At 36.0% G+C, this 57,671-nt stretch carries 45 protein-coding genes, 1 tRNA gene and 1 pseudogene (1 of these 47 running past the window's edge); 34 read left to right on the forward strand and 13 right to left on the reverse strand.

The window, feature by feature from the left end; genetic code table 11:
* From LS64_RS08565 to LS64_RS08575, 3 genes are all read left to right on the forward strand, one after another.
* Positions 1-1,910 (forward strand): AMP-binding protein (locus LS64_RS08565; protein WP_138127309.1); only part of this gene is annotated, 1,910 nt, incomplete at its 5' end.
* Entirely contained in the window at positions 1,903-3,093 is a 1,191-nt protein-coding gene (locus LS64_RS08570) for a LuxE/PaaK family acyltransferase (protein WP_237416230.1), read from the forward strand. The genes LS64_RS08565 and LS64_RS08570, both read left to right, overlap by 8 nt.
* Entirely contained in the window at positions 3,053-4,462 is a 1,410-nt protein-coding gene (locus tag LS64_RS08575; RefSeq protein ID WP_081948403.1) for an acyl-CoA reductase, read from the forward strand. Before LS64_RS08570 ends, LS64_RS08575 begins: the two co-directional genes overlap by 41 nt.
* Here LS64_RS08575 and LS64_RS08580 read toward each other — a convergent pair.
* Both LS64_RS08580 and LS64_RS08585 read right to left on the reverse strand, forming a co-directional pair.
* Positions 4,459-5,778: an ATP-dependent DNA helicase gene (locus tag LS64_RS08580; RefSeq protein ID WP_034573938.1), complete on the reverse strand. Its 1,320-nt coding sequence runs from the start codon at positions 5,776-5,778 to the stop codon at positions 4,459-4,461. The two genes, LS64_RS08575 and LS64_RS08580, sit on opposite strands and share 4 nt — an antisense overlap.
* A gap of 85 nt (positions 5,779-5,863) precedes the next feature.
* Positions 5,864-6,265: a hypothetical protein gene (locus tag LS64_RS08585; RefSeq protein WP_052062735.1), complete on the reverse strand. Its 402-nt coding sequence runs from the start codon at positions 6,263-6,265 to the stop codon at positions 5,864-5,866.
* A gap of 146 nt (positions 6,266-6,411) precedes the next feature.
* Here LS64_RS08585 and purE point away from each other — a divergent pair, with 146 nt between their 5' ends.
* The 6 genes from purE (at position 6,412) to LS64_RS08615 (ending at position 11,474) form a co-directional block, all read left to right on the forward strand.
* Positions 6,412-6,930, forward strand: a complete 519-nt coding sequence (gene purE, locus LS64_RS08590) for a 5-(carboxyamino)imidazole ribonucleotide mutase (protein WP_034573942.1) — start codon at positions 6,412-6,414, stop codon at positions 6,928-6,930.
* A 968-nt stretch (positions 6,931-7,898) separates the two neighbouring features.
* Complete coding sequence (locus LS64_RS08595) at positions 7,899-8,390, forward strand: DUF3972 domain-containing protein (protein ID WP_034575189.1); 492 nt, start codon at positions 7,899-7,901, stop codon at positions 8,388-8,390.
* A gap of 19 nt (positions 8,391-8,409) precedes the next feature.
* Positions 8,410-8,661 (forward strand): hypothetical protein, encoded by a 252-nt coding sequence (locus LS64_RS12810; RefSeq protein ID WP_034573945.1) that lies wholly within the window; start codon positions 8,410-8,412, stop codon positions 8,659-8,661.
* Between the two features lie 3 nt (positions 8,662-8,664).
* On the forward strand, positions 8,665-8,931 hold the full coding sequence (locus tag LS64_RS08605) for a type II toxin-antitoxin system YafQ family toxin (protein ID WP_034573948.1): 267 nt from the start codon (positions 8,665-8,667) through the stop codon (positions 8,929-8,931).
* A gap of 19 nt (positions 8,932-8,950) precedes the next feature.
* A complete protein-coding gene (locus tag LS64_RS08610) occupies positions 8,951-10,843 on the forward strand; it encodes an ATP-binding cassette domain-containing protein (protein ID WP_052062736.1) in 1,893 nt (630 codons plus the stop codon).
* Between the two features lie 10 nt (positions 10,844-10,853).
* Positions 10,854-11,474, forward strand: a complete 621-nt coding sequence (locus tag LS64_RS08615; RefSeq protein WP_034573951.1) for an NYN domain-containing protein — start codon at positions 10,854-10,856, stop codon at positions 11,472-11,474.
* Between the two features lie 205 nt (positions 11,475-11,679).
* Here LS64_RS08615 and LS64_RS08620 read toward each other — a convergent pair whose 3' ends face one another.
* The gene (locus LS64_RS08620; protein ID WP_052062737.1) at positions 11,680-13,251 is read right to left on the reverse strand and encodes a phospholipase D-like domain-containing protein; all 1,572 of its coding nucleotides are present in this window, start codon (positions 13,249-13,251) and stop codon (positions 11,680-11,682) included.
* Positions 13,252-13,342: 91 nt separating this feature from the next.
* Entirely contained in the window at positions 13,343-16,693 is a 3,351-nt protein-coding gene (locus tag LS64_RS08625; RefSeq protein WP_034573953.1) for an AAA domain-containing protein, read from the reverse strand.
* 230 nt (positions 16,694-16,923) lie between these two features.
* Between LS64_RS08625 and LS64_RS08630 the strand changes: the two genes are divergently transcribed.
* Positions 16,924-17,268 (forward strand): DUF779 domain-containing protein, encoded by a 345-nt coding sequence (locus LS64_RS08630; RefSeq protein ID WP_034573955.1) that lies wholly within the window; start codon positions 16,924-16,926, stop codon positions 17,266-17,268.
* 50 nt (positions 17,269-17,318) lie between these two features.
* Here LS64_RS08630 and LS64_RS08635 read toward each other — a convergent pair whose 3' ends face one another.
* Positions 17,319-17,885 (reverse strand): hypothetical protein, encoded by a 567-nt coding sequence (locus LS64_RS08635; RefSeq protein ID WP_202391495.1) that lies wholly within the window; start codon positions 17,883-17,885, stop codon positions 17,319-17,321.
* A gap of 187 nt (positions 17,886-18,072) precedes the next feature.
* On the opposite strand from LS64_RS08635, the gene LS64_RS13335 reads away from it, so the two are divergent.
* From LS64_RS13335 to LS64_RS08670, 7 genes are all read left to right on the forward strand, one after another.
* A complete protein-coding gene (locus tag LS64_RS13335) occupies positions 18,073-19,164 on the forward strand; it encodes an aspartate carbamoyltransferase catalytic subunit (protein WP_034573958.1) in 1,092 nt (363 codons plus the stop codon).
* A gap of 418 nt (positions 19,165-19,582) precedes the next feature.
* A complete protein-coding gene (aepX, locus tag LS64_RS08645) occupies positions 19,583-20,896 on the forward strand; it encodes a phosphoenolpyruvate mutase (protein WP_034574589.1) in 1,314 nt (437 codons plus the stop codon).
* A gap of 134 nt (positions 20,897-21,030) precedes the next feature.
* Positions 21,031-22,713 carry a conjugal transfer protein TraF gene (gene traF / locus LS64_RS08650; RefSeq protein ID WP_034572483.1) on the forward strand — a complete coding sequence of 561 codons (1,683 nt, stop codon included), beginning with the start codon at positions 21,031-21,033 and terminating at the stop codon, positions 22,711-22,713.
* 116 nt (positions 22,714-22,829) lie between these two features.
* Entirely contained in the window at positions 22,830-23,534 is a 705-nt protein-coding gene (cybH, locus tag LS64_RS08655; protein ID WP_034572480.1) for a Ni/Fe-hydrogenase, b-type cytochrome subunit, read from the forward strand.
* Between the two features lie 42 nt (positions 23,535-23,576).
* Positions 23,577-23,846, forward strand: coding sequence for a hypothetical protein (locus LS64_RS08660; protein ID WP_034572477.1), 270 nt, complete (start codon positions 23,577-23,579; stop codon positions 23,844-23,846).
* A gap of 116 nt (positions 23,847-23,962) precedes the next feature.
* Positions 23,963-25,315 (forward strand): hypothetical protein, encoded by a 1,353-nt coding sequence (locus LS64_RS08665; protein ID WP_034572475.1) that lies wholly within the window; start codon positions 23,963-23,965, stop codon positions 25,313-25,315.
* A 211-nt stretch (positions 25,316-25,526) separates the two neighbouring features.
* Positions 25,527-26,123, forward strand: coding sequence for a peroxiredoxin (locus tag LS64_RS08670; RefSeq protein WP_034572472.1), 597 nt, complete (start codon positions 25,527-25,529; stop codon positions 26,121-26,123).
* A 155-nt stretch (positions 26,124-26,278) separates the two neighbouring features.
* Here LS64_RS08670 and LS64_RS08675 read toward each other — a convergent pair whose 3' ends face one another.
* On the reverse strand, positions 26,279-27,277 hold the full coding sequence (locus LS64_RS08675) for an ankyrin repeat domain-containing protein (RefSeq protein WP_064773723.1): 999 nt from the start codon (positions 27,275-27,277) through the stop codon (positions 26,279-26,281).
* Positions 27,278-27,366: 89 nt separating this feature from the next.
* Here LS64_RS08675 and recR point away from each other — a divergent pair, with 89 nt between their 5' ends.
* The 4 genes from recR (at position 27,367) to dnaJ (ending at position 31,869) form a co-directional block, all read left to right on the forward strand.
* Entirely contained in the window at positions 27,367-27,948 is a 582-nt protein-coding gene (gene recR, locus LS64_RS08680; RefSeq protein WP_034572469.1) for a recombination mediator RecR, read from the forward strand.
* A 47-nt stretch (positions 27,949-27,995) separates the two neighbouring features.
* On the forward strand, positions 27,996-28,709 hold the full coding sequence (locus tag LS64_RS13825; protein WP_337190605.1) for an HIT family protein: 714 nt from the start codon (positions 27,996-27,998) through the stop codon (positions 28,707-28,709).
* 15 nt (positions 28,710-28,724) lie between these two features.
* The gene (locus LS64_RS08690; RefSeq protein WP_034572466.1) at positions 28,725-30,623 is read left to right on the forward strand and encodes an ATP-binding protein; all 1,899 of its coding nucleotides are present in this window, start codon (positions 28,725-28,727) and stop codon (positions 30,621-30,623) included.
* Between the two features lie 124 nt (positions 30,624-30,747).
* Positions 30,748-31,869 (forward strand): molecular chaperone DnaJ, encoded by a 1,122-nt coding sequence (dnaJ, locus tag LS64_RS08695; protein WP_052062537.1) that lies wholly within the window; start codon positions 30,748-30,750, stop codon positions 31,867-31,869.
* Between the two features lie 4 nt (positions 31,870-31,873).
* Here dnaJ and lpxB read toward each other — a convergent pair whose 3' ends face one another.
* Positions 31,874-33,007, reverse strand: a complete 1,134-nt coding sequence (gene lpxB / locus LS64_RS08700) for a lipid-A-disaccharide synthase (protein ID WP_034572463.1) — start codon at positions 33,005-33,007, stop codon at positions 31,874-31,876.
* A 373-nt stretch (positions 33,008-33,380) separates the two neighbouring features.
* Between lpxB and LS64_RS08705 the strand changes: the two genes are divergently transcribed.
* Both LS64_RS08705 and LS64_RS08710 read left to right on the forward strand, forming a co-directional pair.
* Positions 33,381-34,217, forward strand: coding sequence for a MotA/TolQ/ExbB proton channel family protein (locus LS64_RS08705; RefSeq protein WP_338074421.1), 837 nt, complete (start codon positions 33,381-33,383; stop codon positions 34,215-34,217).
* A 29-nt stretch (positions 34,218-34,246) separates the two neighbouring features.
* Positions 34,247-34,645, forward strand: coding sequence for an ExbD/TolR family protein (locus LS64_RS08710; RefSeq protein WP_034572460.1), 399 nt, complete (start codon positions 34,247-34,249; stop codon positions 34,643-34,645).
* A gap of 49 nt (positions 34,646-34,694) precedes the next feature.
* Here LS64_RS08710 and LS64_RS08715 read toward each other — a convergent pair.
* A pseudogene (locus LS64_RS08715) lies at positions 34,695-35,993 on the reverse strand (tetrahydrodipicolinate N-succinyltransferase N-terminal domain-containing protein); the annotation flags it as partial.
* A 1,096-nt stretch (positions 35,994-37,089) separates the two neighbouring features.
* On the opposite strand from LS64_RS08715, the gene LS64_RS08720 reads away from it, so the two are divergent.
* Both LS64_RS08720 and LS64_RS08725 read left to right on the forward strand, forming a co-directional pair.
* Positions 37,090-37,623, forward strand: coding sequence for a TonB-dependent receptor plug domain-containing protein (locus LS64_RS08720; RefSeq protein WP_118949146.1), 534 nt, complete (start codon positions 37,090-37,092; stop codon positions 37,621-37,623).
* Positions 37,592-39,400 (forward strand): TonB-dependent receptor domain-containing protein, encoded by a 1,809-nt coding sequence (locus tag LS64_RS08725; protein WP_118949147.1) that lies wholly within the window; start codon positions 37,592-37,594, stop codon positions 39,398-39,400. Before LS64_RS08720 ends, LS64_RS08725 begins: the two co-directional genes overlap by 32 nt.
* 3 nt (positions 39,401-39,403) lie before the next feature.
* Here LS64_RS08725 and mrdA read toward each other — a convergent pair whose 3' ends face one another.
* Both mrdA and LS64_RS08735 read right to left on the reverse strand, forming a co-directional pair.
* Positions 39,404-41,194, reverse strand: a complete 1,791-nt coding sequence (gene mrdA, locus LS64_RS08730) for a penicillin-binding protein 2 (RefSeq protein ID WP_034573296.1) — start codon at positions 41,192-41,194, stop codon at positions 39,404-39,406.
* A 13-nt stretch (positions 41,195-41,207) separates the two neighbouring features.
* Positions 41,208-41,693: a hypothetical protein gene (locus tag LS64_RS08735; protein WP_034574933.1), complete on the reverse strand. Its 486-nt coding sequence runs from the start codon at positions 41,691-41,693 to the stop codon at positions 41,208-41,210.
* 474 nt (positions 41,694-42,167) lie between these two features.
* Here LS64_RS08735 and LS64_RS08740 point away from each other — a divergent pair, with 474 nt between their 5' ends.
* Positions 42,168-45,281, forward strand: coding sequence for an efflux RND transporter permease subunit (locus LS64_RS08740; RefSeq protein WP_034573294.1), 3,114 nt, complete (start codon positions 42,168-42,170; stop codon positions 45,279-45,281).
* Positions 45,282-45,526: 245 nt separating this feature from the next.
* Entirely contained in the window at positions 45,527-46,177 is a 651-nt protein-coding gene (locus LS64_RS08745; protein ID WP_081948378.1) for an outer membrane beta-barrel protein, read from the forward strand.
* On the opposite strand, the gene LS64_RS08750 is transcribed toward LS64_RS08745, so the two are convergent.
* Positions 46,163-48,232 (reverse strand): excinuclease ABC subunit UvrC, encoded by a 2,070-nt coding sequence (locus LS64_RS08750; protein ID WP_052062650.1) that lies wholly within the window; start codon positions 48,230-48,232, stop codon positions 46,163-46,165. The genes LS64_RS08745 and LS64_RS08750 overlap by 15 nt on opposite strands.
* A gap of 84 nt (positions 48,233-48,316) precedes the next feature.
* On the opposite strand from LS64_RS08750, the gene LS64_RS08755 reads away from it, so the two are divergent.
* A tRNA-Pro gene (locus LS64_RS08755) sits at positions 48,317-48,393 on the forward strand.
* 239 nt (positions 48,394-48,632) lie between these two features.
* Here LS64_RS08755 and cysK read toward each other — a convergent pair.
* Complete coding sequence (gene cysK / locus LS64_RS08760; protein WP_034573292.1) at positions 48,633-49,550, reverse strand: cysteine synthase A; 918 nt, start codon at positions 49,548-49,550, stop codon at positions 48,633-48,635.
* A gap of 122 nt (positions 49,551-49,672) precedes the next feature.
* On the opposite strand from cysK, the gene acnB reads away from it, so the two are divergent.
* Positions 49,673-52,270 (forward strand): bifunctional aconitate hydratase 2/2-methylisocitrate dehydratase, encoded by a 2,598-nt coding sequence (gene acnB / locus LS64_RS08765; protein ID WP_034573290.1) that lies wholly within the window; start codon positions 49,673-49,675, stop codon positions 52,268-52,270.
* Positions 52,242-52,955 carry a thiamine phosphate synthase gene (locus LS64_RS08770; RefSeq protein WP_237416407.1) on the forward strand — a complete coding sequence of 238 codons (714 nt, stop codon included), beginning with the start codon at positions 52,242-52,244 and terminating at the stop codon, positions 52,953-52,955. Before acnB ends, LS64_RS08770 begins: the two co-directional genes overlap by 29 nt.
* A 4-nt stretch (positions 52,956-52,959) precedes the next feature.
* Here the strand turns inward: LS64_RS08770 and LS64_RS08775 are convergent, their stop codons facing one another.
* Positions 52,960-53,253 carry a YciI family protein gene (locus LS64_RS08775; protein ID WP_034573287.1) on the reverse strand — a complete coding sequence of 98 codons (294 nt, stop codon included), beginning with the start codon at positions 53,251-53,253 and terminating at the stop codon, positions 52,960-52,962.
* 182 nt (positions 53,254-53,435) lie between these two features.
* On the opposite strand from LS64_RS08775, the gene LS64_RS08780 reads away from it, so the two are divergent.
* From LS64_RS08780 to LS64_RS08795, 4 genes are all read left to right on the forward strand, one after another.
* Positions 53,436-55,070, forward strand: coding sequence for a DASS family sodium-coupled anion symporter (locus LS64_RS08780; RefSeq protein WP_081948377.1), 1,635 nt, complete (start codon positions 53,436-53,438; stop codon positions 55,068-55,070).
* A gap of 61 nt (positions 55,071-55,131) precedes the next feature.
* A complete protein-coding gene (locus LS64_RS08785) occupies positions 55,132-56,607 on the forward strand; it encodes a COG3014 family protein (protein ID WP_237416231.1) in 1,476 nt (491 codons plus the stop codon).
* The gene (gene lpoB / locus LS64_RS08790; RefSeq protein WP_034573284.1) at positions 56,608-57,219 is read left to right on the forward strand and encodes a penicillin-binding protein activator LpoB; all 612 of its coding nucleotides are present in this window, start codon (positions 56,608-56,610) and stop codon (positions 57,217-57,219) included.
* Between the two features lie 49 nt (positions 57,220-57,268).
* A protein-coding gene (locus tag LS64_RS08795; RefSeq protein ID WP_034573282.1) for a hypothetical protein crosses the window boundary here: on the forward strand, positions 57,269-57,671 show its 5' end (the start). 458 nt of this gene lie beyond the right edge of the window; only the first 403 of its 861 coding nucleotides appear in the window; the start codon lies at positions 57,269-57,271; its stop codon lies beyond the right edge, outside the window.

Consider the following 57,671-nt stretch of genomic DNA (forward strand, 5'->3'; position numbering starts at 1 on the left):
TTGGGGGGTTGCAAGGGGGGATAAGGGGGAGCGACCTCGCAATTCAAGCCCCCCTTGTCCCCCCTTGCGAACGTGTAGATTGCAAAGATTCTATAATGCCAAAAAATATTATAGAATCTAGCGACTCTGTCAATTCGCGAAGCGAAACTAAAATAGTGGATTCTAAGATAAAATCCAAAAAACTCTTTGATTTTAATCATTTTAGTGACAATATCGCCTTAATTGATGATAGTGAAAATGTGCTTACTTACAAGGATTTAAACGATTTTACAAGTGAATTAGATTCTAAAATTAAGCGTGATTTATGCGTAATATTTTGCTGTAATACTATCGGCTGTGCTGCCTTTTATGCTGCGTTATTAGAATCTAAAATCGTGCTTTTAAATATCGCTAGTGATTTAGATTCTAACTCTATTCTTAGAATCTTAAATGATTATAAACCGCGATATTTGTGTATGCCTAGCAATTTAGCTCACGCTTTTTTCTCTCAAAATTTTAAAAATATTTTTGAAAAATATAATTATATGCTTTTAGAATCTTGCTTAGATTCTATGGATGATACATTTGTTACATCCAAAGAAAATTGCGTAAATAACGATATTTTTAACGATAATATAGAATCTAAAAATTTGCAGAATCTAGATTCTAAATTTATGGATGATACATTTGTTATATCCAAAAAAGATTCTATAATTTCTAATAATTTTAACCAAACGCCTACCAACCAACCTATTTTAAAAGATTCTAAAACGCAAACTTCGCACTTGCACCCTTTGTATAAATCTATTCCCAAAGGGCGACCCATTTGTAAGATTGATACAAAGAGTGCAAGTGCGAAGTTTCAAACACCAACCCACCGCCCTTGTAACGATATTTCTAAAAATCTAGCCCTGCTGCTAAGCACTTCAGGCTCTACAGGTAGTGTGAAATTTGTGCGACTTAGCTATCAAAATCTAAAAAGTAATACAGATTCTATTATCAAATATCTAAATTTAGATTCAAAAGAAAGAGCGTTGCTAATTTTGCCGCTAAATTACACCTTTGGCTTGTCAATTTTGCATACGCATTTACGCGTTGGCGCGAGTGTTGCTATCACGCAACTTAGCGTTATGCAAAAGGGCTTTTGGGAGTTTTTAGAATCTAGCAAGGCTACTTCGCTATCAGGTGTGCCTTATACTTTTGAAATGCTAAAAAAGCTAAATTTTTTCACTAAAAACTTGCCGCACTTAAAGACGCTAACTCAAGCTGGTGGGAAGCTAAGGAGCGATTTGCAAAAGGAATTTGCCACTTTTGCCCTTAAGGAAAACAAAAAATTTATCATAATGTATGGGCAAACTGAAGCTAGTGCTAGAATGAGCTACTTGCCATTTGAATATGCTCTTAAAAAGCTAGGCAGTATCGGCATTCCTGTGCCAAATGGTAAGTTTGAGATTCTAGATTCTAAAGGTTGCAAAATAAAAGAAAGCCAAAAGCAAGGTGAGCTAATTTATAAAGGTAAAAATGTCGCGCTAGGCTATGCTGAAAATAGAGAATCTTTAAGCAAAGGCGATGATTTTAAGGGCATTTTACACACCGGCGATATTGCGTATTTTGACAAAGATAAATTTTATTACATTGTTGGGCGTAAAAGTCGCTTTATAAAAATGCAGGGAAAACGCATTAGTTTAGATGAAATAGATTCCTTGCTACACGCCACTTTTAAGGATGTAACACTTGTTACATCCGGGCTTGATGATATGCTATATATTTTTATAGAATCTAAAAATTGCAATCTAAATGAGATAAAAAAATTTATTTGTAACGCTTTAAAAATCGCTCCTTTTTGTGTGAAAATAAAAGAAATTGACAAAATCCCACGCACAAAATCAGGGAAGATTCTATACTCGCAAATGGAAAAATATTATGAATAAAATGTTTGAAAATTACGATATAAACGCACTTTTTGATATAGAGCCATTTTCGCTTTTGCAAAATGACAAAGAGATTTTTTACTCGCATTATTTAGAATCTTTGTGTTCTTTTCACTACCAAAATTGCAAGGAATATAAAAAGATTCTAAATGCGTTTGGTTACAATTTAGATTCTAAAAATATTGATTTTATTACAAATTTTATGGATGGCACAAATGTTACATCCAAAAAAGATTCTATAAATTCTACCTTATCGCCCACCCACCACCCTATAAATAGTATAGAATCTTACCCCTTTCTCCCCGTTAGATTATTCAAAGAATACGACTTAAAAAGTATAGATTCTAAAGAGATTCTAAAAACAATGACAAGCTCTGGCACAAGTGGGCAAAGCGTTTCAAAAATCTATTTAGATAAAAAAACTTCAAGTTTGCAAACAAAGGCTTTAACAAAAATTATGCAAAGCTTTTTAGGGAAAAATCGTCTGCCTATGATTATAATTGATAGTGAAAATCTGCTAAAAAATCGCGCTATGTTTTCAGCGCGCGGGGCTGGTGTGCTTGGTTTTTCAATGTTTGGTAGCGATAAAATTTATGCCCTTGATAGCGAGATGAAACTAAAACTAGATTCTATAAACGCATTTTTAGCTAAACATAAGGGCGAAAAAATCCTGCTTTTTGGCTTTACATTTATTATTTGGCTGCATTTTGTGAGTGAATTACAGCGTTTGGGGATTAGGCTAAATATAAAAAATGGCGTGTTAATCCATGGCGGTGGGTGGAAAAAGATTCTAAACTTAGCCGTTAGCAAGGACGCATTTAAGGCGACTTTACGCGATTTGTGTGGTATAGAATCTGTGCATGATTATTATGGTATGGTCGAGCAGACAGGGAGCATTTTTGTGGAGTGTGAGCGTGGGCATTTACACGCTAGTATTTTTAGTGATATTATCACGCGGCGAAGCGTTGATTTTAGCCCTTGTGATATAGGCGAAATGGGCATTTTAGAAGTGATTTCGCTTTTGCCACATTCATATCCGGGGCATTTGCTACTTAGCGAAGATTTAGGCTCGATTTTGGGCGTGGATAACTGCCCTTGTGGTCGCAAAGGCAAATATTTTGAAATAAAAGGGAGAATAAAAAATGCAGAAATTCGAGGATGCAGCGACACATATCAAGGGTAATATAGAATCTAAAACACAAGATTCTAAGGGCAATTCTAAGGACGTAACAAATGTTACATCCAAGAAAGATTCCATAAATAACGATATTTCTAATGATTCTATAGAATCTAAAAATTCTAAGGAAGTAACAAATGTTACACCCAACAAAAACGATAAAAACGACAAAGAAATAAAAATATTATTCCCCAAAATAGATTCTAAAAACGCAATAAACCACATAGAATCTTTACAAAATCTAAAAGCCCTAAGCCCTTTTAATAACGAAGTTTGCGAGTTTTTAAACAAATTATCACAAAAAATATTGCAAGATAAAGAAGCCAAAAACTACCCAGATATTATCACTTTTGGCTTTTTTTGTCGCGGCACAAATTTGGCAAAATTAAAGCAACATTATGATGTAGAATCAAGGCTAGGACGCGGTTTAAGCTTTCATATTGCCCCTTCAAATGTGGCTATAAATTTCGCCTTTTCTTTAATCGCAAGTTTGTTAGCCGGAAATGCAAATATCGTGCGTGTTTCAAGCAAGGACTTTGCCCAGACACGCATTATTTGCCGCATTTTAGATTCTATAGAATCTGTAATAAAAGATTACATTTGCATCGTGCAGTATCCACATTCGCGTGAGCTGAATGACAAGTTATCACAAATTGCGGATAATCGCATTATTTGGGGTGGCGATAAAACGATTGAAAATGTGCGACTTAGCCCATTAAAACCGCGTAGCGTGGAACTTGCCTTTGCTAATCGCTACTCGCTTTGTGTGATAGAATCTGGTGCGATTTTAAATTTAGATTCTAAAGATTTAGGGAAACTTGCGCGTGATTTTTATAACGATACATATTTATACGACCAAAATGCGTGCAGCTCGCCATTTCTTATCTTTTGGCTTGGACAAGATTGTATGCAAAAAGCGCGTGAAAAATTTTGGAGCGCTATTTTTTCTTATGTGAAAAATCGCTATGAAATGCAGGATATTATCGCGCTGGATAAGATTGTGAATGAGTGCAAAATGGCAATAGATTTAGATTCTGTGCGTGTGCAAAATTATGAAAATCTAATCAACACAATTTTTGTGCCAAACTTAGATTCTATAGAATCTAAAAGCATAAAAACCTACGCCACGCCCGGTGGCAGCTTTATAGAAAGTAGCGGAAATTCCTTAGAATCTTTATTTAACATAATAGATTCAAGCTATCAAACCCTAAGCTATTTTGGATTAGATTCTAAAACCTTGCAACAAGAAATAATAAAAAAAGGCTTAAAAGGCATTGATAGAATAGTCCCAATCGGTCAAACAAGCAATTTTAGCCTAACATGGGATGGCTACAATCTAATCACGTCCCTCTCCCACAAAATCTCTAGATTCTAAGATGGATTAGATTCTATCCTCTCCACAAATATCACATCTTGTGAGTTTAGATAATTTATCACTTCACCATTTTTAACATTAAAATGGCTTGGTTGTAAGCCCTCTAGCTTTAGATATTTTGTATTACTAGCGCGACTTATTGCGACATACGCTTGTCCTACTTCAAAGATTCTATCAAATTTTATATGCAAATGCTCGATTGTCATCCCTTGCGACTTATGAATGGTAATCGCATATGCCAAACGAATGGGAAACTGCTCTAGCTCGTGGTCTATGCTATGTGTCGCTACATCGCCATTCATCTCGCTGTGATAACGCGTAAAAATCTCCTTATACACATTAATCACCTTGCCATCATAAGTCTCAATGCTTAAACTATCCTTATCCACACTCTTTAAAACGCCCTGCAGCCCGTTATAGTAGCCCTGCAATATATTATTTTTACAAAAAATCACACGGCAGCCCACTTTCACATGCAAGATTACGTCCGTAGGAAAGTCCTTATTATCAGGGAAACTCGTGTGGTTGGTATATTTCCCTTCTAAAGTGTAAAGCTTAGAATCTATTTTAGTAAGCTCATTATTATTGATAGAATCTACTTGTGCATTTGTCGCGCAAATAATCGTAGGCTTCCATTCTGCGTAGTTTTCAGGCGTATTTGCGACTAGATTATTTAGAAAATTATGGGTATCTTGCGTGTAGATTCCCTGTCTTATTTGCTGCTGATAAAAGGCAAACTGCTTATCTTCAGTCCGCTGAATCTGCGTTAGCTCGATAATGACAGGGTGCCAGTTTGGCGAGTGAAAAATATAATTTGCCCCCACTCTATCGCCAGGTCTTGAAACAGGCGGTAGCTGGAATAAATCGCCGATAAATAAAATGGGCTTTATTATGCCTACTTGGCTAAATCTAAGATAGATTAAATCAAGGAGCTGGGCTGATAGCATTGAGATTTCATCAATGATGATTAAATCAGTGTTTTTTAGAATCTTTTTTAGGCTTGAAAGCCTTATAGATAGGGCTTGCTCGTAGCTTATGCCCTTTTTTAGTAGATGTGCTATTCCTTTTCTATCAAAGGCTTCTAAATCTTGTGCATCTTTGCTTAATCCTAGCTTAAAAACGCGATGAAGTGTCTCACCATTAAGATTTTGTGCGGCGATTTGCGTTGTGGCTAGTTTTAAAGTGTTGTTAAATTTTTGTATGATTTTTTTCGCGCTATAAGTTTTTCCCACGCCACCAGCCCCGGTTAAAAAGACCTGCCCCCTATCCTTTAGCAAATTTACAATATCATCAAATGTTAGTTTGTCTTTAGTCAAAATATACTCGTCTGTGTAAGATAAAATAAAATTATAGTCATAAAAGTTTAGAATCTAGTTTATTTTTACATTTCATCTTGTATATTTAGTTAGAATCTTTACCTAGAATTAAACATCGTTTTTGCCAAATTGAAAGGATATTGATTTCTTTAAGATAGATTCCTACATTTTTAAATTCGCTTATCCCTGTGGTTTCTTTTGCTTTTTTTAGTAAATTTTCTATATTTAAAATCTCGTATCCTTTATAGCTTTCATTGCCAAAAAAGCTATAACAAATCTTTGCTATTTCTATCATAGGCTTTTTATTTTTAGATTCTATAAAATCTTTATAATTAGTAATTTTAGAATCATTACTAATACTACTTGATTTAAACTGACCTAAAGACCCTAAATCAATCCTAGATTCTATAAAATCTTTTTTTACACACCCATTAAGACAAATACAAAAAAAGCTTATAAAACTAAGTAAAAATACAAAAATTCGCATAAGAAATTCTACCCTAAAAATCTCAAATTTTAGAATCCAAAATATAATTACGCATTTCTATTGCATAAATTAGACTAACAATAAACCTAAATAATTATTTTTATAGTAAAATTTCATTTACTTTTGGTTGTAAAGGTTTTAAGATTATGGGCTTTGCGGTGATTATTATGGGTAGTAAGAGCGACTGGCAGGTGGTAAAAGAGTGCGTGGTGGTGCTGGAGCGATTTGAGATTCCTTATGAAGTGTATATTTCGAGTGCGCACAGGAGTGCGGAGCGAACCATTGAGATTGTCAAAGACTGCGATAGTCGCGGCGCGAAGGTCTTTGTGGGTGCGGCTGGGATGGCAGCGCACTTAGCTGGGAGTATCGCGGCGCACACGCTAAAGCCTGTTGTAGCAGTCGCCCTGCCTGGCGGGATGCTAGATGGGCTAGATTCACTACTATCAAGCGTGCAAATGCCAAAAGGAATGCCCGTTGCTACGATGAGCGTAGGCAAGGCTGGGGCGATAAATGCGGGCTATTTTGTGGCACAGATTTTCGCGCTTTTGCCGCAGTATAAGCACGTCTTAGAATCTTTAAAAAATGAGAAAAGCACGACATCACAGCAGTTAATCGAAGACACAAAAGAGATTAGAAAAATCATTGATTGCGAGATGAAAGGCTAGATTCTATGGGTTGTTAGGGCGATATTAAAGGATTTAAAATGGCGTTAAAAACGATAAAAGAAATGCAAGAAGAGATGAATAATGAAGCCTTTGGCGGCGGCTTTAGTGGCGAGTTTGGCGGGGGGTTTGGGGCGGATTCTAATGTGGCTTTGGAATCTAACACGGCTAGTTTGCAGGCGCAAAAAAATGCGATAAAAGCCCAAGTCGAGCAAACTCAAAAGATTCTAAATAATGAGCCTTTAGAATCTCCTTTAGATTCTAATATGGTGGAATCTGCGGAAATGCCGACCTTAAGACGCGCCAAAACGATAAAAGAGAGTATGCAGGATATGCAGGGTTGGCTTGATGATGAAACTCCAGCGGTTAATTCGCCGACGTCTTTAAATCCGCAAACACCTTTAAATCAGCAAACATCTTTGCAATCTCAAACGCCTTTAAATTCACAAAATGTTTCACCAACGCCAACGTTGCAAACACAACAAACGCCCTTAAATCCGCAAAATCCACAGAATCTAAACGCCACACAAAATAAGATTCAAACACCGCAAACACCTTTGAATCCACAAGCAACGCAAACGCCTTTACAAACGCGACCTTTAAACACGCAAAGACCGCAAAATCCACAAACAACGCAAAATCTTAACGCCCAAACACCGCCAAAACCACAGCCCACACAGAATCTAAATCCACAAACGCCAAATTTACAGAATCTAAACCCACAAAAAGATTCTATAAAGCCCATCCCAACGCCACCAAATCTAAAAGAAGCTACACAGCCAAATCTAACGCCACAAACGCCTTTGAATCCACAAGCAACGCAAACGCCCACGCCACCGCAGAATCTAACGCCAAAAGAAGCCCCCAAAAAAACCCTGCCAAAAGAAATCACTGATGGCTTAGAAAAAATCGCCGCAAAAGAGCCACAAAGCAGTATCGCCGAGCTAAAGCAGGAAAAATACGAGCAAATTATGAAAGCAAACGCGCAAAAGCAGGAGACGTGGCTACTTTTGGATGAGTTTTTGCGGTTATCAGGCTTAGAAAAAGACAAGGTTATGGAGCTAATCAACGACAAAACTATCAAGAGCAAGATTGATGGCGACAAGATTTATGTCGAGGCTAGCACAGGCACATCCGCGCTGATTAAAAAGGTTGAAAATCGGCTCGTTTCCCTTGATATGAGTGGGAATGCGCTAGACCCTGTGTTTGTCGAAAAGACGATTGCGACAATTTTAGGGCTGCATGAAAAGGTCACAAGTGCTAAAGATGAGACGATTGCGGCGGTAAAAAGTGAAAATAGCTTTTTAAAAGAAGCATTAGTATCGATGCAAGAAATCTATGATGATGATAAAAAAACTATCGAACTTTTGCAACAGCAACTGCAAAAAGCCCAAGAAGAAGTCGAATTTGTGAAGCGAAAATACAAGCTAATGTGGGGTCGCGTCAGCAACTCCGCCACGTAAGATTCTAAAAGGAGAGAAAATGACACTAATTGTGGAAAATGTGAATAAGGATTTGGAAAAGGCGATAAAGGCGATGGCTAGGCTTGCGAATGCTAAGGTTAGAAATGGAGATTGTATGCAGTCTAAAACTTCTTTAGAATCTAAATCTGCTGTGAAATCTAAAGGCGGGTTAAAGGCGGCGTTAAAAGAATATAAAAATGACAAAAAGGCAGGGAAAATAAAGACTTATGATAGCTTTGAAGAGTTTGAAAAAGATTTACTGCAAGGGTAGAAAATGTATAAATTTGAGCCATCAAATCGCTTTAAAAGGCAATACAAAAAGCTAAATCAAAACGACAAAGACAAAGCAAAAGAAGTGATAAATAAGCTTTTAAATGGTGAGATTTTAGAATCTAAATATAAAGACCATAAGCTAAGTGGCGAGTATAGCGGCTTTCGCGAGTGTCATATTAAGCCTGATTTATTGTTGATTTATAAAAAAGATTCTATAAATTTGATTTTAATTTGTTTGGATATAGGCTCGCATAGCGATTTATTTTAGAATCTTATAAAGGGTGAAAATGAGTAAAATGGTGGATTTAGATTCTAGAGAAGTTATAGAATCTGGTGTTTTTAAAAATATAGATTCTAAAAATACTAATGTAGATTCTAATAAAGTTATGAAATCTAGTTTGGATTCTGTGAATTTAGATTCTAAAAATTTTATGGAATCTAGTTTGGATTCTAACATCCTAAACGCCGCTCACAACACTACTATTGAAAAAGATTCTAAAAAAAATATAGAATCTGTGGATTTGCAGAATCTAGATTCTAACAAAGTTATAGAATCTAGTTTAGATTCTAACAACCTATCGCCCGCCCGCCACCCTATTCTAGAAATTAAGAATCTAAATGCAAGTTTTAAAAATAGTAGTTTTAAGCTAGAAAATATTAGCTTTTCTATAAGTGTAGGGGAGTGTTTAGGCTTGGCTGGGGAGAGTGGCAGTGGGAAAAGTTTGCTATCTCGCATTATACTAAGTTTAGAATCTAATGCGATTATAGAATCTGGAAGTATTATCTTTAATAATTATGATTTGAGCAACCTTTATTTTAACGACATTAAAAAATATAGAATCAAAATGAAGCAGATTCTAGGGAAAGATATAGCCTATATCCCGCAGGATACATCAAATTCGCTAAATCCGCTGCATAAAATAAAAAAACAAATCGCCGAAGTGCTGGATATTCACGCCCTTTATACCGACAAAGACAAAAGGGAAAAACATATCAAAGAGACCTGCGAGAATCTAGGGCTAGATTCTAATCTGCTAAATCGTTACCCATTTGAGCTAAGTGGCGGACAACGCCAACGTGTCGTTATTTGCATGGCTTTAATCTCACATCCAAAGCTAATAATTTGCGATGAGCCAACAAGCGCGCTAGATTCTAATCTTAGCTATCAAATCGCGGAGCTACTAAAAGAAAAATCACAGAATCTAAATATTGCACTCCTTTTCATAACGCATGATTTAGGGCTACTTGGGCATTTTTGTAACAAAAATATTATTATTCATAATGGAAAAATTATTGAGATTTTGAAACGCAATGAAAAACCGCAAAAAGATTACACAAAAAAGCTTTTTAGCGCTAACCACCTACCGCAAAAAACGCCAAATACTAAGCAAACAAAAGTGATTTTAAAACTAGAAAATTTCTGCGTGCAAGTGAAAAAAAATGCCCTTTTTAGAAAAAAGATTCTAAACATTACGCAAAATGTAAATCTAACTTTGCAAGAAGGCAAAACGCTAGGCATTATCGGGCAAAGCGGCAGTGGCAAAAGTAGCCTTGCACTAGGAATCACGCATCTATTGCAAACGAGTGGCAAAGACTTTTATTTTGGCAAAGAATTATCAAATAATGGAAAAATTGATAAAAATTATCTTAAAATTATGCGAAAAAATATGCAGCTTATTTTTCAAGATTCAAGTAGCGCGTTAAATCCGCGATTTAGTGTATATAATTTGGTAAGTGAAGGATTAATTTTGCAAAATTTAGATAAAATATCAATTTTAGAAAAAATAAGGAATACATTTAGCTTTTTACAGCTAAGTATTGACCTTTTAAATCGATACCCAAGTGAGCTAAGTGGTGGGCAGCGGCAGCGTGTAGCCTTAGCGCGCGCGATGGTGCTTGAGCCTAAAATCTTAATTTTAGACGAGCCAACTAGCGCACTTGATAAATTCGTGCAAAAAGAGACGCTAAATCTCCTTGCAACTATGCAAGAGCGGCTAAATCTAAGCTATGTGCTAATCACGCATGACTTGGGCGTTATGGCGAATTTATGCGATGATGTGGCGGTGATTTTTGGTGGAAAGATTGTGGAATATGCTAGTGTTTCGCAGATTCTAGAAGCCCCAAAACACGCCTACACACGCAAAATGGTAGAGATTTATAAGTATTTTAATTCTATTTAAAGGAGAGAGAATGAGTAAGAATTTGGCTTTATTTATCGATTGTGATAAGCTTGAGGTGGCGTTTATGAGCGTGATTTTTGATTATTTGAAAAATCATGGCTACAATGTGTGCTTGAAAAAGGCGTATATCAACAAGGATAACCTGATAAATTGGCAGCCACAGCTTGATAGACAATACTGCAAAATAGTCCTTGGCACATCACAAGCTAACACAAATATGAATATTAGCGCAGATGTCGCAAATGCCCTATATAGCGGAAAGTATGAAGCCATTGCTATCGCGTCAAACTATAAAGAATTTGGCGTATTAGCAAGTTCTGTAAGGGAGCAGGGATTAGAATCTTTGTGCTTTTATCAATACTCAAAAGGTAATGAAGCCTTTTTAAAACGCGCCTACAATGTCGTCTATAACCTAGAGCCAACACCAGCGAAATCTACACAGACCGCTAGCACAGGCGATGCGATTGAAGACTTTGGTGCATTACTAGAAAATCTTGATATGGGCGTGCTAAATGATATACCAGAAGATGTAAAACCAGCCAAAAGCCCTGCCAAACGAGCCACAAAGCCACGCACTACAAAAGTGGTAAAATCCACAACAAAAAAGAGCGTGGGGAGAAAAAAGGCATAACCGCGTTTAGATTCTAACATCGTATAAAAAGTAACGTAAGATTGTAAAATCTAGATTATATTGTTATATTGCGGTTTTTAGAATCTAAACAATGTTTTATCTTAGAATTATTAAAGACACAAGATAGGTAAAAATGTTGTGTATTTAAATCAAAACTTATTTTATGATTTATGGGCTTCTGCTAAAGTGCTTATTTTATTGTGAGTTATTTAGCAAAAAACTTTTCACTTTCCTTTTTTATAGAATCTTTATTTGTATTTATGCTTGAGATTTCTTCGCGGTTGTTATTGTCTAGCTTAGAATCTTTAGAATTACCGCCAAAACTAAGCCAATTAAAGCTCCCTACAATCATAAAATCACTATCACAAATTAGAATCTTTGAGTGCGAATTATCTTTTTTTACAAATAATAAATCATTATATTTTTGTTTCAATTCTTGTAATATTTTGCGCGCGATATTATCCATAGGCTCTTTATCATCTTTATGTTTTGAATCTAAGCCAAATTTTATATAGATTTTTACGCCACGTTTTAGGGCAGATTCTATATCTTTTTGATATTCTTTTAGAATGCGACCACGCACCCAAGGGCTTTGGATACACACGCTTTTCTTTGCATTTTCTAAAACATAGATAAAATATTTTTTATGCTCTTGCATACTAATTGTATGTCCATTTTCTAAGTTTATTTCTAGTTTAGATTCTATAGCTTTAGAATCTAACGCTTCAAATTTCTCCTTGCAATCAGTATAGGCGTTATTATCTTTTGCCTTAAATAAAGACTTATCCACTAACTTTGCAAGTCGCTGCGTGGCACTACTATCAATTAGATTTTCTTCCAAAGATTCTAAAGATTCTAAATTTTGCGGATTTTCGCTTTTTTCTATATCACGCAAATACTTTTCATTTATCGCTAGAATCTTTTCATTTCCTTCAATATTTTTATAAAACAAACAAATATATTTTCTAAAATATTTCTTGCACTCTTGCACTTCTATAATATCTAGCACGTCGCATCTATAGTGTGTTTTATCGCTTTTAGATTCTGTATTTTTAGAATCTCTAGAATCTGCACTAGATTCTATAAAATCTAAGCCTTTTAATTTTTCCATTATCATTGTTTTTAATGTTTTATTAGAATCTTCATTTATTTCCTCACCCTCAATAAAGCTAGATTCTATAAATACATCGTTTAAAGTTTCCGTTCTTAATCGTTTATCGCCCTGTGGCTTTAGCTCTATTGCTTCTTTACCTGGTGTCGAATCTAGTTTTATGTTTCCTATTTTATTAGATTCTATAATATTGCCCAAGATTCCATCGCTTAAAATGTATGCGATTTCTTCTTTTATTTCTTTTTGTTTATCCTGTTTTAAAGCCTCTTTGCCCTTTTCACTCAATGCTCCAGATTCTAAGATATAACCTAGCTTTTGATATTCACTTATGATTGTGCCTAAAATATCGCCATCTAGCTGCGTTATATCTTGCAGTATTTCTAAAATATTTATTCCCTTTAAGCCGCTTAAATATTCTAAAATCTTAAAAATACTTAACACTATTGGGTGCAGCGGACTTTCTTTACTTACTACATATTTAATTCTGCTTTTATAATATGGATAATAAAGCTCACGCGTATCATACCAAATATAGCTCGTATCCTTAGATTCTATAGAATCTGTGTCTCTTTTATCATTATAATAGTCGCTATATTTATGCGTTAGAAATTCCATATCAGGCGTGAAATGCGATTTAGATTCTGTATTTTTCTTTTTAGTTGCCATTGTTTGCTCCTTTAAATTTTATAAAATATTTTTATAGCCTAAAGCCCGACCAACCACCCCTTAAGGTTAAATATTTTATAGAATCTAGATTCTATCTTAATTCTATAATTTGATACTTTTCCATATTTTTTCTTATAAATTCAATAATATCTTTAAATGGATTTTCACCCTCACTTACACTTGCAGATTCTAAAAACTCCATATCGCCAACGATAATCAACAATCGCTTTGAGCGAGAAAGCGAAACATTTAGCCGCTTTTCATCGGCTATAAAATTGATTTTACTTCCTTGACGCTTTTTTTGTGCGGCTTTATCATTTTTAGCCTTATCACTTCTAACGCAGTCATATATGATTAAGTCCCTATCACTCCCTTGAAAGCTATCCACCGTTCCTATATCAATCTTTACATTTATAGAATCATATTCTTTTATCATACTTGCTAGATTTTTTTGCAAAAGCTGCATTTGATTTTTATATGGCGTGATTATGCCGATGTCTTTTATATTGCTAGATTCTAAGTTACTTTTATTTTTTAGCGTATTTAGCGTTTCTTTGATAATATCTGCGTGCTTTCTATTTATTTTTCCTGTGCCTTGTTGCTCATCATTTTTATTTGGGAGTTTGCCTGTATCAAGCCACACTACGCTACTTTTAAAGCACTTTAGATTATGGTCTCTATCATAAGTGGCTAAATCACTTGAAACTAGCTCTCCATCATAAAACGCATTACTATAAATATCACAAATTCGTGGCTCTGCCCTATAATTATATGTAAGCCTGTGATAAAAATTTTTGATATATTCTTTATTTTCACTAGCTTTTTCCATACGCGTATAAAGCCGCTCAAATAGCGATGTGGTTACATCTTTTTTATTATGTTTTAAATCTTTATTTTTTGCAAATTCACTCAAATTTTCTATAATTTCATCATCTACCACAGGTGATAATTGCTTATGGTCTCCTACTAAGATTATCTTTCTAGCCTTAATATTTGGCACTAATATTTCGCTTAAAATAGCCCTACCCGCTTCATCAACAATTGCTACATCAAAGACAATATTTCTAAAATCTTTCCAACTTGAAATCCCTAAAAGTGTCCCAAAAATAAGGCGGATATTTTTTAGAAATAAAGTTGCTGTATGAGATTCTTTTGATATTAGCACTTCAGGGTTTTGCGATAGTTTTGAGCTTATAGTTTGCAGGCTACCTTTAAACTCATACTGCAGATTTGCTAATTTTTCCTTTATATTTTCACTAAGATTTTTTGCATTTTTAGAATCTAGTATAGGATTTTTAGCAATTCTATCCATATTTTCTTTAATTATTTTATCTAGCACTTTTATTTCGATAAATTCTTGTCCTACTTTGCTTATTTTTTTATTATCATTGCCGATACGCAAAATCTTTTGGTTTATAAAGCTATCATTTGCTAGTTTTTCTAGCACATTATCTACTGCTTGATTACTTTGGGAGGCAACTAAGATTCTATAATGCTTATGGCGATGCAAAAGCTGCAATATCATTTCTGTAATTGTCGTGGTTTTGCCAGTGCCAGGAGGTCCTTGTATTAATAGAATCTCGCTTTCAGTATCAAGGCTTAAAGCTTTACGCACTGCTTCTTTTTGATTGTCATCCAACGCAGCATTAAAATAAGATTCTATATCCACTAGCACATTTTCTTTTAATTGTGTTGGGTCATTTATTTTTCGTAAAAGGTTTGGAATCTGCACCATACCTGATTTTAAAGATTCTAGTGCGCCATTCTTTTTATTCCATAAAATCTCTTCTACTTGAAAATCATAGCTTATAGAATATTTTATATCTTTTCTATAATCTATATGCGTAGCTTTAGAATCTATTTTTATTGTTAGGTGTTTATTTTTATTGTTATAAGTTTCAATTACACCCTTTATTCCTTCTGTTTTTTCATTTTCATTTTCATATTGAATGATTACTTTATCCTTTGGTTTAAAATCACGTCTTTTAGAATCTTTTTGCGTTTTATTAATGGCAAAGTCGCTAGATTCTATATTTTCATCATATTCTACTGAATCTTTAGAATCTTTAGATTCTATAAGCTCAAAAGTTAGAGTCTCAGCGCCGCGTTTATTATCTATAAATCTAGCCTTTTTTGTATTTTTCTTAATTTGTATTGTTTTATATTCTGCGACTAGTAAATCTTCTTCGGTTTTTATAGATTCTATATCAATAGCATTTGCTTTATTTTCTAGCTCTTTTAATCTATATTCATATTTTATTTTTGATTTTAGTAAGCCTACATTTGTGCGATTTTCTATATATTTATTTTCGCCATTTATACTAATTACAAAATGCTCATTTAGCTCTAATCCATCTTGCTGTGTTTTGTCAATTTCTATTGATTTAAACTCAGGCAATTCAATTCTAGGGCAGAAAAAATATGATTCATCTGTGTAATTATCATCTACCTTACACACAAATAATAAATCATTTATTGCTATTTCAATATTTTCATACTTTCTTTTAGAATCATATTTCATTCTTATATATGCTTTATGCCCTGCTATTCTATTTTCTATATCCTCGTCAAACTCATACATTTCAATACCATTTTTTTCACAATAATGCTCTACCGTGCTTTCAAGACATCTAATTTCATACACTTTTTTAATATAATCATTGTTATAAATTTTTCTAATTTCTGTATCAATCTCATTTAAAGTGATATTAGAATCTTTTAGCATTCTTTTAATTAAGACTATAAATTCATTTTCTGTATCTTCTAAATCGTAAGTGTGATTAATGCTTTCAAACATAGATTCTATATTATTACTAAAATCTATATCTAAACAAAGGCAGTAAAGTTTAAGCATACTTAGGGCGAAATCTTTAATATCATTATTTACACTAGCATCTTGCATAGAATCTAAAAAATATTTTTTACCAAAAGATAGTAAAAACTTATTATTTTTAGAATCTAAATAGATATTTTCCAAGCTAATATCTCCGCAAAAATACCCTTTATTATGGATAAAACAAATGCAATCTAGTATACTTAAAAAGCAATCAAGGACTTTTTGAAAGTTTAATTTTTGATAAGATTCTACAACAAGCCACGAGTTATAAGCAGACTTAGATTCTAAAAAATCACTAGATTCTATAATTTTAATATTTTCAAAATCCTGCACTATAAAATAGAAAAAATTAGAATCTTCATCAAAGTGAAATGGGATAATATTACTATGTGATAAACTTACAATATTTTGCATTTTATTTGAGAAAGATATATCATTTATAGAATCTTTATTCTCATTTATAGAATCTGCATTAGAACTTTTGCTAGAATCTTTATTAGGACTTTTAGCCTTTCTATAAATCGTGCAAGTTATATCATTATGCTTTGCCTGTATAACATTCCCATCGCTACTTATCACATCATATTTCCATAGAATCTTTTGCATTTTTACCCCTTGCTATCTTTTACCAAAGACATAATTATAACAAAAAAAAAAAAAAATATTTTTATACTTATTTTTATATATTTTATTTGCGTTTAAAATCTAGATTCTATAAAATGTTTGAATGTTTGGAATCTTAAAGGTAATAATAAAATTTTGTGATAGAATCCTGCTTGGATTTTATATGCAAAATAAAATTACCTAAAATCCACTTAACTAATACAAGGAAATATATGACAAAAGTTCAAGATATAGAAATCACCCAAGAGGCAAAAGATTTATTAGCGGAATTAAAGGCTGAAAATAACGACAGCCTAATACTTTATTTATCAGGCGGATGCTGTGATGGCAGTGCTCTTTTATGTTATGAAAAAAATGATTTTAAGCTAGGAAATAGCGATGTTTTGTTAGGAATTGTCGAAAATGTAGGGATTTACACACATATCAGCCACTTTTCATTCCTTAAAAATAATACTTTTTTGCTTTATGTAGAAAATGGAAATGGTAGTGAATACTCGCTAGAATATGGTAAGAACAAATATTTTGTCCTAAATACTAATATATGTCAAAAAAATTAGATATTTATAGAATCTTTGATATTTTGAAATTCTTTTAAGATTAATAAACATCACAGATACGTTTTTAGGATGGCGAATGAAAAGTCGAATGTTGCAGGCTCAAAAGTTGCGATATTTAGAACTACCTTGATATGCTTTTGTTCAAAAGGACCTGCTGGGCGAAAGGCGATTAGATAGCCTTCACTCAAAGTATTTTCAAGTTTTAGCATAGAATCTAGCTCGTTTTTATCGACCTTTCTAAGCCACAGCGGCTTCCTGCCAAACATACTCACCTGCATAGAATCAGGCAACAACACATCCTCATCATCATTAAAAATCTCTAAGAAAAAATACTCTCTGTTGTGGAAAATGCTGCTATCAAGTGGGTTTAGATAAGTCATTCGCACGGCAATTTTTAGCTTTTCACCCTTATTTTCATTTTGGGCTACATTTTGAGACTTAAAAGTGTCATCACTGCCGCTAAGTAGCACAATTCGCGAGTTTTGGGCTAGTTGCTGTGGTGGGGTTTGCTCATTTGCACTTTTGCTAAAATAGCTAGAGCAAGAGCTAAAAAAAGTTATAAAAAATATAACAAAAATAATAAAAAAGTTAGCCTTTGAGCTTGCAAATTTTGCCATTTTTGCCCTTTAAAAATTTTAGATTCAACACATAAAATCTTAATAATTCTATCAAATTCGATATAATAATAAGCAATTTTTAAGCCAAAATTAAGGCGATTTATAATGTAACTTTTGAAAATTATAGATTCTAAATTATCGATATTTTTAACCTTAAAGTTATAGAATCTGCAATAGGAGAAAATCTATGGTTAGACACTTAATTAGCACAAATGATTTGAGTAATGATGAAATTAAGGATATTTTTCTTCGCACAAGTGAAATTAGTGAGCGTGATAAAACCCTGCAAAATAAGCGTTTTATAACGATTTTTTTTGAAAATTCTACGCGCACTTTGAGTAGTTTTGAGATTGCGATTAAAAATCTTGGCGGCGAGGTCATTCGCCTTGACATCGCAAATAGCTCGACTGCAAAGGGCGAGAGTATCGCTGATACCGCCGCTACGCTAAATGCGATGCAGCCACACGCCATTATCACGCGACACAAAAGTGCGGGTGCGCCGAACTTTCTAGCGCAATTTACATCCTGCCCGATTGTCAATGGTGGCGATGGCGCGCACGCTCATCCTACGCAGGCTTTGCTTGATTTATACACGATGTCTATGCACTTTGGGGAGAAATATTATGAAAATAGTAATATTTTGGATAAAAAGTTAGAGAATTTAGATTCTAAAAACTCGTTAGATTCTATGGAATCTAAGTCGCAAGATTGCAAAAAAGATTCTAAAAACTTGCAAGATTCTAACTTAGATTCTAAAAAAAATACAGAATCTAACTCACAAAATCTAATAGAAAAAAAACAAAAAGCCTGTATTAAAGGGCTAGAGCTAATGCAAAACAAACGCATTGCAATCGTTGGCGATATTAAAAATTCGCGCGTGGCAAATAGCAATATTGAGCTTTTAAGCCGCTTTGGCGTGGATATTACGCTTGTTGGACCACCGCATTTTCTTTACAAAACGCGCCTTAAAACCGCGCACAACCTACAAGAAATCATTGATAATGTGGATATTATAATGGCTCTTCGCACCCAAACAGAGCGGCACAATACACAAATTTATGGCAGTTTGAAAGACTATGCAAATCGCTTTTGTATAACGCGTGAGCTACTAGGAAACCGCGATATTATCGTGCTACACCCAGGTCCTGTGCATCGTAACATCGATATTGACGATGAAATGCTAAGTGACACGCGTAGCAAAGTGCTAAAACAAGTGCAAAATGGCGTAAAAATCCGCATGTCTGTGATGGAATTTTTATGTAAGGATTTCACATTATAATATTTTAAGCAAAATACGATATAATACATCTTTTTCAAAACACAAAGGAAAACTATGAAAAATTCTACACAAGATTCTAAAAAACTTGCAAATAGTAAGTGCAGTGTTACGGGGGGGGGGGGGTGAATGCCTTTCTTATAATATAAAGCATAATGATAATATAGAATCTACTCCTAACAAATCTACAAAAATATTACAAAATATAGAATCTAAATACACTAAAGATTCTAAAAAGTCTAATAAAAATTATAAAAATATAGAATCTAAATGCAAACAAGATTCTAAAATAACATATAAAAACATAGAATCTAAAAAAGATTCTAAAAAGATTTATGAAACAAAAAACATAGATTCTAAACAAAACAAAGATTCTAAACTAAAACTACAAAATATAGAATCTAAAAAAATCTACATAGGAATGTCGGCGGATTTAATCCACCCAGGACACATAAATATCCTAAAAATCGCACATAATCTAGCAAAAGATATTGAGAAAAAAGAAAAAATAAAGTGCGAAGTAATCGTAGGTTTATTGACTGATAAGGCGATTGCAAGTTATAAACGCTTGCCTTATATGAACTATAATCAACGAAAAGAAGTGGTCGAAAATCTAAAATTTGTCGATAAAGTAATCCCACAAGAAGTCCTAAGCTATGAGCCAAATATCCGCAAGATTAAGCCTGATTTTGTCGTGCATGGCGATGATTGGAAGCACGGACGACAAAGCATTACGCGTCAAAATGTGATTGACACGTTAAAAGATTTAGGCAAGGGAGAGCTAATCGAGCCGCACTACACAGAGGGCATAAGCTCCACGCAGCTAAATGAAAATGCGCGTGCCATAGGTATCACCACAAACGCAAGGCTATCATTACTAAGACGTCTAATAAACGCAAAAGCCCCACTTAGAATCCTAGAAACCCACAACGCCCTATCCGCTTTAATCGCACAAAATGCGAGTGTGAATAAAAATGGCGAAAAGATTGAATTTGATGGCTTTTGGAGTAGTTCTTTGACAGATTCTACAAGCCGTGGCAAGCCTGATATTGAGGCAGTCGAGCTTACAAGTCGCCTAAACACGATAAATGAAATCTTTGAGGTGACTACAAAACCGCTAATTTATGACGCTGATACGGGCGGGAAAATCGAGCATTTTGCCTTTAGTGTGCGAAGTCTTGAGCGTGTGGGCATTTCGGCTGTGATAATTGAGGATAAAACGGGGCTAAAGAAAAACTCGCTACTTGGCAATGATGTGGCTCAAGAGCAAGATTGTGTAAAAAGCTTTTGTGATAAAATCCGCGCTGGTAAGCTCGCACAAATCACGACTGATTTTATGATTATCGCGCGAATTGAAAGCTTGATTCTAAATAAAGGGCAAAAAGATGCGCTGCATAGGGCTTTTGCGTATCGTGATAGCGGGGCTGATGGCATTATGATACACTCAAGGCATAAGGATGCTAGTGAGATTTTGGAATTTTTAGATGCGTTTCGCAGGGCAGATTCTAGCACGCCTGTGGTTGTCGTGCCGACAAGTTTTAATGATATTACCGCGTCTAATCTAGCAAATGCTGGGGCAAATATTATAATTTATGCAAATCAAATGTTGCGTTCCGCGTTTGTAGCGATGAGTAGCGTAGCACAAGGCATTTTAGAGCATGATAGGAGCAAGGAGATAGAATCTAAATGTATGAGTATAAAGCAGATTCTATCCTTAATCCCTGGGACTATTTAAAATGTATAATTAAATCAAATATACATCCTTATTTTTTGATGGTAAATAAATTTTTGTTATAATCACTTGTTTAAAAAAAATGACGATATTTGCAATATAGAATCTAACTTCAAAGATTCTAAAAAGGGGAAGTTATGACTAGGTTTTCTTTCAAAAAAGGCGTTATTTTAAGTGTCTTTATAGCAAGTATTTTATATATAAATAGTGCAAATGCTATGGAATTTGGCTCTATGGGCAATGTCTCTGCGTCTATGGGGGGCGCTGGGGTCGCACTTAAAAGTCCTTTTGGGCTTTATTATAACCCTGCATTGATTGCTAGTGAAAGGAAGTTTCGCTTTGCATATAGCCTTAGTGCAGGTATTGACCAAAATAATCTTGATAAGCTATCAAATATCAAATTTGATGAAATGATAAAAACGCTCTCAAGTGTGGGAAGCTCGCTTGGCGGGACATCTCAAGGCGGTGGCAACGCTGGCGGTGGAAACGCAGGTGGCGGTAATGCTGGCGGTGGCAATACCGGAAATGCTAATGTGACAAGCGTAAAAGACGCCCTAACCGAAGCCCTGCAACAAACCGTTACAGGACAGGGGAATAACAACGACTTAGAATCTCTTTGGAAAGCTTATCAGCAGCAGCAAAATGGCAGCACGGATAACTCAAAACTTGCAGAAAATCTACAAACTTCGATTAACAACTCCGGCATGAGCCAAGAGCAAAAAGATATGTTTAATGGCTTGGCAGATTCTATTGACTGGAGCAACTTTGATGTATCAAATGGGCAGATTTCAAGTATGACGATTAAAAAGGGCAATAATGCCGCACTCGATGAAGCGATGGGCAACCTTGATACGCTATTTTTTGTGTTGAAAAATAATAATATGAATGTGCGTTCTCAAAATGGAATCGTCTTTCAAATCCCTAGCGAAGTGATAAATGAAGAGTATGGCGCGCTTGCTATCGGGCTTTTTAATACCACGCAGGCGGGCGTTTCACTCGTTGGCGACCCTAATCGTATGCGGCTAATTTTTGGCAGTGATGGCTCGTATTATGAGCTGCAAGTGGGCGAAAATGGCTACACGATTAAGGCTACTACGCAGGATAATTATGAAAAATACTCGCTTATGGCAAGTATAGAATCTGGTAACGCACACAAGATTACTAGCTCGATTTTTGCGCTTACTGAACTGCCCATTGGCTATGCGTATAATTTAAATTTTGGCGTGTTTAACCTTTCGCTTGGTGCGGCGTTTAAGATTATGAATGGTGCGAGTTTGTTTAATGAGACTTATCTTGGGAAAAATTTGCATTTTGATATGGATTTTAACAATAGCACGCAGTTTAGCACGACTTTTGGTATCGATGTGGGCGCGTATTTTGGCTACAATGTCAATGAGAGCAATCAGCTATCTTTGGGCTTTGTGGCAAAAAATGTCAATTCGCCGACATTTAGATTCAATACTGCGCCTACAATTGTGATTGACCCGCAGTATCGCGTGGGCTTTGCGTATAATGGGAAGTATTTGGCGTTTGCCTTTGATGCGGATATTTTGCCAAATAAGGTGCTAAATTATAGCTATGGGAATAAGCTCTCCCAAATGGTCGGGGGCGGCGTGAAAGTGGATTTTCGCTATATTGATGTAAGGGCTGGTTTGGCGTATGATTTAAAGCAAGATTCTGGCGTGATTTTAACGGCTGGATTTAACTTCTTTGGCTTTATTGACTTAGCTGCTGAAGTGGGGACAAAATGGGTAGATTACTTTGGTCATACCGCACCAAAATATGCGAATGTCCGCCTTGGCGGCTCGTTTAGTTTTTAGGGACTTACATTTTTACACATTAACCCATAAAATCTTAATATTTCACCCAACTTTTCTTATCAAAATTTACAAATTATGATAGAATCTAACTTTTAAAAAGTGTGAAAGGACGAAAAATGATGCAAACTGAGATAAATATCGCTTTGAAACGCGAGATGGAGCAGCATTTAGAGTTTGGTGGGATGACTAGATTCTTGCACTGGGTGCGTGCTTTTATGATTATTTTTTTGATAGCGAGCGGCTTTTACATCGCATATCCGTTTTTGCAGCCGGATGCAAACGCCGAGCCAACCACATTTTTACAGGCGTATTATCGCGCGTTTCACTGCATTGCGGGCTTTGTGCTGATTTGTGCTAGTATTTTCCGCGTGTATCTTTTCTTTTTTGCCAAATCTAGTAGCCCTGAACGTATCTCGATTTATCAGGTTTTTAACCCAGCAATTTGGCTTCGCACAATCGGTGCATATCTTTTTATCGCGCCGCATCCACACATTAATGGTGCGTATAATCCGCTGCAGTTCTGCACATATTTCGCACTTGGAATCTTAACTTTTGTGATTTGTTTGACAGGCGTTTCGCTGTATGCGAATGTGTATCATGAGGGCTTGGGAGCGCTTTGTGGTGCGTTGTTTGGCTGGGTTGAGTATGCTTTTGGCGGCTTGGCTAATGTGCGCGCGATTCATCACATTGTCACTTGGGCGTTTATCATTTTCATTCCTGTGCATATTTACCTTGTGATTTGGAACTCTGTGCGTTATCCAAATGGCGGGGCTGATGCGATGGTAAGCGGCATTCGCTATGTGGAAAACCGCCGAATTTAAAATTTGCAATGTAGATTCTATAAATTTTGTGAGAAATTTGAAATGCAGTATATGGAGACTATTACAATTTGGCTAGATTCCATGAAAATAGCCTTGCTTGAAAAGGATAGTCAAAGGGCGTTTGATTTAACGCAAAATTTGCCTTTTGATAGCATGGAAATTTCGCAAGATTTAAACAATAAAGAGTTGTTAGAGTATCTACAAATGGCTAAAGAGCTTATATCTCAAGCGATAGAATTGCTACAAGAAAATAAAAAACAATCAAAAGAACAGCTTGATAAAATTTTTAAAGCAAAGAGATTTTTTGAATAAAAAATATATAGATTCTAAAACTTTTTATCTTAAAAACTATAAAATATAGAATCTAGATTCTATAAGCGGAGTTTTGGAATCACTTTTGCTTTTTACCATTTAATTAAAGACAAAAAATGGAGTTTGAAATGGCAGCTAATATCGCAGGTGGCGTTACGCAACGATACATCATAGGACCAAATAACACGCGAAGTCCGCTCCCAGAAACCATCGCGGATAAGGCAAACGCCGATAGCACCGCGACAAACGCAACACAAAGCAGCACAAATGCAACGCAAAACGCCACAAATAACGCCAAAAACACCCAGAATCTAATCAATACAAAGCCACAAAGCACCAAAGATTCACTAAAATTTGCTGGGGTGCAAAAGACTTTTAATATTATGAGTGTCATTCCTAATAGCGATGTGGCGGATGCCGAAATTAGCGCGGATAAGCAAACTAGCGACCTTATAAATCGCCTAAATGCCCTGCAGTTCGCCAAAAAAACGCTTAGCGATGTGCAAAGCATTGTAAAGGATATTAAGAGTAATTATCGCGCTGAGGCGGGCGATAATTTTGCGCCGCTGAATGACAATGCCTTGCGGACGCGATATAACGCCAGTGTGCAGATTCGCGACCTTATTGATGGGGCGATTTACAAGGGTAAAAATGTGTTTTTGCCAGGCTACTTCGGCGATGAAATCACGCTAAATACGGGGCGGCTGAACCTGCGGAATTTGAACCTGCGAGATGAGCTATCAATCAACATTTTTTCGCAAAATGTGGCGACTTTGAGCGATGAAATCGAGACGAATGTCCGCACGCTGCAGGGCAAACTTGACAAAATTATGGAAAACAAGTGGCTAAGCATGGAGCAGCTAAGTGGCGTGCAGCTTGAGCCAAAAAGCGTAAATGAGAGTGCGAAGGCTTTAAGTGCCGTGCCGAGCTTGACTAGCGCGTTGCAGGCGGCTTCTGCTTCGGGGGCTTCGGCGTCTCCTACTCCTGCGGATTCTACGGCTATGGCTAGTGAATCTAATGTAGCAGATTCTAATGTGGCTTCGAGCGATACTTCAGCTTCGTCGGATACTTCGGCTCCGGCTTCTGCGGATACTTCGGCAAATAATGCAGAATCTAATTCGCAAGATTCTAACACTTCGCAAGACTCTAATACAGAATCTAATGGCACGCAAAATATTAACTCAAACACCCAGCCGCAAGTAGCAACCGCAGGCGATGGTGGCACTACATCGCAAACTACGGAATCTAGCACAACCCAAGATTCTAACACAGCGACAAACACAGCCCAAACCACTACAAACGCGACTAATACCGCCCAAACCACAGAATCTAACACAGCCCAAGATTCTACAAACGTGGCTAATGCAAACAACGCCACAACGCAAACCACAGATTCTACAAATAATGTAGTCGGCGTAGTTAGCGGACCTGAAAACGACAGAGTGGTAGATTTATACACAAATTCGTAAAAATTTATTAAGTTTTGAGTGTATTTATAGAATCTATTTAATAAAAATTATCCATAATAATAAATTATTAAAAAAAGTTTGATAAAATTTTGTATTCGTGATTTTTAAAATTGTGTTTTTGTGATAAAGATTCTATAATAAATTGTAGCAAAAAGTTATAAAAACAATAACTTTAAATCTTGCGATGTATTTCAAATTTTAGGAGAAAAATATGTTAGTTACAAGAAAGGCGCCTGATTTTACTGCTCCGGCGGTGTTGGCAAATAATCAAATCGTGGATAATTTTGAGTTAAGCAAGAATTTGGGCAAAAATGGTGCGATTTTGTTCTTTTGGCCAAAAGACTTCACTTTTGTGTGTCCTAGCGAGATTTTGGCGATGGACCACCGCGTGAAAGCCTTTGCTGAAAAGGGTTTTAATGTTATCGGTGTTTCAATAGATTCTGATGTCGTGCATTTTGCGTGGAAAAATACGCCTGTGGATCAAGGCGGTATCGGCAATGTGCAGTTTCCGCTTGTGAGCGATATTACTAAGCAGATTTCGCGTGATTATGAGGTGCTGTTTAATGGTGCGATTGCGTTGCGCGGGACATTTTTGATTGATAGAAATCAAATCGTGCGACAGGCGACAATCAATGATTTGCCACTTGGTAGGAATATGGATGAGTTTTTGCGTTTGGCTGATGCACTGCTTTTCGTTGAAGAGCACGGCGAGGTCTGCCCTGCTGGCTGGCATAAAGGTCAAAAGGGTATGAAACCAACTGCTGATGGCGTAAAAGAATACTTGAAAGAAAATGCTTCTAAGCTTTAGAATATAGGTTTTAATTAGTTATTGCAAGTGTAAAATGTAAAATACAAACTATGCAATGATATAAAAATCCACATTCTATTAAAACTACATTTAAAATTGCCTTGATATTTCAGCATTATTAAGGTGATTGACAATCAATATATTATTTTGCTAAATTATTGCCCTTGATTATTTTGCTCTTGTGCTGGTTGCGTGTTATTTGTTTCACTAGCTGGGGCTGCGTTGTTAGAATCTGTGTTAGTTTGATTGTTAGAATCTCGTGGTTCTTTTTGCGGATTATTTTGCCCATTTTGAGCGGGGGGCAGATTCCATAAACGCAGTCGCAAATTCGCACTATTAAACACATTCTGCACCCTGCCCTCCGCATAGTAGCGAATATTGAAACCCGCTTTCACATTTGCAATGCCGTTTTTATCAGGCTTTATCGCGAGTGCCCCACTTGGCGGGATAGGCATCGCATTGACATTTGTGATACTTGTGCTAGGTGGGATTGTGAGCGGATTTTGATTACTCGCCACAAGCATTCCATTGATAAATAAATCGGTCGAAATGATTTGCAGTGGGTAGTTTGTAAGGTTTCGCACATTGAAAATCACGCCGCTATTACTCACCTTAAACGCACTCGCACTCACCGCCAAATTCAAATCTTCGATAATTAGCGGCGGCACCGCGATTTCCGCGACTAGAATTTGTGCTGGACTAATGCCATACATATTTGGCTCATTTACATCAGCTCCGGCGTTAATTAGCACATTTTTGGAGATATTATCACCGCTGGCTGCGGCATAGTGCAGCGGAGTGTTGCCATAAGTATCATCTTTGGCTTTAGCGTCAGCCCCAGCGGCAATTAGGAGCTGCACCATTTGTGGATTGCCATTTTGCGCGGCTTTGTGGAGAGCGGTCTCTCCGTTATTTTTGGCATTTACATCGGCGCGATTCATTATCAAAATGTAGGCGATTTCAAGGCGATTGTTTTTCACGGCTTCAAAAAGCGGCGTGATATTATGCAGACGCGAATTGACATCAGCCTGCAGGTTTATGCCGCTCTCCACATCGCTTAAGACATAGCTATACAGCAGATAATCGTATTGATTCGCCCTTGCAATCCCTGTAATTAAGCTAAAAATCATCGCAAATAATGCTAAGGTTTTCACACATTCTCCTTATTTTTTGTGACTTTAGAATCTAGATTAAAAATGCTAATTTTATCAAAACTTTAATGATTTTTGCTAGAATTACGCACATGAAAACTTATCAAAATAATTTACATTCCTTTAATTCTTTGGTTTTGGCGTTGGAAAAGCTGCCTACAATCGGCAAAAAGTCGGCTAAAAAAATGGCTTACACTTTGGCTGTGGAAAATGCGCCGCTGGGACTGCAAATCGCACAGGCAATTCATGACTGCATACTAGAAATCCGCAAATGCGAGGTGTGCGGAGGTTTGAGTAATGCCGAGATTTGCGATATTTGCCTTGATAGTGAGCGGCGAAATGGGACACTTTGTATCGTATCGCACCCGCGTGATATTTTTTTGATTGAGGATATAGGCGAGTTTAGCGGCGTGTATTGCGTGATGCAGGACTATAAGGAGTTTGATTTTAGCACTTTAGTTAGCCGCATTAAAAATGAGGGCATTGAGGAGGTGATTTTCGCCTTTGCGCCGAGTTTAGAGAGTGATATGCTAATAATGTTTATACAAGAAAAGTTAGAAAATTTAGAACTTAGATTCAGTAAAATCGCACAAGGCGTCCCACAAAATATTAGCCTTGATAATGTGGATAACTTTTCACTTGCCAGGGCTTTCACCTCAAGGGTTAATGCGTAGTGTTAATTAATACATATTAATTATTTTGTATTTTAAAGGTTAAATTTATGGGCTTTAAAAATGTGTATTCTCCATGGCGTAGTGAATATTTAAATGATGAAGATTCTATAGAATATAATTCCAGAAATGCTAATTTAGAATCTAAAGAAATTACAAAATCTAAAAGAAAAAATAATAAAAAAGTAGAAAATATAGAATCTAATTTGTCAAAAGATTCTAAAGATTCTAAAAAAAATCCAAAAGAAGATTCTATAAAAAACAAGAAAGAATCTTGCATATTTTGCAACATTTCTAATAATATAGAATCTAAATTTATGGAATCTAAAAACAAAGATTCTATCAAAAATCTCACGCAGAAAATCAATGAAATAAAAAACAAAGACTATGTATTTTACGCAGATTCTATATGTTTTGCGGTGATGAATCTTTATCCTTATACGCCCGGGCATTTTATGATTATCCCGCACAGGCACATTGATTCACCAACTCTCCTAAGCCAAGATGAGTGGCTACACATTAGCGCGTTGAGCCAAAAAGCGATAAAATTGCTGGAGATGTATGGCGCACAAGGTGTAAATATGGGTATAAATATCCGCGAAGTCGCTGGAGCTGGGATTCCACAGCACTTGCATTTGCATTTTGTCCCGCGATTTAAAAGTGATACAAATTTCATCACCGCTATCGCTCACACGCGCATTTTTGGCTTTGATTTTGATAAGATTTATGAGAAAATTGCAAATCTTGCAAAGGAAATTTTTTAGACATAATGAAATAAGATGCAAAGTCATTTTAGCACAAAGGTAACGGCAAAAACTATTAAAAAAGATTCTGCAATCGCAAGGCTTAATCCAATTAGTGAAGCGATAAAAAATGCCATTGATGCAAAAGCGAGTGAAATTAATATTTATATTTACGCACATAATACCAATAGAGATTTAATCAATAAGGATATATCTATTATTATTGAAGATAATGGCAGTGGCTTTGATTGCTCTAATAGCACATATATGCAAAATAGATGGACACATTATAAAGGTGGAGATTATATCCCAAATACTTTGGGTGGTAGAAGTAAGGGGCGATATTCTTATCTTAAATTTATCGATTTTAAAGAAGAGTGCTTAAAAAATATTAAAATATTTACAAAATGTAATAAGAAATCTTTTTGTGTTACTTTTTGTAGCAATGATAAAAATGTGAGCTTTAATGTTACGCAAAAATCAGCAAAATATAAAAAAGATTCTATAACGCAAGTAAATATTGAAAGGCTAGGAGAACAATTTATTAGTGGTAAAAAGATAAATGAATTGATAGATTCTATAAAACAAGAAATTGCTGTTGAATTTTCAGATAAATTGCTAAATAATGTTACTTTATGTATCAATAATGAAAAAATTGAGGTACAAGAATATATAGAGGAGCAACTAGAAAAAGAGTATGAATTAAAAGATGGTTCTAAGTTTAAAGCATATATAATTGTCTGGAAAAATGAGATTAATTTAATAGCCGATAAAAAACATACATTTTTATTAAATGAGAAGAATAATCTTCTTTGGAAAATACCATCTGGCTCATCAAAATCAATATTTAATTGCCATACGATATTTTTGACAAGCGATATTTTTAAGGACGATTGTGAGCTTATCGATTTAAATGCTGAATATAAAAAAACTATCCAAGAAGTAATGGATTTATATAAGCCTGATTTAGATAGAATGTTGTGTGAAGTATGGTTAAAAAACGCAGATTTAGTAGCAGATAAATTAGCTAATGAAAATGAAATTTTTAAAAAAGACGCCGATAACATGATAAAAGAAAAAATTAATGAGGCATATAAGATATTATCTTTGCCATTGCTTATAAAAGAGCATAATATTACTAGAAATATTGAGTATTTTAGCAATTCATTGATGGGATTAATTTCAAATAATGCGTATAACACACTTGAAAATCTAAATTTTGTTTTTAAATTAAGTGATGATGAAAAAGAAATATTTAATTATGTAAGAAGGAATATTAATATTTTAGATTTAGTTAAACAATATCATAATTTTATATCAAGACTTGATGTTTTACATCATTTTGAGAATCTAGTATTAAACGAAGGTAAAAATACAACAAAAGAAAGAAGTGAGTTGCATAAAATTGTAGAAAATAATCTTTGGCTATTTAATGAAGATTATTTGGATTTAGAATTTTTTAGTGACCAAGCATTAAAGGGGATTTTTAAAGATGTTGGATTACCTATACAATCAAATGATAATCTAAATACAATTCCAGATATTTTTATACCACGAACTAAAGATAATAAACTTATATTAATAGAGCTAAAAGCCCCAAAAGTAAGCATTGATTCTAAAATACTTAATGAAGTATTTAATAAATATATTATTAAGATTCTAAATGCCTTGCAAACTCAAGGTAGCAATATCAATTTTATTGAAGCTATATGTGTATCATCTACAAAACAGCGTCACATAGGGACATTGCAATCTAGTGAATATACCATTAAAGCCATGACTTGGAAAGAAATAATTAATACTAGAAAAGCAGAAATTAATACAAATATCAACAATACAAAACATAACTTATCTTTATCAAAATACAAAGATATTAATCATTTTAAAGAAAAAGAAATACAAAAAGATAGAGTAGGGAATTTAAAAAGGCTATAACATTTTAATATTTTATGGAATCTAGCCACTATTTATATAGCCATTTACTCAAAAAATCTAACCTAAAATGCTATAATTGCAGGTTAAATTTATAGAATCTAGATTCTATGTTTAGGAGTGAGAGTTGGCAGGAATTGATTTTGATTATTACGAAGTCTTAGAAGTAAGAAAGGACGCAAATGACGAGGAAATAAAAAAATCTTTCCGCAAATTAGCGTTAAAATACCACCCTGATAGAAACCCAAATGACGCACAAGCCGAAGAGAGTTTTAAGCAAATAAACGAGGCTTATGATGTGCTAAAAGACCCGCAAAAAAGGGCAATTTATGATAAATATGGCAAGGATGGCTTGAAAAATCAAGGCTTTAGTAGCGGCGGAGGCGGCTTTGGCGATATATTTTCTAGCATTTTTGAGGACTTTTTTGGCGGCAGCTCTAGCGAACCGCAGGAACATTACGCCTTTGACCCGGACTATGCTATTAGGCTAAATATTAGCTTTAAAGAAGCCGTTTTTGGCTGTAAAAAGCAGGTTAAAACAAAGTATAAAAGCTGTTGCAAGGCGTGTAGTGGAACGGGGGCAAAGGATGGGAAAATGCAGGATTGCAAACGCTGTGGGGGCAAGGGCAGGATTGTCATTCAGCAGTCGATTATGCAAATGCAAATGGCGTGTCCTGAGTGCGGTGGCAGCGGGAAAATCGTTGTAGATAAGTGTCCAAAGTGCGTGGGGCTGGGCTATGAGAGCGTAGAAGAGGTGCTAGACCTTGATATAAAGGCTGGTATTGATAATGGAAATCAGCTTGTATATCGTGGTCGTGGAAATGAGGTAAAGCCCGGTGTGCGTGGCGATTTGTATATCAAAATTGTGGTTAGCCCTGATGAGCATTTTATCCGTCATGGGAGCGATTTGTATTTGGAAGTGCCTGTATTTTTCACGACAATTGTGCTAGGCGGTCGCATAATGATTCCCACTTTAAAGGGCGAAGTGGAGCTAAATATCCCGCCAAATACGCCGCAAGGACATCAATTTATTTTCGCAAATGAGGGCGTGCCAGAGCTTAATAGCACGCGTGTGGGGCGACTTATAGCACAAATTAATATCACTTATCCAAAGAGTTTAAATGATGAGCAAAAAGCCCTTGTAACCAAACTCCAAGAGAGCTTTGGCGAAACTAGCAAACCATATAAAAGCTTTATTGATAGTTGTTTTGATAAGGTTAAAAATTGGGTGAAAGATAGAATTTCTTAAACAATTATGGAGTTTCTAGTAGCCATTTAGCCACATTTTCCGCACTTCCATGCTCTAAATATGCACGGAGTTTCTTTGCATTTGCAAAGTATTTTTGATAATCAAAATGTTTGTAAGATTCTAGCATTTTGGCTGCGGTGCAGTCATTTTGTATCAATTCTTCGTGTAAAAAATCGCTCCCAAGCCCCGCCTTTTTAATACTAGAATCTTGGCTCATTTGCATTGCTTGATAGATGATATTTGCCAACCCAACGAAGTTTAGCCGCACAAAAGAGCGCGCAATGATGTAGTCAAGCCAACGCGCACGATACACCAGCACGAATGGAATCTGCATAAGTGCCGCCTCCAAAGTCGCCGTCCCAGCGCACACAAAGGCGAAATGTGCATCACGCAGCCCATCCTTAGTATTGTAGCAAATCTCAAAGTCACTCAAATCGCCATAAAGTTCCATTTTTTGTGTATTTTGGAATTTTGTAGGTATGATTATCCTAAGTTTTGCCCAGCTATAATTAGCTTTTATAGAATCTATTAAGATTCTATATTCGCCCATAAGCCGCTTAATTTCACTCGCTCTGCTGCCGGGCATAAAAACAAAAATCTTAGAATCCTTATAATTTTGACAAATATCATTTTGCGTGTAAATATCAAGCAGTGGAGCACCTACGTATCGGGCTTTGTGCGTGTAGTAATGTAGCTCAAATTTCCATATACACGCAAGCTTGTCGCATAAAGATTCTATAACTTTGGCTCGCCATGGCTTCCACGCCCACACCTGAGGAAGTATGTAATACATTATGTTTATTTTTTTTTCTTTGTTTGTTTTAGAATCTTTTTCTCTTATTAGCTTTGCCAAACGCAGATTGAATGATGAGCTATCCATAAGTAACACATAATCGCACTTTATAGATTCTATACTTAGGATTTTCATAGCTTTTTTAAGGAAAAATATCTTTTTTAAGACGTCGATAAATCCCATAATTGAAAAATCATTCGGTGTAAATATCGCGTGTCCCAAATCGCTATCACACACGCCTACAAGTTCGCAATTTGCAGGTAAGTATTTTTTTAAATTCCTTAAATGCACATTCGCACTTGGCTCCAAAGCACTTACAAAGATTGTTATTTTTTTATCGCTCATTAACATCCCTAAAGTCATAGAATCTAAATTAGATTCTATAAAAACTTTGTTTTGTTACTTAAATGGATTTTGGATTCTATTCTAAATTGTAGAATCTAGATTAATAAAATCATAAACATTCAAAGGATTCAAAGAATACAAAAACTGGCAGTGCTATTGAATCTAAAGCTAGTTTTATCAAATAAAATCTTAGATTCTATAAAAGTGTGTTTAAAATATAGAATCTAGATTTAATTCAAAGCTTATTCATAATAGAAAGGATAAGGTAGAGCAAAATGGGGGTTACATCATACCGCCCATGCCACCCATGCCGCCCATATCAGGCATTGCAGGGGCTGGTTTGTCCTCTTTTATATCAGTGATAGCCGCTTCTGTGGTTAGTAGTAGGCTTGAGATTGATACCGCATTTTGCAGTGCTACACGCGAACATAGTAATATTAATGCCACAAATATTACAGATTCTATAAGTAAAGAAACTATGCAAAATCCGCACGAATTTACATTTTATGGGCTGTATAGCAATGCTGATATTGTCGTTAAAAATGTGATTTGGATTCTATCATTATTCTCGATTCTTACTTGGTGTGTGCTAATTTGTAAGTTTTATCAATATTATAAAGCCACTAAAATGATAAAGGCTGATTATGATTTAATCAAAAATGCTATTAGTTTTCAAAATCTGCGTGATAATAACGCCCTAAGCCCGATAAGCAAAGGCTTTATAAGCGAGATAAATGATGAAATTACTAAGACAAATGCCCTAGATTCTAAAGAGAATTCTAAAGAGAATTCTAAAGATTCTAGCCAAAATATTACAGAATCTAGCATAAAATCTACGCGTAATTCTAACCTTAAAAACCGCTTGAAAATCCGCCTTGAGACCGCTACGCAAGGGCTTTTAGCTAAAATGCGTTTGGGCGTGGCATTGCTTGCTAGTATCGGCTCTAGCGCTCCATTTATCGGGCTTTTTGGCACGGTGTGGGGCATTATGAATAGCTTTATAGGCATTGCAAAAAGTGATAATGCCTCCTTAGCCGTGGTCGCTCCGGGTATTGCAGAAGCCTTGTTTGCGACTGCATTTGGGCTTGTGGCGGCTATTCCGGCGGTGCTTTTTTACAACTATCTTACGCGGCTTGGCATTGCCTTTAGCCATAAGATAGATTCTATTATTACAAATCTTTATCTTAGCGTGGATAGGGAGCTTGACTAATATTTTAAGACAATATTAAGGATTTCAAAATGGTAAAAGTAGAAAATGAAAGCGAATTTAGTGATATAAATGTGACGCCTTTTATTGATATTATGCTTGTTTTGCTAATCATTTTCATGGTTGTAACGCCCTTAATGACTAGCTCTGTGAAAATCGAGTTGCCAAAAACAAGCGATAAAGCCAAAGATAATGATAAGAAACCCATTATTATTTATATTACAGAAAGTGAAATTAAAATCAATGACAAGGATGTAAATGGCGATTTAGTGCCGCTTTTAGACACTTTGACGGATAATAATAAAGATGAGGTGATGTATCTTTATATTGATAAAGCCGTGCAGTATGAGAAAATTATGGATACACTAAACACGCTAAAAGATGGTGGCTACAATAAAATCGCCCTTTCCGCCCAAAAGGCAAAGGGATGATAGAATCTAGATACTATAACTACTTTAAATTTAAATGAAGCCATAGAATCTAGTGTAAATCCGCGTTGAGCTTTATTTCGCGGTTGCTCCTAAAGGCGATTAGCTGTCCATTTTGCGTGTTGATTCTAAAGTGGATTCCATTCATTCCGCTTAAATTTCGCCCTTTATAAATATTGCTAGATTCTATAACAAAATCTTTATTTACTTCCTTTAGTTTCGCCGCTTCAGCAGGCTCAATAAAGACCTTGCCACCGGCTAAAATGGCAATCCCAGCATCCACGATACAACTATCCCCAAGGCTAATCCCAGTCACAGAATTTGCCCCCAAAAGACAATTTTTACCGATGCTAATAGGCTGCGTATTCCCCCCACTTAAAACGCCCAAAATACTCGCGCCACCGCCTACATCAGTGCCCTCGCCTATCACCACGCTTGAGCTAATGCGACCCTCATTCATACACGCACCAAGCGAGCCAGAGTTGAAATTCACATAGCTAGCCCCCGGCATTTGCGTATATCCCGCACCAAGAAACGCCCCAAACCGCGTCTTGCTCGTATCTAGGATTCTAATATTATCCGCCTGTGGCAGCACCTGCATAAGGTATCGCGGAAACTTATCGATATAATCAATCACGGGGAAACGCCCATTCACACGCCACTCAATCTCATTTTCACGCAAGTATTCAAGCTCATAAGGCGTATTCCCACTCCACGCAAGGTTTGGAAAAAGCCCAAAGATAGAATCTAGATTCAAACTACGCAAAGGTGCAGCACCCTTTGATAGCGCGTGTAACTTCGCATAAGCCACTTGTAAAGACTCGCTCTTTTTATCCTCATTAAAGGCGATAAATTGATACTTATAAAACTCATCATTTCGAGAATCAAGTAACGAATTACCATAAATCACCTTTAAAATCTCAAAAATTAGCTGAATATTTTTATGCGTTTTCCCAAGCGTAAGGTTAAAATCGCTAAGATAAATTATAGCGCTAAGCACAGCCTCATTGCGAAACGCCTCGCTAACTTTTAAGCCCTCAAATTCGTTATTTAAGAACTTTGTAAGGAAATTTATTAGCTTTTCACCACGCTCTTTAAAGCCCTTAAAAGCCTCGCTATCCACCCTTTCATAAGCCTGCATTTCAGGGCTATTAGTAAGCTCCTCAAGGATAAAAGGCGCATAAAGGCAAAGGCAATTTATAAGGAAAGTCGCATCCACATCAATAATGATTTCATTTTGGCTTAAATCTTTAGAATCTAGCCCAGCCGCCGCCGCAAATACCGCGAAACTGCCATAATTTTCTTTGAAATTTAGCAGTGGAAAATTTAGGGCAATAACCTTGCGATTATCTTTGTAAATAGGCTCGTTGTCTTGTGTTTTTTTAGAATCTTGCGTGTTGTTTGTTGTTTGTGTGCCGCCTTTTTTCTTAAAAATATTGTGAAAAAAGCTAAAAGGGGATTTTTTTGCGTTTTTATCGTGGTTAGATTCAGTATTTTTAGAATCTTGCGCGTGGTTTTTAGAATCTACGTGGTTAGAATCCTTAGACTCTCCCCCACAACAAGAATGTTTTTGCGAATGTGTAGAATCTCCACAATGTGCGTTATTAGATTCCATAAAATGTTTAGAATCTACACAATTAGATTCAGTATTTTTAGAATCTTGCACGTTTTTCCCTGCATGAGAATCTTTAGAATCCACACAATTTAGATTCTGTAATCTCTCCATTCTCCGCTGCATAGCCCTTTCATCAATCTCTTTTTTCAAAAGCTCAACTCGCGAAGTATCACACCTTGCAATGCCAAAGCACAGCGGCTTTTCCCTGCCCTTATAAAACTTCTCATAAAAAGAATCCACAAAATCCTTAAACTCATCCTTACTCTTAATAATTTTTACTTGCATACAAATCCTTTGTTTAAAATTAAAAGATGAATTATAACATTAAATTATTAAGCAAAACTCCATTATAAAAAACACCTACATTCCTAAGATTCTACTTAAAAACACACAAAATTTGTAATTAATGCCTAACCAACCTTATTTATTAGAAATAAAAATAAATTTTCATAAGAATAATAAAATTTAGAAAGCCACACTCAATATAATAAATCTTTTATATATTTTTCAACAAATAAAAACAAAGATTTTATAAAATTATGACTTGTTCCCAAAAGTACTCAAAGTTTCCGTTTTTAAATAAATTTATATTGATTACTTTGGCGTAAATCTATTTTTTAATGCAAAACTTTCAACAACAATGTTTTAAGATTCTATAGAATCTACTACAAATATTCAAAACAAGATTCTAAAAATCTAATTTATACCAAAACATTACATCTTTTTAAGGAAAGATTAAGGTTTTATATGTAAAATTTCATTTTAATAATTTTTCTTATATTTGTTTAAATTTCAAAGATAGAATCTATTTTTTATATTAAAAGGAGATTTTATGTTGTTTAGATTTTTAGGACTATTTATTTTGTGTTTTGCTTTTGTATTTGCGGATAATACAAAAAATATAGAATCTAAGCAAGATTCTATAGAATCTAAAAATGAAAGTGATGAAATCGAGTTTGACACGATAGAAATTAGCGGTGTTAAAAAAAGCAAAGAGCAAAAAAACTTTAGCACACCAGGTGCCATTAGCACTAAAGAGGGTATTTATGATTCTACACAGAATCTAGATTCTACAATTAGAACTATACCAGGAGCTTACACGCAAATAGACCAATCACAAGGAAGCGTATCAATAAATATTCGCGGTATGAGTGGCTTTGGTCGTGTAAATACGATGATAGATGGTGTAAGTCAAAGCTTTTTTGGGACAAGTGAGGATAGACTAAATTCTACCACGCACCCAAGTCCTGGTGGTATGGGAAGTGAGAGTGGGACATCTGCTTTTGGTGCGTTAATAGATTCTAACTTTTTGATAGGTATAGATTTGCAAAGAGGTGGCTTTAATTCTAACGGGGGGGGGGGGTAATGCCCTTGTAGGCAGTGCGAATTTACGCACACTTGATGTAGATGATGTAATGCGTAATAAGAAATATGTAGGATTTTTAGGGAAATTTTCTTATGGAGATAATGGCATAGGTCCTAGTGTGATGGGCGCTATTGCCACTAGATATACTTTTAAAAATAATATAAGGTTAGGAGCATTATACGCATATAGTATAAAAGATATAAGCCAAGAGTATAGAATCGGCGGTGGTAGATTTAATGATGACCCTGCTAATCCTAATCTTATCCCAAGCCTTAATACAACTAGATTAAGGCAAACTCCAAGCAGCCATTTATTTAAATTTGAGTTAGAGCCTTATGCTAATCATTTAATCAAGTTTCAATATCGCCGCTATGATACGCACTTAGCAGGACGAGAAATTTCAGCTAATAATTATCAAATAAGTTATAGATTTAATCCAGAATCTAATCTTATAGATTCTAAGATTCTAATAGCGTATAATCAAACAATGCAAGATTATGATGATGATTTTACATGGATAACTTTGCCGCTAAATCGATACTTTAGTGATATAAAAGCAAATAATCAATATGTAACAATAGATGCAAATAATGCAAGTGAATTTAGCTTTTTCAAAGATTTACATTTGAATCTAGTGTATGGAGCTAATTTTTCGCTAAATAAATATGATAGAAAATTCTTTTGGAAAGTAGATCCGGGAACTGGTCAGTGGAATATAAATTTAGAGAGGGCAGTATCATTTTTACCTAGCGGGGAGCAGCAAATCACAACTGCTTATTTAGATTCTAATATTAAATATAAATTTATGAATTTAAGTGTAAATTTGAATATGATGTATTGGAATCTAATGGGGCAAGTAGGGAGATGTTCTAATAGAGAGTATTGTGGTAAGTATTATGATACGACTTATACATATAAAAATTTTGCTAAAGATGATTTAGTCTTTAATGCTTTTGTGTTGTATTCAATGGATATTTTTAAATTTTTTCAGCCATTTATTAGCTATGCAAAAACAAATAGAGCGTTAAACCCACAAGAGCAGTTTGTATCAGGAGCAGGAGGACAGCAAGTAAATGTGTGGCTAAGACCAGAATCTGCTAATACTTATCAAGTAGGATTAAATATCTTTTTAGATTCTATATTTTTTAAAGAAGATTTTTTAGGTATAAAATTAGTATATTTTTACACGGATATTAAAGATTATATTTATGATGATTGGGATACAAATTATACTTTTGTGCCTAGACTTAATGGAAATGCAAACTATCAAGGTATAGAGTTAGAATCTAATTTCACAATGCCTCACTTTTATGCAAAGTTAGGTTACACTTATCAAAATAGTGAATTTCCATATTCATTAAGCACGACTTTAGCCCCAGGAATGGGCTATGGACAAAGTCAATTTAGCAGACTTCCAAAGCATATTTTAAATTTAGATATGGGTGCTACACTTTTAGATTCTAAGATTATCTTAGGTAGTATTATCCGCTATACAGGCGGTGCAGAGCGTATAAATCCTTTAAGTGAGAATCTAGAAGAAGGAATAAGCGTAGAAAAAATACCAGATTACACAACTTGGGATATGTATATCACTTTTAATCTAGCAAAGTTTTTAACACTAAAACTAGACATACAGAATCTACTTGATATTGACTATATGGACGCTTTAAATACATTTAATTCAAGCTCTGGAAATTACGACCCAAATGGCATTACAGCCTTTAATAACTCCGCACGTGGCAGAACTTTCATAGGAAGCATCACCGCCAGATTCTAATCCCTACCGCACATAGCCTAAGTCGTATAATGCGTTGGCAAATTTCACAAGCAAGGGACCGCCGCGTCCCCCGCTTCCGCCATGCTCTATTAATATCGTAATAGCATACTTTGGATTTTCATACGGCACAAAGGCAGTCATCCAGCTTTGTGAACGTTTCCAATAGTCCATATCCGCTTCCCTTGTACGTTTCATCGTATCTTGCGAGATTCCTACCACTTGCGCCGTCCCTGTCTTACAAGCTAACGAAACTTTCACACCTTGCGTCACACGATATGCAGTCCCACCAGGCACGCTACACACCTGATACATCCCTAGCCGCAGCGCGGGCAGTTTTGATTTCTCAAAGCTAGTCAAAACATCTTGCACAGGCATTTCTACCTTTTGCTCCCCTAGCTCCTTTGCAAAGTGCGGCGTGACTAGCTTCCCACTAGCAAGTAACGCTGTATAACGCGCTATTTGCATAGGCGTAGCAAGGAATGAGCCCTGCCCTATGCTAGTTTGAATGGTATCGCCGATATACCACTGCTGTGAATATGTCTTTAGCTTCCATTCAGGCGTAGGGAAGATTCCAGCGTTTTCATAAGGTAAATCAATGCCAGTCTTTTCACCAAAGCCCATTTTTCCCATAACCAAAGCCATATTTTCAATCCCAGCGACCTGCGAAAGCTTATAAAAATACACATCTACACTCTCTCTTATCGCTTTATACACATCAGCAGAGCCATGTCCGCCAGCTTTCCAGTCGCGGAATTTATGCCCATTGATTTCCACATACCAAGGCGTAGGAATGATAGTAGATTCTGTAATATTTGCATATTCAAGGAAGGATAACGCCATTCCCATTTTTATAACGCTTCCTGGCGGATATTGTCCGCTTATTAGCTTATTTATGAGCGGCTTATAAGGATTTTCTAACAATGCCTTATATTTCGCATGTGAAATGCCCCCTACAAAATCATTTATATTATACTCCGGATAGCTCCCAGCCGCCAAAATCTCGCCATTATGCACATCCATAATGATAGCCGCCCCTTCAAGCCCTTCAAACGCAGTATCAAGCCTTTCTTGCAGCCGCATATCAAGGCTAACTTTCATATCATTATTACTTATATCTTGCTCTTCTTCAAGCAGTTTTAGCTGCTGATTTAGGCTATTTACTTGAATCTTGCGCGTTCTTAGTTTCCCTTGTAAAAATGTGTTATATTGCTTTTCTAAGCCTTGTTTGCCGATAATCTTAGTGTATTTTGATATAGGTTCAATCTCAGTATCGCGTGCATCACTAGCCCCGATATAGCCTATCACGTGGGAAGCGGATGCGTCATTTGGATACATTCTTTTTGTTGTAGATTCTATAAAAATATTTGTATTTTGCATTAACGCCGCATAAATAATTTGCATTTGCGAATATGGTATAAAGTCAATAATTGTCACAGGTGTGCGGCGATAAATGCTATCGGTATCCTTGTAGGTTTTCCGCAAAGATTCTATATTTGCATCCTTTATGTGTAGCTTTATAAAATTTAGCTCATTTTCTAGCTCACTTTCTTTTAAGCGATTTTTTAGCGACAAAGAAAAGCCTAGCTCATTTATAGCAAGTGGCTCATTATTTCTATCCAAAATCTGCCCACGTGTAGGCACTAGATTCTCTATTTTTATGGTATTTTCAAGGCTTAATTTATCATAATGCTCATGACGAGCTATTGTCAAAATATATAGCTTAGTGATAATCACAATGCAGACAATCCCAAAAATACTATATAGAATCTTAAAGCTAGCAGGCGTTTTATTCATTGCTTAATCACTCCTACACTCTCATAAATAAAAAATAATAAAGCAAAGCAAGCGCGCAATCAAACACCGCATAATACACATAAATAAGCGAAAAATCTAGCACATTTGTCTTAAACAAAATATTAGATAAAATCATCCCAGCCACATACAAAAGGTAAAGCAGGGCAACATAAATCACAATAAAAAGCCAGTTTAGCTCCATTGCAGATTCTAAACTATTAGCCACTAATAAATGTGTAACAAAAAATACTAAAGGCATAATACCAAAAATTAAAGACTTATCAAATTCATAATAAAATACGCATAAAAGCACTAAAATGCTAACATAGTGATTTCTATCATTATAATGCTTATGAAATATCAAAAATAGCACCCCAACAAGCGGAGGCAACAGCGGATAAATATCACTAAGACTTGTGTAGATAAGATAGGCAATAGCAAAAAATATAAAATAAATATTGTGATTAACTTTACTTTTTTTATACGACTTAGAAAACATAACATAAACTTTACAAATAAAATAATCTAAAATTATACAATATTCTTTAGAATAGATTCCATATTTCACATACATAAAACCTTACAAAACGAAACTTATAAAAATAAAAATTATAAATTTAATACATTTAAAAGTAAAAAATAACGAAAAAAGTATAGAATCTAGTTTTTGAAATTTCATCCACTTAAAAAATATGTTGGTGGGTGGGCGTTAAAATAAAGAATAGAATTTAAAATATAAATAGATTCTATACAAAGTAAGTAAGATAGGATTTAAAGAATAAATAGATTCTATAAAAGCAAGAAAGTGGGCAAAAGATTTGAAAATTCTTCAAATTGCATTTGTCGCTATATTTTTAGAAAAGTGGTTAGAATCTAGATTCTAAACTTGCCAAAAGATTCTAAAAAGATATTTAAAGTATAGAATCTAGATTCTAAAAGATTCTAAGATACCAACAACACAAAAGGAGAGAAGATGTATAAATTTGCGATTAATCGTCCTGTAAGCACTTTTATGTTTGCTATGGCTATGATTTTATTTGGGCTTTATGCTATTAATATGATGCCAAAGGCGCTTTTCCCTGATGTGGATTTCCCTGTTGTTGTGGTTAAAACAACTTATAAAGGGGCGAGTGCTGAAACGATTGAAACAAAGGTTACTGATAAGATAGAACAAGCTGTCCTTGCTATTGATGGGCTAAAGTATGTTACGTCTAATTCTGCAAAAAATGTGAGTCTAGTTGTAGCGCAGTTTGACTTAGAAAAGCCAATAGAGACCGCTGTAAATGATGTGCGCGACAAAGTAAGTGCTGTTGTGCTTGATAGTGAAATCGATAAGCCAACGGTGCAAAAGCTTGATACAGGTAGCACGCCGATTGTTTCGCTTTTCGTGTCTTCTAATAAGCCTGTGCCTGAAATGATGAAGCATATAAATAATGTTATCACGCCTATTTTGCAGCGAATTAGCGGTGTGGGAAATGTAAAATTGAATGGTTATCGTGAGCGTCAAGTGAAAGTCTATCCTGACCAAACCTTAATGAATAAATATGGAATCACATATACTGATTTAGCGGGAATCTTAGGGAAAGAAAACCGCGAAATAGATGGCGGTCGCGTTTTAGATTCTAAAAGCGAACATTATATAGTAACTGATGCAAATAGTATGAGCGTAGAGCAAGTGGGCGATATAATTATAAAAGATGGCTTAAAGCTAAAAGATGTAGCCGAAATTGATGATGGCTTGGCTGAAGAGAAGTCCTACTCGACACTAAATGGCAAATATGGCGTAATATTAGAAGTGCAAAAAATCACAGGAGCAAATGAAATCGCTATTTCTAAAGGTGTAAAAGAAGCCCTGCAACAAATAAACTCAGTTAGCCCGGGCTTTGAAGTAGAAATCTTTTGGGATACCACCGATTATATCCAAAGCTCCATAAAAGATATACAATTTGACCTTGCTTTAGGTGGCTTACTTGCGGTTAGTATCGTATTTTTATTCTTGCGAAATGTTACTATTACAATCGTATCTGCGATTTGTTTGCCCGTTTCTGTGCTTGGCACTTTTATGCTAATACACATGATGGGCTTTACGCTAAATATGCTTACAATGCTAGCCTTGACATTAGCTATCGGCATTATCATAGATGATGCAATCGTGGTAATTGAAAATATCCATAAAAAGTTAGAGCATGGAATGAAACCGCGTGAAGCAGCTTATGAAGGAGTGCGAGAAATAGGCTTTGCAATCGTAGCCATATCTGCTATGTTATTATCCGTTTTCGTGCCTGTTGGGACAATGAGTGGAATCTCAGGGAAATTTTTTGCATCTTTTGGACTTACCGTTGCCTTAGCTGTGGGCTTAAGCTATATTGTTGTAATTAGCGTTGTGCCGATGTTTAGCTCGATTTTGCTAAAGGCAGAGCAAAGTGCGTTTTACTACAAAACAAAGCCCTTTTTTGATAAGCTAGATTCTATATATTTACACACAATTAAGTTTTTAATGAAAAGCTGGTTTAATATGATTATTGTGGCAGCCGCAGTGTTTGGAATCTTTATGCTTAGTCTTGTTGTCGCTAGCACTATGGGAAATGAATTTCTTTTGAAAGAAGATAGAAGCGAATTTGAAATTATGTTTAAAGGAAAGCCCGGAATTAGCATTACTGAAATGAAACATCGCACTGAAGCCTTTGCCAAGCAAGTGGAGAAAAATCCAAATGTGAAATTTGTCGCATTGCAAGTGGGACCGGGCGATTTGCAACAGGCATTTTTTAGTGAATTATATGTGCGACTTAAGCCTATAAAGGATAGAAGTGGCTCTGGGCGTGAGAGAGACCAGTTTGTAATACTAGATAAGATTCTAAGTGAGCTGCGAAATATGCCAGAAGCAAAGGGCTTAGATGTCTTTGGTAGTGAAGTGCCACTTGTTGGTGGTGGTAGTGATAATACGCCTGTGCAGTTAGCAGTTTTTTCCCCGGTAGAATCTATTATGCAAAATAGCGTAGAAAAACTAAGCAAATATATTAATGAAGTCGAGCCAAAGTTTAAAGATAAAATCACAAACTTTCACCTTAGCACATCAGATTCTATGCCAGCCTTTAAACTAATCCCCATTCGCCAAAATGTCGCGCAATATGGAATCACAAGCACTGATATAGGTCAAGCAATAAGTATGGCTTTTAGCGGGGAAACGCAGGTAGCATATTATAAAGAAGCGGGGAAAGAATACTATATCACGGTGCGAGCGCCTGATGATAAGCGAATTAGCCTTGAAGATATTAAAAAAGTGCAAGTGCGAAGTTCTGCTGGGAATCTAATCTTTATTGATGGGCTTGTGGATATTGAGGATAGTTTTACATCTACAAATATCACTAGATTCAATCGTCAGCGAAGTATCACCGTGGCAGTCGAGCCAAAGGAGCATAGTGGCTTAAGCGTGGGCGAAATGGTGCAGCTAATAGAGAAAAACGCAAATGAAGGTGCGAAATGGTTAGAATCTGGCGCTGGTTATCGCCTTATGGGTCAAGCGGATAATTTGAGCGAGACGCTACTTGCCTTTGGTATTGCTATCGGTATGGCGTTTATTTTGATTTATTTGATTCTAGCGGCTTTATATGAGAGCTTTTTGCAGCCTATTATTATTATGGTAACGATGCCACTTAGCTTTAGTGGGGCATTTTTTGCGATAAAATTAGTAGGTGGCTCAAGTGCTGCAATGTCAATGTTTTCAATTATGGGGCTAATATTACTAATAGGAATGGTAGGCAAAAACGCAACGCTACTTGTGGATGTGGCAAATGAAAAGCTAAAAGAAGGCGTAAGCATAACTGAAGCAATACAATTTGCCGGGGAATCAAGGCTGCGACCGATACTAATGACAACGATAGCAATGGTCGCTGGAATGCTCCCCTTAGCCCTAGCCACAGGCGATGGTAGTGCGATGAAGCAGCCCATAGGTTTAGCAATGATAGGCGGCTTACTTGTCTCAATGATGCTATCTTTGCTAGTCGTCCCCATATTTTATAGAATCATCACCCCAATAGATTTAAAACTACAACGATTCTATAAACCAAAGAAAGAAGATGAAATCTAGCGAAGGTTTATAGAATCTAAAACAAATACAAACTACAAAAACAATATATTTATTCTTAAAAATAAAAGAATATATAAACTTTACCCAATCGTTAAAATATATTCTAAAAAATGTTACTTTTTTTCCAAAATTTTTAAAAAATGTTTTTTTTTTTTTGTATTTGCTATTTATTAAATATACATAAAATGTATTTAATCTTTTTTAGTTATCTATAAAAGAATTTTATATTTTACAAGGACATAACAATGAGAAAATTTTTAAGTTGTGTAGCATTAAGTGCTATTTTACAAAGTGTTGTGTATGCTGAGAGTGAGCAAAGTGGTTTATTTATAGGTGCTAGTGTGGGTGCTAATATTTTAGATTTTTCCGCTTATGATAATGGCAGAAAAATTAGCAGCCAAAGTGAAGTAAAAACTACTTATAGCATAGGTGTAAAATTTGGCTATAACTATTTTTTTACTGAAATGTTAGGTTTAAGAGGGTATTTATCCTATGATTTTGATGGAATTATAGTGCCTAGTGTTGTCTTTGCAGATGCTCCTTATGCAAAAGATATAATGTATCATAATGTAGGTTTAAATGTTGATTTCATGGTTAACTTTTTAAATATGGATTATTTTTCTATGGGTGCATTTGTTGGGTTTAATCTGGGATATGCAATGGCTTCATTTACAAACAAAACTATGAATGAGCAAATGCAACAAATGGCAGATTATAATGGTTTTAATATACCTATTAATGTTGGTATTTCTGTAACACTTAATAGTCAACATAAGCTTGAGTTAGGAGCGAAGATACAAACACTAGCGGCAGGATATACAAGCAAGACGGATAGAACAAGTACCTTTCTTTTTAAGCCCTACATAATAACATTAGGATATTCATATATTTTTTAAAATATTGCGTTTTTTTTGATGGCGGTGGAATGTTATGGCGAAGCGGTGGGCTTCATCGCGTAATTTTTGCAAAAATTGCAGCCGTTTGTCGCTCTCGCTTAAACGCACCTCCAAGTCGCTACTACGCAGGGTGTCTTTGGCGCGACCTTTGGCGCGATAGGCTTTGGCGTCTCGTTTTTCTTTGGCGATGGCTAGCACCTCGACATTCGCGCCCACAGATTCTAAGATTTCTTTTGCCAAGTTGATTTGCGCTTTTCCGCCATCAAGTAGCCACAGATTTGGCGGCGGCTCTTTGCTAAAACTTGCGGCACGGCGACTTAGCATCTCGCGCATTTGGCTGTATTCATCCTTTCCTTGCAAGTTGTAATGTCGATACTTTTCCTTGCAAAAGTTATTATTTTCATAACTTATCATCGCCCCAACGCAAAAACTCCCACTATGATGGCTCGTATCAAACACCTCGATACTATCAATGTCTTGCTTAAGATTAAAAAGCTCTTTAATCTCGTGTAGCACGGCATTTTCAAGGCGATTTATTTTATAGTGATTTTCTAGCAAATTTTGCGCGTTAAGATTTGCAAGTTGGGCTAATTTTAGCTTATTTCCTTTCTTTGGAAACACGAGCCGCTCAGCAATCTCAGGGATAGAATCTTGCAGGGTTTGGAAATTTTTTTCACTAATATTTGCGATAATTATTTCATTGCTAAGGCTTTCATCTTGCAAAATCTTAAGTAGGGCCTGGGTGTAAATCTCGCATTCAAATTCTTGCGTTAAGTTAGAAAAATTAGAATTAGATTCTATAAAATGTTGGCTTTTTTGTAAGTTAGATTCTACACTAATAGGGTGGTGGGTGGGCGATATATTATTAGATTCTATATTTTCTAGCTTTTTAGAATCTTGCAAGTTAGATTCTAAATTTTCGTTATTTTTTATAGAATCTATATTGTTAGATTCTATAACTTTTTTAGAATCTAGTTCTAAATTTTCTAAGTTTTCTTTGGAATCTAAGTTTTTAGATTCCAAATTAGTAAATTCAGTGTTTTTATAGAATCTAGATTCTATATTCTCTAACTTTTTAGAATCTTCTTTTGATACGCCGATATTTGCACGCACAAAAATATGATAACTACTTGCCACCTTACCATCACGCACAAAAAGTTTCAGCAAAATCCCACCCTTTTGCCCATAAATAAAGCTCAAAACCTCCGCATTATAGCCATTTTTCAAATCAATCACGCTAAAATGCTCAATTTCTTTCAACACCGCAAGGCTATTTTTACACGCCAAAGCCTGTTCAAAAAGCTCATTTTGCGCGTATTCAAGCATTTTAGATTCTAAAACCTTAAGCATTTTTGCCTTATTTTGCATTAAATTTAAGGCATTTTGCACGTAATTTGCATACTTTTCACGTGTTGCAGAATCTTTATATTCACACACGCCAAGGCACTTATTTAGCTGAAAATAAAGGCAAGTTTTTTTTCCTTTTAAGCAACTGCTTTCCTGCACGAGCGGAAACATTTCATAAATGCTACTTAGAATCTCCTTAGCACCCTTTGGATACGGACCAAAATATAGGACATTTTTTGTCTTTTTTATCACACGCGTAATGCTAAATCGCGGAAAATCATCGCCCAGATTTATCGTAATATAGGGATAAGTCTTATCATCGCGAAGCAAAATATTATACTTTGGATTTTGCGTTTTTATAAAGGAATTTTCCAAAATGAGCGCTTCTTTCTCATTATCGACTATAATTGTGTGAATGCTTGAGATTTGTCGCACCATTTGCTGGATTCTAAGGCTATTTTTTGGATTTGGCAGGATTTCATAAGTTATGATTTTTGTAACTTTTTCTTGTGATTTGTTAGAATCTAAGCCGCTAGATTCTACAAAACTTTCAATTTCTATAATTTTAAAATAAGTTTTTATCCGTTTTTTCAAATTTTTTGCTTTGCCAACATAGAGCAATTTATGATTGCTATCATAGTATTGATACACGCCCGGCAGGTTTGGCGCGTTATCAATCTGGGCTTTTAAATCGCTAAAATTTTCCACATTTTTCCCTTAAAAATAAAACAAGATTCTATAAAATTTAGTTAAATTAATAAAGTTTTTTGATAAAATAACCTTTTGCGTTAACGGAGTATAGCGCAGCCTGATAGCGCGCACCCTTGGGGTGGGTGAGGTCGTGGGTTTGAATCCCGCTACTCCGACCATTTTTTAACTAAAAAGTTTTTATTTAAATAATAATTTTGCAAAAATTTACAATTGAATATACTTTATATAAAAAATATTTAAACTACATTTTGAATTTTAATGTTATTTGTTAGGTTTTGTTTATTTAGGAGTAACACATTTAAATATTTAGCTTTTTAAATTTTTTATCAGGGTAAAACACCCAAAAATTAAAAAGATAACAAAACCTCCAAGTTTTGTAATCATTCAATATTAGATTTTACCCCTCAAAAAGTTCGGTTGATAGGTATCGTTCGCCTGTGTCATTTAGCATTGTTAGAATGTTGTGATTTGGGTAGCGTTTTGCTAGCACTTTTGCGGCGTGCAAGTTCGCACCACTTGAGATTCCAACTAGGACTCCTTCTTTTTTAGCGACTTCTCTAGCCATATTAAAGGCATCTTCATTTTCCACCTTGATAATCTCGCTATACACGTTAGTATCTAAAATCGGTGGGACAAATCCAGCGCCGATTCCTTGAATCTTATGCGGACTTGGCTGACCGCCACTCAATACAGGCGATGCAGCAGGCTCAACGGCTACTACCAAAGTCTTAGGATTATGCTCTTTTAACACGCTTCCTACACCTGTCAAACTCCCGCCAGTGCCTACACCAGCGACAAAAATATCCACCTTTGTATTGCCAAAAGATTTTAGAATCTCTTTTGCAGTCGTTTCTTTGTGGATTCTAACATTTGCTTCATTTTCAAATTGCTTTAAGATTATAGAATCTTTTGTAGATTCATTAATTTCTCTTGCGCGCTCTAACGCACCTTTCATCCCCTTTGCAGGTTCTGTCAATTCTAATTTCGCACCCAAAGCAGCCATTACTTTTCGTCTCTCAATGCTCATTGAGCTAGGCATTACAATGGTTAATTTTAAGCCCAAAGCCGCGCACACTCCAGCCAAACCGATACCTGTGTTACCACTTGTCGCTTCGATAATTAGCGTATTTTGCGTGATTTTCCCACTTTTTAGCCCATCTTGCACCATTGCAAAGGCGATTCTATCCTTAATCGACCCATTTGGCTCCATAAACTCGCATTTCCCAAAAATATTCGCCCCAAACTTACTAGAAAGCTTATTTAGCTTTATTATCGGTGTGTTGCCAATCAATTCTGTTACATTTTGTGCTATCATGATTAATTCTCCATATTTGAAATGTGTAGCTAAGCACTTTCTTAAAAAGTTTAAGCTAAAATTATTATACCAACTAAAAGTAAATTTTAGTTAATTTTATAACTCTTTAAAGGAGCGATGTGATGAATTTAGAACATTTTATAGCAAAATATAACGAATTAGCTAACGAGAGAAAATCTCAAGCTATACCACCCCTAGCTTTAGATGTATCCCAAACTACATCTGCAATTGAGATTCTAAACTCAAGTAAGTTTAGCGATGGTGACAAGGATTTCTGCAAAGATTTGTTAGTAAATCGAGTGAATCCGGGCGTGGATGATTCCGCAAAAATCAAGGCTGAGTTTTTAGGCAAGATTGCAAAGGGCGAGATAAAGTGCGATAAATTTGCCCCACAAGAAGCAGTCAAATACTTAGGCACAATGCTAGGTGGCTACAATGTCCCATATTTGTTAGAATCTTTAAGCTCTAGCAATGATGAAGTGGCAGCTGAAGCGGTTCGCGCGTTAAAGCATACATTATTAGTATATGATGCGTTTGAAAAAATCGCTGATATGAGTAAAGATTCTAAAGATTCTAAGGTAGCAAGTCGCGCTAAAGAAATTATAGAATCTTGGGCTAATGCAGAGTGGTTTTTGGCTAAAAAAGAATTGCCAAAAGAAATCAAACTAGCCGTTTTAAAAATAGATGGTGAGACAAACACAGATGATTTAAGCCCGGCTAGTGATGCCTTTACTAGAAGTGATATTCCACTTCACGCAAAAGCAATGCTAAAAAGTCGCGTAGATAATTATGAGTCGCGTTTAGATTCTATAAAAAAGATAGCGGCTCAAAATGACGCACACGTGGTATATGTCGGCGATGTAGTTGGCACAGGTAGTAGTCGTAAGTCGGCGTGTAATTCTATCGTGTGGCACTTTGGAGATTCTATACCTTATATACCAAATAAGAAAAGTGGCGGATTTGTTATCGGTAGCATTATCGCGCCGATTTTCTTTGCGACTTGTGAAGATAGCGGCTGTCTGCCTGTGGTGGCGAATGTGGATAAACTCAAAGAGGGCGATATAATCATTTTGAAACCACACGATGGGCAGATTGTGAAAAATGGCGAAGTTGTTAGCACTTTTACACTTAGTCCAAATACAATATTTGATGAAATCCGCGCTGGTGGGCGAATACCGCTAATTATCGGGCGTGGGCTAACTAATAAGGCTAGGAAATTCTTAGGATTAGGGGAGAGCGAAATATTTGCAAAACCAAAACAACCAGCACAAAGTAACAAAGGCTACACACTAGCGCAAAAAATGGTAGGTGTGGCTTGTGGAAAAGAAGGCGTTAGAGCAGGGGAATACTGCGAACCAAAGGCTACAACCGTAGGCAGTCAAGATACCACAGGCGCGATGACAAGGGATGAAGTAAAAGAATTAGCAAGTTTGAGTTACAGCGCTGACTTTGTAATGCAAAGCTTTTGCCACACAGCCGCATATCCAAAACCAGCGGATATTAGCTTGCAAGCGACATTGCCTAACTTTATGACTACACGCGGCGGCGTGGCATTGCGTCCTAAAGATGGCGTGATACACTCTTGGCTAAATAGATTCTGTCTTCCTGATACCGTAGGCACAGGGGGCGACTCACATACAAGATTCCCTATCGGTATTAGCTTCCCAGCTGGTAGCGGACTAGTCGCATTTGCCGCTGTTACAGGCTCTATGCCGCTAAATATGCCAGAATCTGTCCTAGTGCGATTTAAGGGCAAGATGAATCCGGGCATAACATTGCGTGATTTGGTAAATGCTATTCCATATTATGCGATTAAAAAGGGCTTGCTAACCGTGCCAAAGCAAAATAAAAAGAATATTTTTAGTGGAAAAGTTCTAGAAATCGAAGGTTTGGAAGATATAAAAGTAGAACAAGCCTTTGAACTAAGTGATGCTAGTGCTGAGCGAAGTGCGGCGGCTTGCACCATAGCACTTAATAAAGAGCCTATAATTGAATACTTAGAATCTAATATCGCATTAATCGAAGCGATGATAAAAGATGGCTATCAAAACGCTGAAACCCTGGCACGTAGGGCAAAGCGAATGCGTGAGTGGATAAATAATCCTGTGCTTTTGAAAGCTGATAAGGACGCTGAATATGCTGCGGTAATTGAAATTGACTTGAGCGAAATAAAAGAGCCGATTTTAGCGTGTCCAAATGACCCAGATGATGTGGCAACCTTAGGCGAGATACTAGCAGATTCTAAACGACCAAAGCATATTGATGAAGTTTTTATCGGTAGCTGTATGACAAATATCGGGCATTTTAGGGCATTTGGCGAGATTATGAAAAATGAGGGGCAAAGTGCAACACGCACGTGGCTAGTGCCGCCAACGAAAATGGATTCTAAAAAGCTAAGTGATGAAGGGTATTTTAGCCTTTTTGGTGCGGCAGGAGCGCGTATTGAAGTGCCAGGATGTAGTCTATGTATGGGAAATCAGGCACGTGTAAAAGATAATGCGGTTGTGTTCTCCACATCAACTAGAAACTTTGATAATAGAATGGGCAAAGGCGCTCAAGTGTATTTAGGAAGTGCCGAGCTAGGCGCAGTGTGTGCGAAATTAGGGCGACTACCTAGTGTAGAAGAATACTTGCAAATAGTCCCACAAAAACTAGGAGAAAACACAAGCAAAGTCTATCGCTACCTAGAATTTGACAAAATCAAAGACTTCGCCCTATAGAATCTTTATAGAATCTATGGAATCTAAGGGCTTTAAAATGAAAAAATTAAGTGGATTATACGCAATTAGCGATAGCAAACTTAGCCCAGATTCTAAGATTTTTTCTTATTTAGATTCTGCAATTAAGGGCGGTGTTAGCATTTTTCAATATCGCAATAAAGATTCTAAAGATAGTCAAATACGCGGTTTAGTTAGCGATTTACAGGGCTTTTGTGATGAAAAAAATGTGCTTTTTGTGCTAAATGATAGGCGTGAGTTAGCGTTAGATTTGAATGTAAGTGCAGTGCATTTAGGTAAAGAAGAAGTAGCTGATTTTACACATTTTAGGGAATCTTTTAAGGGAATCATAGGCGTTAGTTGCTATAATGATTTAAATCTTGCTTTGCATTTTGAGAATCTAAAAGCAGATTATGTTGCCTTTGGTGGTATGTTTAAGTCAAAAATTAAGCCAAATGCTGTAAATTGCAATCTTGATATTTTGCGAAAGGCAAAAGAGATTCTAAAAATCCCTATTTGTGCTATCGGTGGAATAGATTCTAACAACATCCATTTACTAAAAAATGCCGACATGATAGCGGTAATCTCAAGCCTTTGGAATCTAGATTCTAAAGATTCCATAGAATCTAACATAGAATCTAAAATCACACAAAACGCAAGGAATTTACTAAAAAATTTTAAATCCTAAAAATCTACTTTAAAAAAGAATCAAGGATTGTGTTGTGTAGGACTGGGTCAAATTCATATATTTTGTATTCGGCTACATGATTTTGGACAAAGGGGTCTGCTTTACTAAAGGCAGTAGCGCAGTTTATACACTCAAATTTACCTATGATTAAGCCGCCATCTTTTGGATTTCTAGGACCTGAAGCGAGTAAAAAGCCTTCCTTATATCCTTCGCTTAAGTAGCTTCTGTGTGCATTTAAATTCTCTTCTATCTTTTCAATCGGTGCGGTGTAATTTACTAACATTACAAATAATTTCATGACTTCTCCTTTACATTTAATCAATAAATTATATATTCAAAATACAAAAATATAGTAAATTTGTAACTATCACTTGCAATAAATTTATAAAATTTATAATAAAAATATAAAAAATGTGTATTTTAGGATAGAATCTATTTTTAATTTTTGCGTATTTTATTTCACACACAAAGGAGTAAAACATGGCAGATTCTAAACAAGATTCTAAAACGCAAGATTCTAATAAAACCACAGAATCTAACGGCAGTAAAAAGCCCATTAGTGCTAAGCAGAGCATAAAAGAGAGTAGCGCGAAAGCCCTTGCTTCACGTCATATCGGTAAGCTGGAGTTTAATTTTCCTATTATCCCTACGCTTGTGTGCCTTGCTATCGGGTTTTTCTTTTGGTTTAGCACGCCGCCTGGCGATGCGGTCGTGATGGTAAATGGCGAGGAAAAGCTAATTAAGGGCATAAGTCAAGATGGCTGGCGATTGCTTGGAATCTTTATTGCGACAATTTTGGCGATTATTCTTAAGATTATGCCTATCGGTGCGTTAAGCATTGTGGCGATTTCTATTGTGGCGGTAACTTGTGTAACTGCGCCTACTATGAAAGCTAGTATGACAAATAGTTTGAGCGGATTCCATGAGAGCCTTATTTGGCTTATTGCTGTGGCGGTAATGATTTCGCGTGGTATCATTAAGACAGGCTTAGGGCGACGTGTGGGCTTTTTCTTTATCTCGCTTTTTGGGCGAAAAACGTTAGGTATTGCGTATTCAATCGTTATTAGTGAGCTTATTTTAGCACCTGTAACGCCGTCAAATACCGCGCGTGGCGGGGGCATTGTCCATCCTATTATGCGTTCTATCTCGCATAGCTTTGGCTCTGACCCGGAGAATAATACGCAAAATCGCATCGGTCGCTATCTCGCGTTAGTGAATTTCGAGGCAAATCCTATCACTTCTGGTATGTTTATCACCGCGACTGCGCCTAATCCGCTGGTTGTCAATCTTGTCGCTGATGTGACAGGGGGCGATTTTCACATTACTTGGGGGCAGTGGGCTGTGGCAATGCTTTTGCCTAGCCTTGTGGCGTTGTTTTTAATGCCGCTTGTGGTGTGGTTTTTCTATCCGCCTGAGATAAAAGATACGCATAATGCAAAGCAACTAGCAAAAAGCGAACTAGCAAAAATGGGCAAAATGACGCATTTAGAAAAGGTAATGCTTGGAATCTTTGGCATTATGCTGCTGCTTTGGGCTGGTGTGACGGATTTAATCGGTATTAAGATGGACCCTGCGGCGGTGGCGTTTATCGGGCTGTCGCTCTCTTTGCTGGCTGGGATTTTGACGTGGCAGGATTGCTTGAGTGAAAAGAGTGCGTGGGATACGCTTGTGTGGTTTAGCGCGCTTGTGATGATGGCTACTTTCCTTAATAAATTAGGCGTGATTGCTTATGTCGCGCAACATTTGGAAGTGGGCATTCGTGGGCTAGGCTTAAGCTGGTTTTGGGCGTGTTTGCTTTTAACGTTGATATATTTGTATTTACATTATTTCTTCGCTTCGACTACGGCACACGTAGCAGCGATGTTTGCGGCGTTTTATGGCGTGGGCATTGCACTTGGTGCGCCACCTATGCTTTATGCCTTAATGCTTGCTGCGGCTGGTAACATTATGATGAGTCTTACGCACTATGCCACAGGGACTGCCCCGGTAATCTTTGGGTCTGGCTATATCACAATCGGTGAGTGGTGGAAAATGGGCTTTATTATGAGCGTGGTAAATATCATAATCTTCGCCATATTCGGCTCAATTTGGTGGAAGATTCTGGGGTATTATTAGAATCTAGATTCTATATAAGGATAGAATCTATTATCATTTTAAAAACATAAACGGAGAGAGTTTGAAATATTCGCTAGTAGTTTTGATATTTTTTAGTGTGTTTTTTAGTGCTTGTTCTAAGTATAGTGAGCAAGTTAAACGTGAGTATGATGGGCATTTTTACACGCATTTATATAAGACACTGCATACTGCTAAAAAAGATAAGGATAACGACAGATTGCTTTGGGAGATGCAGTCTAGCTTTCTTACATTTAGCTATTTTGGTCCATATTTTGCCTTTGATGATTTGGAAAAGGCTGAGAATATTTTTAAGGTTTATGAGTCACAAGGGATTTTATCTGGCATAGGGGCAAATGTCGCGGCAAGTCTAAGCAATGATTTGGCTATGCCATATCGTGGGTATATTTTTGAGGGGGCACTTTTAAATTATTACGAAGCTTTGGCGTATTCAAGTGTAGGCGATGACCAAAATGCAAGGATTAGATTCAATCGCGCTAATGATAGGCAAAGACGCGCAAAAGATTATTACGCAAAAGAGATAAAAAAGGCTCACGATGAAGCGGTGGAACAAGCTAATAAAGAAAAAGAAAATGACGCGTATGCGAAAAATACAAGCGATGCAAATATCGATAGAATCTTAAATGAAAAATACTCAAATTTGCGTAATTTCGCAGCGTATCAAAACCTTATAAACCCCGCTATTCCTTATGTTTCTGGAATCTATTTTATGATAGTAGATGATTATCCAAAGGCACAAGATTTACTTAAAGAAGCCTATGGAATCTCAAGAGCTAAAATCGCAGCACAAGATATGCAGATTCTAGAATCTAGAAAGGGTAGAAAAGATTTTGATAAATATACGTGGATAATTATTGAAGATGGGAACTTGGCTCGTAAAAGCCCAATAGAATTATCCATACCGCTAATTATGGGAAGTGGGATGAATGCGGTGAATTTCGCCTTGCCGACTTTGGATGAAGGTAGAAAAAATTTCTATAACTACCGCGTAAATGAGTATAATGCGGATTTAATTAGCGATATGTCGGCACTTTTTGCTAGTGAGTTTGAGAAGCATTTATCAAGCATTATCACACGCGCAATTATCGGTATGATAGTAAAATCACTGATTACAGAATCTATGAATCAAATGGGCACTTATGGGCAGCTTGCTGGGCTTGTTACAAGTCTAGCGTTTAGTGCTACAAATGCGGCTGATACTCGCTCTAGTATTGTCCTGCCAGATTCTGTATATATCGCACGTGTGCCAAACAGCCAAAGTCAAATACAAGTCTTTGGGGATAATAGAGAGATTCTAAATATGCAGATAGATTTTAGCTGTGATAGTTTGAAAAATCGAATGATGGGCGGCATTGAGTTTAATAAATTGATAGAATCTAAACCAAATGATTTAAAAGGACGTATTGCAATCTTTGCAAAATATGACTATGATAACAAAGTATGTGCTAGTAGCGATAATATCGTGTATGTGCGGGTGCGCGATGGCACGATAACACATTTTATACTAAAAGGAGATTAGATGTTTAAATATGTAGGTAGTGGAATTTTAAGCGTGGTCTTAAGCGTTGGCTTTGTTGCTTGCGGCGGTAAAGTGGAGTATGTGGATAACGCACAAAGTAGCGAATTTACAAGCACAGGCATTGACTATCACGATATAGAATCTGCGGTGGCAAAATCTGTGCAAAGTCTGCTAAATAGCGAGTATGTGCTGGATTTAGATTCTAAAAAAGTGGTCGCTATTTCGGATGTAATAAATGATACGATGCAGCAAGTGGATGTGCAGGATTTAACAATGAAAATAACTCGCGCAATGCGAAAGTCTGGCAAGTTTGAGCTGACAAGTGCGATAAGTGGTAGTGGTGGAATGACTGATAATATGATAAATAAGGCTAGAAACTTGCGTGAAAATGATGAGTTTAATCAATACACAACGCAGGAAAAAGGCACATTAGTCGCGCCAAGCTTGTCACTGCAAGGTAAGATTGTGCAGAAAAATACAAGGGTGAAAAATAAACAAAGGGTTGATTATAACTTTTTACTTGTGCTAACTGACCTTAAAACCGGCGTGGTAAAGTGGGATGAAAGCACGCATATTATAAAAGTCGCCCCAAATAGTAAGGTTAGCTGGTAGGTTTTAGATTCTAAAATTTATAGAATCTAAAATGATTTTAGGATTATATATGGAATCTAAAAGCCTAAAACTTACAAATTTTATAATAAAACCTCTTTTGATATTATTAATATCATATATTTTTTTGAATAAAGTAAATGCACTTAGCTGTCATGAAGATGTCAATTACTGCACGGATGTGCGTGTGGGTGGTGGTATACATTATGATTCATTGAAAATATTAAATATTGATTTTCAAAATACAGGAGTGTTTTTTAATGCTTTGGGTAGTATTTATTGGAAAAATGCTATGTATTTTGGGATGGAGGTAGTTTTTGGTATTGGATACTCGCATATAAATGGCTCTCTAAATCACACAATAAATGCAAATGGTATGCAAAATCAAACGCCCTATAACACGCAAAATAACGCAAATGATATAGCTATAAAAATACAAGGCGTTTATGAAATGG

The organism is Helicobacter saguini (assembly GCF_000762875.2).
Taxonomy (GTDB): domain Bacteria; phylum Campylobacterota; class Campylobacteria; order Campylobacterales; family Helicobacteraceae; genus Helicobacter_A; species Helicobacter_A saguini.

Bases quoted from the DNA above. Each gene is read 5' to 3' on its own strand.
- LS64_RS08665 (WP_034572475.1), top strand. From the start codon at position 23,963: ATGGAGTTTGAAATGGCAGCTAATATCGCAGGTGGCGTTACGCAACGA.
- purE (WP_034573942.1), top strand. From the start codon at position 6,412: ATGGGCTTTGCGGTGATTATTATGGGTAGTAAGAGCGACTGGCAGGTG.
- cysK (WP_034573292.1), bottom strand. From the start codon at position 49,550: ATGATAGCACAAAATGTAACAGAATTGATTGGCAACACACCGATAATA.
- LS64_RS08720 (WP_118949146.1), top strand. From the start codon at position 37,090: ATGTTGTTTAGATTTTTAGGACTATTTATTTTGTGTTTTGCTTTTGTA.
- LS64_RS08745 (WP_081948378.1), top strand. From the start codon at position 45,527: ATGAGAAAATTTTTAAGTTGTGTAGCATTAAGTGCTATTTTACAAAGT.
- acnB (WP_034573290.1), top strand. From the start codon at position 49,673: ATGAATTTAGAACATTTTATAGCAAAATATAACGAATTAGCTAACGAG.
- LS64_RS08595 (WP_034575189.1), top strand. From the start codon at position 7,899: ATGAAAGCAAACGCGCAAAAGCAGGAGACGTGGCTACTTTTGGATGAG.
- LS64_RS08690 (WP_034572466.1), top strand. From the start codon at position 28,725: ATGCAAAGTCATTTTAGCACAAAGGTAACGGCAAAAACTATTAAAAAA.
- LS64_RS08615 (WP_034573951.1), top strand. From the start codon at position 10,854: ATGAGTAAGAATTTGGCTTTATTTATCGATTGTGATAAGCTTGAGGTG.
- LS64_RS13335 (WP_034573958.1), top strand. From the start codon at position 18,073: ATGGTTAGACACTTAATTAGCACAAATGATTTGAGTAATGATGAAATT.
- LS64_RS08740 (WP_034573294.1), top strand. From the start codon at position 42,168: ATGTATAAATTTGCGATTAATCGTCCTGTAAGCACTTTTATGTTTGCT.
- LS64_RS08660 (WP_034572477.1), top strand. From the start codon at position 23,577: ATGCAGTATATGGAGACTATTACAATTTGGCTAGATTCCATGAAAATA.
- LS64_RS08570 (WP_237416230.1), top strand. From the start codon at position 1,903: ATGAATAAAATGTTTGAAAATTACGATATAAACGCACTTTTTGATATA.
- LS64_RS08610 (WP_052062736.1), top strand. From the start codon at position 8,951: ATGAGTAAAATGGTGGATTTAGATTCTAGAGAAGTTATAGAATCTGGT.
- LS64_RS08775 (WP_034573287.1), bottom strand. From the start codon at position 53,253: ATGAAATTATTTGTAATGTTAGTAAATTACACCGCACCGATTGAAAAG.
- LS64_RS08605 (WP_034573948.1), top strand. From the start codon at position 8,665: ATGTATAAATTTGAGCCATCAAATCGCTTTAAAAGGCAATACAAAAAG.
- lpxB (WP_034572463.1), bottom strand. From the start codon at position 33,007: ATGAGCGATAAAAAAATAACAATCTTTGTAAGTGCTTTGGAGCCAAGT.
- LS64_RS13825 (WP_337190605.1), top strand. From the start codon at position 27,996: ATGGGCTTTAAAAATGTGTATTCTCCATGGCGTAGTGAATATTTAAAT.
- LS64_RS08585 (WP_052062735.1), bottom strand. From the start codon at position 6,265: ATGCGAATTTTTGTATTTTTACTTAGTTTTATAAGCTTTTTTTGTATT.
- LS64_RS08780 (WP_081948377.1), top strand. From the start codon at position 53,436: ATGGCAGATTCTAAACAAGATTCTAAAACGCAAGATTCTAATAAAACC.
- LS64_RS12810 (WP_034573945.1), top strand. From the start codon at position 8,410: ATGACACTAATTGTGGAAAATGTGAATAAGGATTTGGAAAAGGCGATA.
- LS64_RS08630 (WP_034573955.1), top strand. From the start codon at position 16,924: ATGACAAAAGTTCAAGATATAGAAATCACCCAAGAGGCAAAAGATTTA.
- lpoB (WP_034573284.1), top strand. From the start codon at position 56,608: ATGTTTAAATATGTAGGTAGTGGAATTTTAAGCGTGGTCTTAAGCGTT.
- mrdA (WP_034573296.1), bottom strand. From the start codon at position 41,194: ATGAATAAAACGCCTGCTAGCTTTAAGATTCTATATAGTATTTTTGGG.
- recR (WP_034572469.1), top strand. From the start codon at position 27,367: ATGAAAACTTATCAAAATAATTTACATTCCTTTAATTCTTTGGTTTTG.
- cybH (WP_034572480.1), top strand. From the start codon at position 22,830: ATGATGCAAACTGAGATAAATATCGCTTTGAAACGCGAGATGGAGCAG.
- LS64_RS08620 (WP_052062737.1), bottom strand. From the start codon at position 13,251: ATGGCAACTAAAAAGAAAAATACAGAATCTAAATCGCATTTCACGCCT.
- LS64_RS08635 (WP_202391495.1), bottom strand. From the start codon at position 17,885: ATGGCAAAATTTGCAAGCTCAAAGGCTAACTTTTTTATTATTTTTGTT.
- aepX (WP_034574589.1), top strand. From the start codon at position 19,583: ATGTCGGCGGATTTAATCCACCCAGGACACATAAATATCCTAAAAATC.
- LS64_RS08575 (WP_081948403.1), top strand. From the start codon at position 3,053: ATGCAGAAATTCGAGGATGCAGCGACACATATCAAGGGTAATATAGAA.
- LS64_RS08710 (WP_034572460.1), top strand. From the start codon at position 34,247: ATGGTAAAAGTAGAAAATGAAAGCGAATTTAGTGATATAAATGTGACG.
- LS64_RS08625 (WP_034573953.1), bottom strand. From the start codon at position 16,693: ATGCAAAAGATTCTATGGAAATATGATGTGATAAGTAGCGATGGGAAT.
- LS64_RS08670 (WP_034572472.1), top strand. From the start codon at position 25,527: ATGTTAGTTACAAGAAAGGCGCCTGATTTTACTGCTCCGGCGGTGTTG.
- traF (WP_034572483.1), top strand. From the start codon at position 21,031: ATGACTAGGTTTTCTTTCAAAAAAGGCGTTATTTTAAGTGTCTTTATA.
- LS64_RS08735 (WP_034574933.1), bottom strand. From the start codon at position 41,693: ATGTTTTCTAAGTCGTATAAAAAAAGTAAAGTTAATCACAATATTTAT.